Here is a 56,210-nt window from a genome sequence, read left to right as displayed (position 1 = left end):
GATCGCTGAGCCGCGAGGCTGTGGACGTGCCCGGGCTGTGGAGGGATGGTGAGTCTTGCCCCACCGCCCTCCCACCAGCGTGCTTCCCCTCCTACCATGGGAGGCGTGAGCACCGGAACTGTCCTTCTTGCCGAGCCGCGCGGCTACTGCGCGGGAGTCGACCGCGCTGTGGTCGCCGTCGAACGTGCCCTGGAGCATTACGACGAGACGATCTACGTGCGCCACGAGATCGTCCACAACAAGTTCGTCGTGGACCGTCTGAAGGAGAAGGGTGCCGTGTTCGTGGAGGAGGTCGACGAGATCCCCGAGGGCTCGCTCGTCATCTTCTCCGCCCACGGCATCTCCCCGAAGGTGCGCGAGATGGCCGAGGAGCGCGCAACCTGCGCACCATCGACGCGACCTGCCCCCTGGTCACCAAGGTCCACAAGGAGGCGGTGCGCTTCGCCCGCCAGGACTACGACATCCTGCTGGTGGGCCACGAGGGCCACGAGGAGGTCGAGGGCACCGCAGGCGAGGCTCCCGATCACGTGCAGATCGTGAACTCGCCGGATGACGTCCACAAGGTCACCGTGCGGGATCCTGAGAAGGTGGTGTGGCTGTCGCAGACCACCCTCAGCGTCGACGAGACGATGGAGACGGTCGACAAGCTGCGCGAGCGCTTCCCGACGCTGCAGTCACCGCCCAGCGATGACATCTGCTACGCCACCCAGAACCGTCAGGTCGCGATCAAGAAGATCGCCCCGGACGCCGATCTGGTGCTGGTCGTCGGCTCGCCGAACTCCTCCAACTCGGTGCGCCTGATGGAGGTCGCCAAGGATGCCGGAGCGAAGGCCTCCCACCGCATCGACTCGATCCATGAGCTGCGCGAGGAATGGTTCGAGGCGTCGAGACCGTCGGCGTGACCTCCGGCGCCTCGGTGCCCGACGTGCTGGTCCAGCAGCTGCTGAACGTGCTCGCGGAGCGCGGATACGGCGATGTGAAGCCGGTCCGCACCGCCACCGAGGACCTCATGTTCTCGCTCCCGCGGGAACTGCGCCAGGAGATGAAGAACCGGGGCGCCGCCGATACCCGCCAGAAGCCCACGGGCGAGGCCGCCACCGCCGAGTCCTGAGGCGGGCCCGGCCCCGTCCGAGTGAGGGGCAGAGCCGCGGGGGATGCCGGGATTCGGCATGATGGTCCGGTGACCTCCCGCACGCTCACCCGCCCGCTGGCCGCGGCGCTCGTCGCGACCCTCCTGATCGCTCTGGCGGTGCTGGCCCCGGCGGTTCTCCCGCGTGCACAGGCCGAAGGATTCAACACCGGCCGCACGGCACCGTCGATGCTGGTCTTCGACGCTTCCGGCTCGATGCGGGCCGACGACGTCGACGGCCGCACCCATGGACGTGGCCAAGGAAGCGGTCACGGCCCTGGTGCCGATGCTCCCCGAGGATGCCGCCGTGGGGCTGATGACCTACGGCAATTCAGATGCCGCGACCGCCGCCGACCAGGAGGCGGGCTGCCAGGATGTGAAGACGCTGGTCGAGCCCGACGGCCTGGACAGGGAGCGCCTGATCGGTGCGATCGAGGGTGTCCAGCCCTCCGGATTCACCCCCATCGGCCTGTCGCTGCAGAAAGCGGCCGACGCTCTCCCCGAGGCGGAGATGCGCTCGATCGTGCTGGTCTCCGACGGCATCGACGAATGCGGCGGGCCGCCCCCGTGCGAGGTGGCGGGCGAACTTGCGGGCAAGCATCCCGGGATGCGCATCCACACCATCGGCTTCAAAGCGGAGCAGGCCGCCCGTGGCGAGCTGGCCTGCATCGCCGAGGTCACCGGCGGCACCTTCGCCGACGCCTCCGATGCTGAGACCCTGCGCGATGAGCTGCTGGTGAAGATGACCCGCGCCACCCAGGGGTACGCGACCCAGGGGCAGCCGATCACCGGCGGCGTCAGCGCCGAGGACGCGACCGATCTGCCGCCCGGCTCCTACCTCGATGTGCTCGAGCACGGCAGCCCGGCGATCGACGACGGTGAGGGCTTCTCGCGCTTCTACCGCGTGCAGATCGCGCCCGGCGAGATCGCCCACCTCTCAGCGACCATGGTGCTGCCCGGCGGCGATGGAGAGCCCAACCGCCTCGCCCAGCTGCGCATGCGCACCCTCTCGGAATCGGGGGCCGACTGCAGGATCGGGGAGATCCAGGCCCGCGCCGAGGCCGACCTCGGCCAGGGCCCGATCACCGCGACCGTCGCGACCCCGCGCATGGGCGAGACCGAGAGCCTGACCTGCTTCGGTGAGGGCACCGGCGGCACGGTGCTGCTCGAGGTCGAGCGCACCGGCGACCCGTCGCTCGAGGAAGCGGTCCCGGTCGAGGTGCAGTTCTTCGCCGAGGAGCAGGTGGACCTGGACGGCCTGCCGCCCGCGGCGAAGTACATACGCCCGCAGGATCCGCTCGCGGTCCCGACCGACGGCGAGCAGATCCAGCCTGCCTTCTCCTTCGCCTCCGCTGTCCAGGACGCCGACGGACCGATGCGCGGAACCATCATCCCCGGCGAGGTCCAGTTCTTCCGTGTCCCTGCCCAGTACGGGCAACAGGTGCGTGCGGCGCTCTCCCTCGGCGAGTTCGAGAGCCCGGACGGGATCGAGCTGACGCTGCAGGCCAAGATGCTCTCACCCTTGCGCGATGGCGTGTACACGGTCGTCCCGCCGTCCACCGACGCGTCCGCCTCCGGTTTCTCGCACGCCGCGACGTCGGGCGCGACCATGCAGTTGAACCAGGCGGCCCCGATCCAGTACCGCAATCAGGAGGACGGCGGCACGGAGTCCCGCACCTCGTTCTTGGCGGGTGACTACTACCTCCAAGTGGCCGTGGTGCCCTCGAGCTATTCCGGGCAGCAGCTGTTCGAGATCCCGTACGTGCTCGACATCGATGTGGTGGGGGAGCCGGGGAAGGGACCGGAGCTGACCGGGCAGGGTGCGGTCGAGGACCGCAATGCCGCAGATCCGGGAACTGCAGCGGAACCCTCCGACGGCGGCGGCGCCGACAGCAGTGACATGCCTGATCTCGAGGACGCGCCGACCGATGAGGAGGCCGCCGGGATCTCGGTGCCGCCGCTGGTGTGGGTCGTGCTGGGAGGGCTCGGAGGCGGGATCCTGCTCGCAGCGCTCACGATCGGTGCGGTGGTGCTGGTGCGCAGGGTGCGCTGAGCGATCAGCGCGCCTCGTGCGGCAAGCCCGTGAGTGCGGTCCGGGCTAGCCGGCGCGATCCTCTCGGCGTCCTCGGGTCTCGGCCGGGCCGGCCCCATGGGCGAGATCCTCGATCTCCGCATCCTCGAGGGTGCGGGCCCGTCGCGTGAGCTGCTCGACCTCGTCCACTGCGGTGCCGGTCAGCCCCAGGTCCTCGAAGCGGCGGGCGGTGACCATGACCCGGGACTGCAGCGAGCCGACGGCTTCGTTGAATGCTGCGACCGAGGAGTCCAGGGAGCGCCCCACCTTGCCGAGGTGCCCGGTGAAGGTCCCCAGGCGGTGGTGCAGCTCGCGCCCGGCGTCGAGCACCTCGCGCGCATCGCGGTTCAGGGCGTCGGTGCGCCAGGTGTGGGCGACGGTGCGCAGCAGCGCCATCAGCGTGGCGGGGAGGTGATCACCACGTCCCGCGCGAAGGCGTCCTCGAGCAGGTCGGGGTCGGTCTCCAGCGCCGCGGCGAGCACTCCGTCGCTGGGGACGAACAGGACTGTGAACTCCGGGGTGTCCCCGAGAGCCTTCCAGTACGCCTTCGAGGAGATCACGCCGACGTGATGTCGCAGTGCCTTCGCGTGAGCCTTCCTGCGGGTCGCGGCGCGCTGCGGGTCGGTCTCCTCCGTCGCGTCCAGGTATGCGTCCATCGGGGCTTTCGCGTCGATCACGATGTGCCGGTCGCCGGAGAGGTGGACGACGAGGTCCGGGCGCTGCCCGGCGTTCCCGTCGGCCCGGGTGCCGGGAAGCTGCTCGGTGAAGTCGACATGCTCGAGCATCCCCGCGGCCTCGACGATCCGGCGCAGCTGCACCTCGCCCCAGCGGCCCCGCGCAGTCGGCGCGCGCAGCGCGGCGGTGAGGGCGCTGGTGCCCGACTCGAGCGACTGCGCGCGCTGCGAGAGCTGACTGAGGTGCGAGCGCAGCGCCCCCTCGGCATCGACCCGTGCCGCCTCGGAACGGGCCAGGGAGCGCTCGAGATGCGCGAGCGTGGCGGTGATGGGCGCCAGGGTGCGCTGGAGCTCCGCCTCCCGCTCCTCCTCAGCGGCATCACGCCGGGCGACATCGCGCTCATGCCTCTCATCGGCCAGGCGCAGCAGATGGCCGCTGGAGTCCGCTTGCGTGCGCTGCTGCAGCTCGACCGCTCGAGCGCGTTCGCGCATCAGCAGCCAGGTCGTGACCGCGCCGAGTACCGCGCCCAGGGCCAGGCCCAGCAGGAGCATCTGTGTTCCGCTCATGGGCCCAGCAGACCATGGGGGTGCGACAGTCGAGCGGAGCCACGCCTCCAGCCGGCCGACGGGGCCGGGGAGGGTGGCTGCCGTGGTCGCGGTTGAGCGTTCTGTTTCTTTTAGGGAGAGAGCGCCGACGCTCTCAGGAGGGCAGGGAGCCGGTCCGGATCAGGTGGGAGAAATCGTGCGCGAAGCGCTCGGCGTCGACCTTGCGGTTCGGAACCATCGCGATCTCGCGCCCCGAAGCGGGAGAGATCCGCATCCGCGAGAACAGCCCGGGCCGGTAACGGACGCCCGTCACCTCGGCGGCGGGGATCTCGCGCTTGAGCTTGGCCTTCTTGAGGGGCCGGCGACGGAGGCCAGGAGGAAACGGGAGGCGGTCGCGATCATCACGTCGGGGAAGTCCCCGGCCACGCCGGGCAGCACCAGCAGGACCTCCTCCTCGGGGTGGAGCAGGGAGGGGATGTCACGGCGCAGGCCCGGACTCTCGAACAGCTCGTTGCGGTTGAGGGCGGTCGCATAGGTCATGGCGGCGCGGGAGACGGTCATGCTCCGAGTCTAGGGACAGGCCGACGAGTCGGCCCGGGGCCGAGCATGGGCAGTTCTCCCCATCGCCTTCCGCGATGGGGCGTCCTATCGTGGAGCCGCAGGGCGAGCAGGGACTCGCTCAACAGTATTGATCAACGATTCACGAGGGTGGACATGAACGGCTTCATGGGTGCGGATACAGCCGCCCTCCGCGAGCACTCCGACCGCGTTGCGGAGCGCGCGCGAGCACTCCTCGAGCTCCGAGACACCCTGGAACCCCTGGTCATGAACGCGGCGATCTGGCATGGCCCGGATGCGGAGAGCTTCCGCGATTCCTGGTCCAGCGGCGCCTCGACGCTGTTCCAGCTGCGCTCCGAGGAGCTGACCGGGCGCGCCGACGAGCTGCGCCAGCACGCGGGAGGAGCAGGACACCGCCTCGGACGTGGGCGGCGAGGGCAGCACCGATGTCGGCCTCATCGGGAAGGGGGATGCGCCTTTCAGCCCGCTAGGATTCCTCAAGGACCTGGCCAAGGACGGCCAGGGGATCTACAAGAAGGCCAAGTCGCTCGCTGACTTCCTCTCTCGCATCCCGTCCGCTGCGGACGAGTTCGGGGCACTTGCCCGGCGCGGTCTCGAGGGCCTGTGGAAGCAGTCCTACCTCGATGAGCTCTTCAAGGGCGGTAAGGGGTGGCAGGCGGGCGCCGAGAAGCTGCTCGGGAAGCTTGGCCTGCCCACCTCGATCGGGAATTTCGAGCCGCTGAAGCACCTCAACAAGCTCGACGAGGTCGCGCCGTGGCTGAAGACGGCGGGCAGCGGCCTCGGGAAGGCCCTGCCCTTCCTCGACGTGGGTCTGGGCGTCCATCAGATCGCCACCTCTGACAACTGGTACGACCGCTCCAGCGGCATCCTCTCGACAGCCGGCGCGCTGATGATCGCCGCACCGTTCACCGGGCCCGCAGCACCGGTGGTCGCTGCGGTCGGTGCCGGCCTCGGACTCGTCTCCGCCGGGATGGACGTCGGCAAGATGGTCTACGAGAACTGGGACGGCATCACCTCGACCGTCAGCAACGCCGCGTCGAACGTCGTGGACTTCGCCTCGAACACCGCCTCGACGGTCAGCGACGCTGTCGGCAATGCGGCAGAAACCGTCTCCGAGGGGATCAGTAACGTCGCCTCGAACGTGAGCGACGGCCTGGGCAAGCTCGGGGACGCCTTCGGGTTCTGAGGCCCGAGCACACCGTCCCCGTCCCGCCGACTGCGGCGGGCCCGAGATCCCCACATAGGATGAGGTCATGAGCAACCCCGCACTGTTCACCGAACGCGATGCCGCTGGTGCCTACGAGATCCTCGCCGCAGCCTCCGACGCGCCGTCGGTCCTGGCGGTGCTCACCGACGAGGAGCTGGTCGCCCTCGGCGGCGACCACGCGGTCCAGATGACCGGCTCCCCGTTCCTCGACCAGCTCGAGATCGCCGACGAGGTCTCCGCCTCGATCGCACTGCGCTCGCTGATCGCACGCGGCCTGGTCACCCTCGATGATTCGCAGGCCGAGCCGGAGGGTGAGCAGCTGGCGACCGGCGCGCCCGTGACGCCCCGAGCCGTCCAGCTCGATCGGACGCTCGCGGGCCTGATGACTCTGCGCGGCGCCCCCGCGCCCTGATGAACCTCACCCGGAGGGTGTCCGAGCAGTCCACGGCGATCACGGTGTACGTGTTCCCCGAGGGCGGCCTGCTGGAGGAGCTCGTCACCGCCGACGGCTACCACCATTTCAGCGTGCCCACCCGTGCGGCGATGCCGGAGCGTCTGGCGCGCTACATCGACCAGGCGCAGGTCGCGGGCTCCGAGGACCGGGTGGTCTACGAAGGGCCGACGGCAGCGCTCGAGGACCCTGAGGAGCAGGTCGCGCAGCAGCAGCTCGCCGACACCCGAGCACTGACGGTGATGACTGCAGCGGACGGTGGCGGTGCAGGCGTCCAGGTCAGCCTGATGGCCACCTCGGAGGCCGTCCTCGCCATGGACACCCCGGACACAATGGGCGAGAGCACCGAGGTGCGCACGGTCAGCGCCGAGGGTCTGATCGCACTGATCGACGCCGCGATCCCAGAGGTCGCGGGAGCCTGACCCTGCGAGGGTCTGCGAAGTCACCCCTCGGCCCGAGGCGGATCCCACCCCGGTCCCGTAGAATCACCTCCCGTGGCTCTTACTATCGGAATCGTCGGTCTGCCCAATGTCGGCAAGTCCACCCTCTTCAACGCCCTGACCCGCGCTGAGGTCCTCGCCGCGAATTATCCGTTCGCGACCATCGACCCCAACATCGGCATGGTCCCGCTGCCCGATCCGCGACTGGCGGAGCTCGCCACCGTGTTCGGCAGCCAGAAGCTGCTGCCCGCGACCGTGTCCTTCGTGGACATCGCCGGCATCGTCAAGGGCGCCAGCGAGGGTGAGGGCCTGGGCAACAAGTTCCTCGCCAACATCCGCGAGGCCGACGCGATCTGCCAGGTCACCCGCGCCTTCGCGGACCCGGATGTGACCCGCGTGGAGGGCTCCACCGACCCTTCCAACGACATGGAGGTCATCACCACCGAGCTGATCCTCGCCGACCTCCAGACCATCGAGAACTCGATGCAGCGCCTGGAGAAGGACACCAAGCGCGGCCTCGTCGACGCCGCCGTGCTCAAGAACGTCATCAAGGCGAAGGCATTGCTGGAGACCGGCAAGACCCTCTACCAGGGCGCTGAGGAGGCCGGCATCGACGTCGCCGCGATCCGGGACCTGCAGCTGATGACGGCCAAGCCCTTCATCTACGTCTTCAACACCGACGAGGAGGGGCTCGCCGATGCCGCCTCCCAGCAGGCGCTGCGAAACCTCGTCGCCCCCGCCGAGGCGATCTTCCTCGACGCGAAGTTCGAATCCGAGCTCATCGAGCTCGACGAGGACGAGGCCGCGGAGATGCTCGAGTCCACCGGCCAGGAGGAGTCGGGCCTCGCCCAGCTCGCCCGCGTCGGCTACGACACCCTCGGCCTGCAGTCCTACCTGACCGCCGGCCCCAAGGAATCCCGCGCCTGGACCATTCCCAAGGGAGCCACCGCACCCCAGGCCGCCGGCGTCATCCACACCGACTTCGAGCGCGGCTTCATCAAGGCCGAGATCGTCTCCTTCGACCAGCTCATGGAGGCCGGCTCGATGGCCGAGGCCAAGGCCAAGGGCTGGGTGCGCATCGAGGGCAAGGACTACGTCATGAAGGACGGCGACGTGGTGGAGTTCCGTAGCGGACTAACCTCTGGCGGCAAAAAGTGACTGGTTCCGGTGACACTGCAGCGAGACTCCTTGCGCTGCTTCCGAATGACGGGACACCCAGGACCAACGCCGAGTTGCGAAAACTACTCGAGGTGCCTGATGACGAGTACTGGAGCGTCCGCAACGACCTCGTGACCGATGGGGTCGTCACCAAGCTACCCGGGCGTGGAGGGCGTACGGCACTCGTCGTGAGTGAGAGCTCAAGGGGGAGCACGAAGGGTCTTCAGGTCTTGCTTGGCTGATTTGTGGAGCTTTCGGATCCAGTCTTTTCACCGTCGCTGTCGCGGTCGCATACGGCGTGATTTTCACTGGTTCTGATAATCTTGTTTGGAACCTGCTTAGTTTGGTGTTCGGGGGTGTTGCGCTGGCAGCCGTTGGAGTTTCCCTGCTGATCTATAAGGTTCAAACTGACTCTGCGCAGCTCGAAGCTGAAGGTCAAGCAAGGGTGCTGCGGCGACTTGAGGGTCTGGCCAGGCAGGCTGCGACAAGTTCATCCGATACACGTGAATTGGTTCGCGCGATGAAGCCCGCGGTTAATGCGACTTCGACTGCAGAATCCGCACCGATCTCAACCAATTCGGTAGGTGAGGGCGATGAGTCGCGCGGCGGACAGGAGCAGCGAGACGGGGAAGTACTTCGAGACGAGTACGGGGCGTATTACCTACCGCCTGCGATTCCATTGAAAGTCGTGTCGGACCTTGTGAAGTGGTGGGATAGCGAAGGGGCAACGGGGCGGTGGACCCTATCTAGGCTGATCGGGGGCTACCGTCAATACAACGCTTCGGGAAACTTCGTTGGGGTGCCTTGGGTCTTGACGTTCGACGGTGGAAAAGAGGGGCATCGCAGCTTTCGCCTGGCGTATAGCGGTCGACAGAAAGGGCCAGCGATCAGTGAGCTCGAAGGGGGCGTTTGGCTTGACCTTGAGGATGGTAATGAGCGGTGAAGATGTGGTGGAGTTCCATAGCGGACTAACCTCTGGCGGGAAGAAGTGACCAGCGAGCACTGGGACCTAACCGCCCACGTTAGGGGCGCGATCAGCGAGGCATTGGTGGCGGAAGCCGTCTACCAACGACACGCTGACGCAATTCTCCATAGTCCGCGGCACAGAGGTTACGACGTGTCAAGCGTTGAGGGGGACGTCCGGGTGGATGCCAAGGTGGCTTCGATCCTCCAAGTCGACCTCGACGGTGGCGGCAGTGTCGATGCGGTCGAGTGGGACGCGGGCGGACGCACCGAAGTTCTGCATGAGTCAGCGACTCATCTCGGGCTGGTTGTTCTCGACTCGTCGCTCACTGCGCTGAGGTTGTTCGATGGGGGTGACGTCGTACTGCGGGGCGACATTGTCGCTGACGGTCGGGTCTTCCTGGTGCCCGCAGAGGTTGCACGCGAGGAGTCGAGCCCGATCTGGAGCATGCGGAAGTGTCGCCCGAGCAAAGGTCGCTTCCGCTACCTGCGACTGGGGACCGTTGATCAGCACGAGGTGGAGTTCCGTAGCGGATTAACCTCTGGGGGTAGGAAGTGACAGAGTCACGCAACCTGTACGGCAGGGTCAGCGACTTCAGCGATGGGGAGTCTAGCCACATTTGGGCACGTGAGCTGGAAGGTCCCCGATGATCAAATCTGCCAACCAGTATCCGGTGCACACGCTGTTCAGTCACGAAGGTAACGTGCTCTACAGGATCCCGCCCTACCAGCGCGAGTACTCTTGGTATAAGTCCCACTGGGAAGACCTGTTCGAAGATCTCATCGAGGCCGACGGCGCGCACTTCCTGGGCACCATCATCACGCTCGACCAAACTACGGACACGCTCGAGGGCAACATCCTGCAGGTCATTGATGGGCAGCAGCGACTGACGACACTCACCTTGTTGTTGGCCGCCGTCCATTCGGTGCTCAAGGAGCACCTCGGCGATCTTGACGACGACACGCGGACGGATGTCATCAACCTCGGTCGGCAGTTGGTGCGGAAAGCAGACCAGCAGCCAAGGGTGACGCCGCAGAAGCAGGGCCACAACCTCGCCGACTTCCGCCAGGTGCTCGAGGAAGCCGGCCTACCGGTGGAGGGAGAGCGGAAGCCGTACTTCCCTAGCCGCAGGATTGCCAAGTGCTACCGCTACTTCCCTCCGCGATCCAGCAACTTGCTGAGACTGAAAAGATCACACAGCCGGAGGCGGCCCTGCGGGTGCACGAGGCAGCCCTGCAGGCGGTGATCGTGAAGATTGAGGTGGCCAACCACGCCGACGCGTTCGTGCTGTTCGAGTCCCTGAATAATCGAGGGATGCCGCTCTCGCCGGTGGACCTGATCAAGAATCACCTTCTCGCCGAGTCAGAGAAGAACAAGATCATGGACGTCGACGAGGCGTTCAAGCACTGGAACGACATGCTGACCAGCCTCGGTGACAGCTACTCCACCCAGGAGCGCTTCCTCCGCCACTACTACAACGCGTTCAAGTCTGAGTTGCCCGAAGTCTCAAACGCCTCGGTCGCCACGAAGTCCAACCTGATCAGGGTCTACGAGAAGATCCTGGAGCAGGGTCTCAAACGCGTCGTCGATTCGCTGGTGGCGGCGAGCAAGATCTACGGTCGGATCAACTGCGTTGTTGAGCTCGATCAGCCGACTACCCTTGACCGGTCGTTCCAGCGCCTGATGCGCGCTCAGGGCGCGCCGTCCTACGTACTCCTGATGTGGCTGATATCGAAGCAGTCCGATCTGGCTCTGACAGATGCACACATCGAGACTGTCGTAGACCGCCTCACGAGCTTCTTTGTCCGACGCAACCTCACGGGGTACCCGCAGACGTACGCACTGGCGAAGTTGTTTATGACAACCATCGACACTGTGGGTGATGCCCGAGGCCACGATGTGGTGGAGGTCGTCGGAAAGAGGCTGAGCACGGCCTCGGTGTCCGACGAAGAGTTTCGCACCCGCCTCATGGGCCGTATCTACGAGGAGAACAGCGACGTTGCTCGGTTTGTCCTCGCGACGCTGGCCGAGGACGCCATGACCAAGGAGACGCATGTCGACCTGTGGCGTCAGGAAAAGAACCGTTTTGTCTGGACGATTGAGCATATCCTCCCGCAGGGCGAGAACCTTCCGGCTGAGTGGCAGGAGATGCTCGGGGGCGAGGAGGTCGCTGCCCAGGTCCAGGAAGAGCACAAGCATAGGCTCGGCAACCTCACCATTACCGCGTATAACAGCAACCTCGGCAACAAGTCGTTCCCTGAGAAGCGCGACCGCCAGGACTCAAAGGGCAGGCGCATCGGTTATCGAAATGGACTGTCACTGAACTCTGACCTGGCCACGATGGAGTCTTGGACCCCTGACGACATCGAGAACCGCACCGAAGAACTGGCGGCGAGGGTGATAGAACGCTTCCCGCTTGCCGTTCTCAAACAATGTATTGACGATGGTGTAGTGGAGTTCCGTAGCGGACTAACCTCTGGGGGTAAGAAGTGATGGCTAAGTTGCAACGGGAAAATTTCACGGACGCAGTCCGCAAAGCTGTCGCGCGCAAGGCTATGTATGTTTGCTCGAACCCTGACTGTCTCCGCGTGACAGGGTATGTGACGAGCAGGGGAAAGCCCCGCGCTATCGCTCAGGCGGCACATATCGCCTCGGCTGAACGGCGGACCGAGGGGTAATGACCTGGTTCGTACGCCGGACGGGTCCGTTGTCTCTCGCGGCGATGAGGCTAATGCGGTGTGGCTGTGCATGCCGTGTCACTCTATGATTGACCAGGACGAAGAAGCTTTCCCCGCTCAGACGCTAGTGACCTGGAAGCGCGACCATGAGAAGCGCGTGTCTGGGTTGGTCGGCCTGGACCTAGAGCAAAGCCTCCTGCGCCTTGCTGAGGTGCGCTTCTCTCATGATCTTGCGCGTGATCTCCTCCAGTGGCTCGACGGGCACAGATTCATGTACGTCGAGGATTCGAGAGAATTCCCCGACCAAGTTTGGACTGCGGTGCAAGACCTGCGCTGGAAGATTTCCGGTCTCCGAGGCAGGGTGACAGACTCCGAATCTTCGTTCGGCGCGGCGCTCGCCACTATGGATTATGCCGTCAAGAAGTTTGTTAGCGCGTTGAGTGACATCCGCGTGAACGAGATTAGGGTCACATCCGGGTATCCGGAGTTCGAGAAATTCTCAAAGGAGCTTGGTGTCCTGCGGGGCAGAATTCTGGAGGTTTGTGTGCCCCTCGCGCAAGAAGAGGGTTTCCATTTTGAAAACATCCCTGAGTACATGATGCCGAAATCCGACGGCGACGTCTTGGAGTTCCGTAGCGGATTAACCTCTGGGGGCAAGAAGTAGTGGATGCTAATTGGATCTCAGCCGCTGCGGGGGTCATCGCGGCCTTGCTCTCGGCGGTCGCCGTCATTGTCGCGATTTGGGTTGCAAGACAAACGAACAAGCAGACTGGGGCGCTCGCGGCTGAACAGGCGTTGCGTGAGCATCGCGCCTACTTCGCAGAACGGAAGGCCGAGTTCAGAGAACAGTGCCGCTCTGTGCTGACGGCTGCCAACGCCATCGAGACTATGCTAAATCCCCGAGTTTCTGAGCTTATTTCGGCACCGGCGGGCGAAGTCGACACTGTAGCTATGCGTTCTTACCTAGCCCAGTTATCTTCCGATGTGAATCTCCTGACCACTTTTGCGGGCTCCACGAGCGGAATCCCCGCTGGTGTCATGCCTACTGTTTCGGAACTACTGGAAGAGGCGGCGTGGATCTATTCTGACTCATTGCACTTGGCGATCCTCGTGACGCAGCCGGACGGTGCTGACGGTGTGGATCTCGGTGTTTCGCGGGACGTTGTCGACACCTTTCTGAATGGATCTGCGGTAAACCTCGAGCCTCGTCTGATGCCGGGCTACGACGCCAAGGCTCTCAATGGGGAGGGAGCCGATTCTGACGGAGCGTGGTGGGCCGCTTACAGACGACGAGAGGCCCTCCTGCTAGATAGCGGAATTATCACGGCTCAGCCGCTGCCGTCCTCTCTCGCAGAGGTCGCAGCTAGGGTATTGGGTTGGGTTTCCATCCGTCGCTTCGCGGATCGTGCTAATGACGTCCTTTCCGCTTGGGGCGAAGGCGACGCGGTGGAATTTAGGTTCAACGTATAAAAATGCCGCCTGAATAGGGTTTTCGTCTCTTCTGCCTCAAGCCGAGGAATTTGCCGGAGTTCCGATCTAGCGTGCGCAACCAGGCGAGTAAGTGCCTCAACCGCTTAGGTCGTTGGCATTCCGCGGTATCCAGTAGGCGTGACCCACACATGAGCGGTAACCACTTGTCGCCCGCTGTCTCGGGCGTTACGCAGAGACGGTACGTTGTCTGGATGGATATGCCCCCAAAGCACATCGTTAGTGTTCGCCGGCACTTGTCGCGTCAGCCGCTGTAAGGCGGCGATGCCCACACGTTGTCCGCGATGTGCTGAATTGAGGGCGATCTCCTGCATGCAGAAGCCAGTGAATCCGTAGGAATCATCACGCTCTGCGGCCACAATGCCCGCTGAGGTGCCACCCACGCGAATCTCGAAAAGTAGCCCTTCTTCCGCGGCATCCTCAAGCGACTCTGCGTCAGCCGGCACGGCCCACTGGCCCAGTTGCGGCCGTGATGGCTTTAGTGCTTCGTAGATTGCCGCGACGCGTTCTGCTGCTTCTTCCGGAGCGCAAGCAACGAGAGTCACATCGTCGTAGCGGTCGGCCAGAGGCTGCTCGCGCATCTCGGCTACGGGGCGTGCCACGATCAGCAGATCTGGCGTAGCTTGTCCAACATCCATACCCGAACCAGTGAGCGCTCGAAGTCGCTGTTCCGGGTCGGGTAGGTTGACGCGCATGCACAGCGGCGAGAAGGCGTCGAAGCTCGGCAAAACATCACCGAGAGCGGCAAATCCCAATGGTTCAGGCGGCAGTGATGTTGCGATTATGTCCACGAATGGCTTCTCAATGTCTCGCCCCGGAACCGAATACCCGCGACGGCCCAATGTCCGTTCGGCAGTTCCACGCGTCTGTTCGCCCACGCGAGGGGGTCTTGGACGGGGAGCTGAACCATGTCCCGGATCTGGCCGCCCCACTCAGAATCTCCGACGAGGGCGAGGTTTGGCTCCAGCCATTCTGCTAGATTCGTCCGCCACTGTGGCGACCAGTTCTTGATCTGCGAGGAAGTCCATCGCTCGGCCGCTTCTAGTGCATGCGCATCAGGGGTAGTCATCCGGATGAGAATATCAGGGGAGTGGCGAACGGATATTGAGCATATAATCTGGCTGGTTCGCAGAGCGGCCAGGGAGCGTCTCGCCGTCTTGCGCAGCATCTAACTCGTGTCTGGCGGCAGAGGTTGGTATGTGCGGCGACGTGGTGGAGTTCCGCTTCAACGTCTGACGTCGTCTCCAGGCCCGGCGTAGCCTGGTCGCATGAATGGCGACCGAATCCGTCCGATCCATCCGGACGAGATCCTGATGGAGGACTTCCTCGACGGCTTCGAGATCATGCCTCTGGGTGTCGCATGAGCGACTGGCGCTCAGATCGCGTGGCGTCCGCCCACGCTGGTGAGAATCCCACCGTGCTCGCGGAGCTGAACGATTCGTTCGCCGTCATCGGGGACGTGCAGTGGCTCCCGGGGTACTCGCTCGCGCTCACGAAGGTTCCGGGAGTCGATCGGCTCTCCGATCTGCCTCGGAGGCAGCGCATCAGCTACCTGGCAGATGTCGATCTCCTTGCGTCGGCTGTCGAGAACGTGTGTCGTCGTCGCGATGACGCGTTCCGGCGCGTGAATGTGGAGATCCTCGGGAACGCCGATGCGTTCCTGCACGCCCGCATCTGGCCGCGCTATGGCTGGGAACCCGCGCCCCTGGTCAAGAAGCCAGTGTGGCTGTACCCGTCGGAGCAATGGTCGAACCCGCAGTACGCCTTGAGTGGAGCGCACGACGGCCTGCGCGCGGACCTCGCGGCAGAGATTGCTCTGTACCGGAACTCGATGGAGTTCCGCTTTAACGCCTAGCGTTAATGACGCGTCTCGTTATATCCTGGTCTCGTGATCAGATCCTTCGGCAGCAAGAACACTGAGCGGATCTGGCATGAGCAATACGTCAAGGGCGTTGACCGCCATGTGCAGCGAGCGACACTGCGGAAGCTCGAGCTGATCCATGCCGCAAAGGATGTGGAGGATCTCCGGGTCCCTCCGGGCAACCGGCTGGAGCGGCTCGTCGGTGACCGTCGTGGTCAGCACAGCATCCGGGTCAACGCACAATGGCGTCTCTGCTTCGTCTGGAGAGAGGGAGGTGCGGACGATGTCGAACTCGTCGACTACCACTGAGAGCGACCTGATCGAGCCGATCCATCCGGGAGAGATCCTGATGGAGGACTTCATCGAGGGTTTCGGGATCACGCAGAACAAGCTGGCGGTGTCCATCGGTGTGCCGCCGCGTCGGATCAACGAGATCGTGCACGGCAAGCGCGGCATCACGGCCGATACGGCGATCCGTCTGGCGCGGTACTTCGGGACGTCCGAGGAGTTCTGGATGAACCTGCAGTCGAACTATGAGCTGCGGCTCGAGCGACGGGCGTTGCGAGAGAAGGTCGCTGCAATCACCCCGCTGAATGTCGCGTGACACATGGTGCGAAAGCAGCAGCTGTCGGGCGTAGAGCCAGTGAAGGCGCTCATCGAGCGAAGGCAGCGGGAGCTTGGGCGACCGATTGTGGTTGGCGTGTCCGGGTATGCGGGTTCGGGTAAGAGCACTTTGGACTGCCGCGCCGATAGGTGACATCTTGACCCGACCTATGGTCTGGCTCCGAGGATGCGGGACATGCCCCTCAGAACAGCGGCCACGGCACCGCCGGCATCTCACCGCTCGGAGGCGGGAACCGCCCTGCCGAACGCAATTGGGCGCAGCGCGCGGCGAGCGATGCGATTTCCTCTGCGCGGAGCAAGTCCTCCAGGGTGCGGCCCAGTTCACCGTGCAGTCCTTCGCTGACACGATCTATGCCGACGCGCTCCTCGTCGCTCAGAGCGTCTCCCAGCCACCCCCACAGGACCGTGCGCAACTTGTGGTCACGGTGGAAGGTGAGCCCATGGTCGACGCCGTGCCGGTGCCCGTCAGCCATGGCAAGGATGTGGTCGCCTTTGCGGTCGGCGTTGTTGACGATCAGGTCGAACACCGCCATGCGTCGGAGTGCCGGCGAGTCCTCATGAACGAGGGTGATCATCTGTCCGTTCTCATCGTGTCCCTCGAGAACGCTTCTCCAGCCCGTCTCGGGCAGGTGGTTCGTCGCGATCAGGTCCACGGCGCGTTGGGCGGGGTCCTGCTCTTGCCAGAGCTGCACCATTCCTTCGCCCATCGGGCCATCGCGCAGCCAGGTGTGCGGCACGACGTTCCAGCCGAGGGCCTGCGAGATCAGGTAGGCGGCCAGTTCCCGATGAGCCAGGGTGCCGTCGGGGAAATCCCAGAGCGGGCTTTCGCCTGCTATCGGCTTATAGACGACCACCGCGCCGTTGATACTGCCCAGAAATGTAGCGTTCGACGCCGTCGTGATCCGGCCGGTGAGCGTCAGCTCGGCGGTCGCCAGGTCCGTCGCCGGCATCAGATCTCGGGAAGGGTGCAGGTGTGACCGTCGGGGTCCATGGGGTAGCCGCAGAGCGAGCATATGGGGCGCCCGGCGTCCACGATCTCGCGGGTGCGTTGGGTGAAGGCGCGGGCGGTGCCGACCGGCATTCGCACCATCAGCATCTCGGGTTCGGTGGAGGCGTCCTCATCGAGCGAGTCGTCATCGTCGTCGGGGATGGGGTGCGCCTCGATGACGACCTGGGCCGTGGTCGGATCCCAGCCCAAGCCGATGGCCCCCGCGCGGAACTGCTCCTGGACGCCCTCGAGCGGATCATTGTCGACGAGTTCGACGGGAGTACTCGTGGGAACGCTGAAGCGGTTACCCTCGACGGTGATGAGCTGGTCGAGGATCTCGTCGATCTTCTCCGCGAGCAGAGCCGACTGCTGCTTCTCCAGGGCAATGCTCATGATCTGTGTACCTGCGCGCACCTGCAGGTAGAACGTGCGCGCCCCCGGAAGCCCGACGGTGCCGACGACGACGCGATCAGGCCAATCGAATTCGTGAACACGTGCAGGCATGTCAGTCATGTGATGATCCTAGGCGTCTCGCTGTCCATGGCGTCTTTGCCGGCACCGCCGCCCACCGGTGAATCGCCGGAGTGGATGCCGTTCGAGAGCCATGACAGATCACCCGCGTCGGTGTTGGTCGCGCAGACCCTCGGCCGGCTCGCGCCATAGCTCACGATCGAGACGGAAGCGGGGCTCACCTCAAGACGCTGGAACAGGTCGAGGTGCATGCCGAGCGCGTCGGCGAGGATCGACTTGATGATGTCACCGTGACTCACCGCCACCCACACCGCCTTCGGCCCGTACTCGGCGTCCACGGCTGCATCGTGGCGGCGGATCGCTGCCACCGACCGAGCCTGCATCGCGGCCATGGATTCACCGCCGGGAAAGACGACGGAGGAGGGTTGCGACTGCACGATCGGCCACAGCTCCTCGGTCGTGAGATCACTGAGCGTGCGGCCCTGCCACTGACCGTAATCGCATTCGGTGAGATCAGGATCGACCGACGAGTACGGCGCGCTGGTCTGGCGATCGACGATGAGCTGGGCGGTCTCCTGACAACGCTCAAGAGGGCTCGAGACCACTCCGACCACGGGCACGGCTGCGAGCCGGTCTCCGGTCAGCGCCGCTTGGTCCCTCCCGGTCTGGTCCAGGCTGACGCCGGCGGTCCGCCCGGCCAGCACTCCGGTGGCATTGGCTGTGGTGCGGCCGTGCCGCACAAGAAGAACTGTTGCCATCCACCCAGCCTAACGACGCAGTCGATGGCGGTGTGGACTGTGCAGTTCGCGCGTCTGGATCGTGCGCGGCACGCGGGGCGTCACCGCAGACATAGCAATCCATCTGGCGCGGTACTTTGGGACGTCCCGATCGATCCTTCGCGGAAGCGACCCGGCCTGTGGCATCTGGTGCTGTTGCGTTGGAACGAGGCCGATGCGCCGACCGTGAAGCTCGCGGAAGGAGCCTCTGCCGCAGCTGCACCATCGAAGTCGAGCGGCGGCTCGTCGTCTGGGCCCCGCCGGTGAGTCAAACATTGGAGGTCGCGTGAGTCCCATCAAGCTAGAGGGCCGTCTCATCTGTGGTGACGGCGATGCGGCGGCCGTCGTCCGCGGCCACCTTCATCGGCACGTCGAGCTGACGCGCGCTGAAGCGGGGTGTCTTCGCTTCGACGTCACGCCGACGGATGATCCCCTCGTGTGGGCGGTCTCGGAGAGATTCGTGGATCAGAAAGCGTTCGACGCCCACCAAGCGCGCGTCCGAGCCAGTGAATGGGGCCGGGCAACGTCCCATCGTCGTGGGGACTATGTCGTCGAGACGGTGGCAGACGACGCGTGATGCCGCGGGTCACGGAGCTGCGGCCGCAGCCCCGGCACCGTGCTGCTGGAGGTGCGGAAGCCGTCTGTGCGTCATCGACGGAACTGAGAGCGACGGCTGCACGTATCGGGCAGGGAGGATCTGGCCTCGCCCCTACTAGTCTCAGAGGATGATCCAGAACGTTCACCAGCGATACGTCCATGCGAGCGCTGAATCGGTCGGAGAACTGCTGGACTCCTTGTCGACCAAACAGGACCGACTGTGGCCGCGAGGACAATGGCCGTCGATGAGGCTGGACGGGCCACTGGGCGTCGGTGCGTCTGGTGGGCACGGGCCCGTGCGCTATGCGGTGGACGCATATGAGCCAGGGCGATCCGTGAGGTTTCGATTCACTGGCCCAGCGGGATTTCATGGCCATCACGCATTCACTGTTTCGGAGACCGCGGATGAGTCAATCGTGCTGCTCAGGCACGAGTTGATGATGACTGTCACCGGGCTGTCCAGAGCGACTTGGCCTCTCTTCTTTCGGCCGCTTCACGACGCTCTCATCGAGGAAAGCTTTGACCGCGCGGAGTCCGAGGCAGGCAACCCGCCCGCGGTTCGTGCCAAGCGCTCACTATGGGTGAGGGCGCTTCGGTCCGTGGCGTCGTTACCGAAAACCAGTCCATCCGCGTGATCCCCCGCGTCGCTTCCATGGCGATGCCCTTGGGCTGCGGGAGGTTCAGAAGCCCGTCCAGCCCTGACAGGGGATCGCGGGATCCACACCGGACGCCGCGGAGGGCCTGCTCACCCGCCGCGCGATGAGGGATACTGCCAGGCAGAGGCCACTGCGGCCGAGGCAATCGCCTGAGCTGCTGTCACCGATTGGAGTCCGTGTTCGATGTCTGAGGTCCTGCCCAACTGTCCACAGTGCGGTGAGGCGTACACCTACGAGTCCGGCCTGCTGCTGGCGTGCCCCATGTGTGGTCACGAGTGGGCGGCCGAGGCCGTGGAGGACGCCGACGGGGGCGCGGGCGAGGATGCGCCGCCAGCGATCCGGGACGCCGTTGGCAACGTTCTCGCCGACGGGGACACCGTGACCATCTCCAAGGATCTCAAGGTCAAGGGCGGTGGTGGCGGCGCCATCAAGGTCGGCACCAAGGTGCGCGGGATCCGCCTCATAGACCCCGTCGACGGTCACGATATCGATGCGACGGTGCCGGGCTTCGGCGCCATGAAGCTCAAGTCGAGCGTGGTGAAGAAGGTTCTCTGAGCCGATGATCACGCCCGGGCGCGGAGCTCGCGCAGATCGTCGCGCACGCGCTGCGGCTCCTCATCCAGCGGCATGTCTCGCACGTCCCCGGGGGCGTCGAGGCCGTCGGACGGGTCGGCAGGCAGCGCTGCCAGCAGCGGCTCCAGATCCGCCGTCGCAGGGCCCTGTTCGGCGACGAGCTCGAACGTCCTGCCGGCGGCCCCGGTGAGCTGAGCGCGGCGACGAGGACCTGAGCGATCTGCTCGCGGGAGACAGCGCCGTCGCCCGGATCACCGGCATGGTGGCGGTCGCCCTGGCGGAGCACGAGCCGGTGCTCGTCGGGCCCGTTCTCATCGAACCATCCCGGTCGCACGATCGTGTACGGCTGCCCGCTGAACCGGACCAGGCGCTCCGCGCGGCGCTTCCACTCCGCCAGCTGCAAGGTGTTGTACAGCCCACTCCGCGCAGTGACGCCGACCGCCGACATCAGCACGATCCGCACGTCACGGCCGGCCAGCAGCCAGAGCAGGTCACGCACCCCGGCGTAGCTGACCTGCTCGATCGCCTGCTCAGTGGTCTCCACCCCGTGGGTGAAGATCACCGCATCCGCGCCGTCGACGGCCGCACGCAGCGACTCGGGGCGGGTGACGTCTCCGGTCACGAGCTCAGCGCCCACGGGAACGATGTGCGAGGCGCGCTCCGCATCGCGCACCAGGGCACGGACCCGGTAGCCGTGTGCGAGGGCTGCGGCGACGGTGAGACGCCCGATGCTGCCGGTCGAGCCGACGACGAGGACGGTGGGAGCGGTCGAGCTGGTCATGGAATTCCTTCTGGAGGAGAGGCGGAGGTGATGAGTCCAAGGCTCGGCAGGACGGGTGTATTCCCATTCGTCAACGGGAGCGACGTCAGTCGCCGAGCAGTTCGCTGGTGCCCTGCTGCTCATGGCTGCGGGCACTGCGGCCGCCGTCGTGGAGGGATGCGCGAAGCGGCGCTCTACGACGCGACGTCGTCGGCCCGTGGCGTGAGGTCCGGGGCGAGCGCCTCGCGCTCGTCGAAGACGAAGCACTCCCCGTCGTAGTGGTCCTCGCCGACGTGCTCGAAATAGCCGAGGATTCCCCGTCGAGCTGCAGAGCGTCGACGCCCTCCTCACGCAGGTAGATCGCGGCCTTCTCGCACCGGATCCCGCCGGTGCAGAAGCTCACCACGGTCTTGCCCTCGAGTGCCTCGCGATGAGCGGATGCCGCGTCGGGGAACTGGGTGAACCGTGCGATGCGCCAGTCCAGCGCCCCTTCGAAGGTGCCGTAGTCCACCTCGAACGCGTTGCGCGTATCGAGCAGGACGACCTCGCGGCCGTCGTCATCGTGCCCCTGGTCGAGCCAGCGCTTCAGGGTGCGCGGAGCGACCGCCGGCGCGCGCTCATCGATCGGGCGGATCGTCGGGTGGTCCATGCGGATGATCTCGCGTTTGAGCTTGACGAGCATCTTGCGGAACGGCTGCTCCGCTGACCAGCTCTCCTTGGTGGTCAGAGCGGTGAAGCGCGGGTCCTCTCGCAGTTGGTCGACATATCCGCGCACCGCGCCCGCCTCGCCCGCGAGGAACATGTTGATGCCCTCCTCCGCGAGGAGGATCGTGCCCTTGAGGCCAGCTGCGTTCGCGCGTTCGCGCAGCACGGGGCGCAGCTGTTCACGATCGGTGATCGGAGTGAACACGTAGGCGGAGATGTTGAGGACGGATTCCACGGAGGGAGCCTATCGAAGAGGGGTCGTACGGGCTGCTCGACGGGGCGGGGGCCTGGATCCGCGGCGGCGCGACCTCTATGCTGAATCTATCTTGGCGTCAAGATAAATGGGAGGCGATGATGAGGCTCCACCACATGCAGGTGTCCATGCCCCGCGGCGAAGAGGGCGAGGCGCGGCGCTTCTACGCGGGGGCCCTCGAGCTGCAGGAGGTTCCGAAGCCGCATTCTCTCGCTGGTCGCGGCGGCTGCTGGTTCCGTGCGTACGACGGCGACACCGTCACAGCGGAGATCCATCTCGGGGTCGAGGATCCGTTCCGCCCTGCGGCGAAGGCCCACCCCGGCCTTGTCTGCGACACGCTCGAGGAGCTCGAGGCGACGGCCCAGCGCATCGAGAACGGAGGTTACGAACTCTCCTGGGAGGAGCGCGACACCTTCGAGGGCTACCTGCGGTTCCATGCGCGCGACGGCTTCGGGAACCGGGTCGAGGTGATGACGCTGGACGCCGACCCTTCCCGCTGATTGATGAGATGGTGAGAGCGCAGGCCAGGCCCAGACCATAGGAGATCCAGTCATGAGCTTCACCGTCTACCTCTCCGGCGAGATCCACACCGAGTGGCGCGACGAGATCCAGCGCGGGGCCGAGGCCGCCGGGCTGGACGTGGTCTTCACCGCACCGGTGACCGACCATCCCGCGAGCGACGCCGCCGGCGACCACCTGGGGGAGAACGACAGCCAGTTCTGGCGCGACCACCAGTCCGCAAAGGTCAACGCGATCCGCACCCGCACCCTGATCCAGCAGGCCGACATGGTCGTGGTCCGCTTCGGCGACAAGTACAAGCAGTGGAACGCCGCCTTCGATGCCGGCTACACCGCCGCGCTGGGCAAGCCCTACGTGACCCTCCATGACGCGGACATCATCCACCCGCTCAAGGAGGTCGACGCCGAGGCTCAGGCTTGGTGCACCACCACCGACCAGGTCGTGGAGACCCTGCGGTACGTGCTCAAGGCATGAGCTGCGCCCGGGCCTGAAACCCCTCAGGGCTCCGGCGTCAACGTGCGGGTGTACTGCACATCCCCGTTGGCATCGATGAGCTCGACGGTGAAGGACTCTCCCTGCGGGGCGACCTCGACCCGGCCGAAGAACTGGCCGGTGCCGTCGCGCGGGGAACCCATCGCGGGCCCGGCCTTCTGGAAGTCGACCTCGGGCCCGAAGGTCCCGTCCATCTCGTTGGGACCGAAGGAGCCAGCGTTGATCGGCCCGGCGACGAACTCCCAGAACGGATCGAAGTCGGTGAACGCCGCGCGCTCGGGGAGTAGTGGTGGGCGGCGCAGTAGTGGACGTCGCCGGTCAGGAACACCACGTTGCGGGTGCGCTGGCTCTTGATTCCGGACAGCAGCCGGGCGAGCTCGAGCTCGCGGCCCAGAGGAGCGCCGTCCTCGGCGTTGGAGATCGACTCCTGTCCTTCCCCGTCGGGGACGATGATGCCCAGCGGCAGGTCGGCGAGGATCACCTTCCACGTCGCCTGCGATCTCCGCAGCCCCTTGAGCAGCCACTGCAGCTGCTCCTCGCCGAGGATCGTGGTGGCCTCCTGTTCGAGCCCGTCGGTGTTCTCGCCCTTGTGTGTGCGCATGTCCAGCACGAACACGTCCAGGTCCGGGCCGCGCTCGATGCGGCGGTAGATGCGCTCGGGCTCGAACCCCGTGCCACGGGAGAGGCCGCGCGCGTCGGCGATCGGCTGGTACTCCTGCCAGGCTCGTCGGCCCCGGGCGGCAAGGGTGTTCACATCGCGCACCGTGTACCGGTCGTCCTCGAGCAGCTCCCCGGCCCACCAGTTGTTGGTGGTCTCGTGGTCGTCCCAGGTGGCGATCACGGGCACCTCGGCGTACATCGCGCGGATGTTGTCGTCCATGAGGTTGTAGCGGTGGCGGCCACGGAACTCCTCGAGGGTCTCGGCCACCTTCGTCACCTCCTCAGTGACGAGGTTGCGCCACAGCGCACCGTCGGGCTCCTCGAGCGTCTCGGCGATCGGGCCGTCCGCGTAGATGGTGTCGCCCGCGTGGAGGAAGAAGTCCGGGGCGAGTGAGCGCATCGTCTCGTAGCCGAACATCCCGCCGACGTCGGGGTTGATGCCGTAGCCCTGACCCGCGGTGTCTGCCGTCCACACGAAGGTCTGCGCGCCGTCGGACCGGTGTCCTGGGGCGGTGCGGAACTGCCCCGTGCTGACCTCGCTGCGTCTGCCGTGCTCGTCCTCGAAGAACAGCTCGGTCTCGAAGGCGGTGCCGGCGGGCAGTCCGTCCGCACTGATCCGGGCGGTGAAGTCGGTCTCCGCGGTGGCCCACGGCCCGCGCAGCGTGATCGGGCTGCCGTCGCGGCCATTGCTTCGCCCTCGCCGGTGTCCGCCGCCGGTGAGGCGCTCTCCGTCGGCATCGAGGGCATGGAGGACGGCGTGCAGGCGCCCCTCGCCGGAGGCGCGGGACCACAGCACCGCCGAGCGCGAGGTGACGTCGCCGGTCTGCAGGCCGGAGGGGAGCGTCAGCCGTGAGGTTCCGGTACCGCGGGTTCCCGCCGCGGCCGCGCCGCCCACGGGCAGGGAGGTGGCCAGCGCCGCAGCGGCGGCGCCGCCGCGCAGCAGGGTCCGACGGTTCGGGGAGATGAAGCTGTTCATGCCTCCAGTGAAGACGGTCGTCGTGACAGCCCCGTGGCGAGCAGGTGAACTGCGGCCGGCGCATGCCCTCGACACTCTGGGTGCGAACCCTGACTGTTAGCCTGACCAGGGAAGACACATCCCTTTCTGGAGGAGGACACGGTGGAACTGAGCATGGACAAGGGCAACGAGTTCGTCGAGGAGACCCAGTCTCCCGAGAGCGCCGCAGCCTGGAAGCAGCAGCTGGACGAGTTCGCTCCGGGGGCATCCGACTGGGTGGTCGGCGCGGTGTTCGGCGGCACGTACCAGCGCGAAGGCCTCGAGCTGCGCGATCGTCAGATGCTCAACATGGCCGCACTCGCCGCGATGGGCGGCACCGAGCCGCAGCTCACCGGCCACATCAAGACCGCCGTGGACGTTGCCGGCATGAGCAAGGAGGACGTCGCGGAGTGCTTCGTGCACCTGATGCCATATATCGGGGTGCCGAAGACTCTTGCCGCCATGCGCTGCATGAAAACCGCCTTCGGGGAGTGACCGGGTGTTCCGGCGCGGGAGGCCAGGGGAGTGCGCTGACACCGGGGACTTCTGCACGGAGCCTGACTACGATGGCCGCATGAGCCAAGACCCCGTGGACCGCCCCGCCGACCCGCGTGCTGACCAGCTCCGGCGCGATCAGCAGAAGCGTTCTCAGCGCACTCTCATCGGCTTCGCACTGGTCGAAGGGTTCGTCCTCGCAGCGGCCGTGGTCGCGATCTACGTCCTCGAGCTGATCGATCCCTCGGCGGGCGTGTGGGTCCTCGTGGCGATCGCGCTCCTCAGCGGCGGTCTGCTCGGCACCTACATCATGATCTCGACGCAGCGGAACCAGCGGGAGCTGACGGAGCTCGGCGAGGAATGACCGCCCCCGCGCACCGCCTGATGGCGAACGATCGGTCAGCGGCGCAGCATCGACGTCATCCTGCCGCTACGGTCGACGAACGAGCATCCTTGGCGACGACCATGAGGGGGTCACCATGCTGAACTGGCTCTTGCGGGCACGGCGTGCCCGAGGTGACGTGCAGGCGGCGCGGCGCGGGCCGGAGGCGATGGGCAAGCGCGCGGGACGGCGCGGAGCCCACCGGCTGCTGCGGAGTCTGCTGCGCTGAGACGCCAGATGGTGCCCCGTCGCCCGTGAGGATCGGGCCGTTCCGGGGACCGCATGGAGCTGTGATCCTGTGCGGGGAGCGAGGCCCGGGCGCGACATTGCGGCGGGGCCTCTTCTACGCTCTGACCGCAATGGTCGCCGACTCACAGCCCCCGGCCGACGCTTCGAGCGATCCCCGTCTCGACCGGCGTCCCCTCGGCGACCGCCGACGGAGCCTGCTGGACCGGCTGACCTCCGCCCCGGTCCTCGGCCTCGCGCTGGTGATCATGACCCTCCTGGCGGCCGGTCCCTTCCAGGACCTTGATCTCTTCCTGGCCAAGCGGTGGCTGTATCGTCTCGACCCCTCGCTGATCCCCTTCGCGCAGAACGTGCTGGACCGGGTCTCGAGCCAGATCGTGTGCGTGCCGATCCTCGCGGCGGTCGCGATCGTGCTCGCCCGGCGACGGCGCACCTGGCGGCCGCTCCTCGTCGCGCTCTTGGCCGAGGCGGCCTTCGTCTTCGGCGTCGGTGCGATGAAGGTGCTGATGGCCCGCGGCGTGACCTATGAGCGCGATCCCGGGTTCCTCGAGGCCGGCCTGCTGGAGATGGGCACGAAGGGGATCAGCTTCCCTTCGGGCCATGCTGCCGAATCGGTGCTCATCTATGGCGCCGCGGTCTACCTGATCGCGCACTACAGCGGAGCCTCGCAGCGGCTGGTGAGGATTCTGCGGTGGGTCGTCGTGGCGATCAGCATCAACTCCGTGGCCGTGTCCTTCCTCCTGGGCTGGCACTGGATGACCGATCTGCTCGGCGGGCTTCTCGCCGGCGCGCTGTTCCTGCGCCTGCTGGTGGACTGGGACCAGCGTGCGCGCCGGAGGGCTGCGAGCCCGCAGGCCGACGGCGGAGAAGCCGACGCGGGAGATGGGACTCCGCAGGGCCCCGCCCTCCGCTGACAGCGCAGGCTCCTGCCCGCTCAGGGCCGGATCGCCCGTTCCTCGCTGTCGTGCCCGGCGCGCAGATGCGCGACATGGGACAGCCGCAGCGGCACGAGGCTGCCTGAGGAGTGGGCCGAGACCACCGTCCCGGTCACGACCACGTGATCGCCGCCGTCGTCGAGCATCGTGATCCGTTCCAGGAGCATCCGGTGCGGGCAGCTCTCCAGCAGGGGCACCCCGCCCTCCCCGGCGCGGGTCTCGAGTCCGGAGAACTTCTCGGGATCGTCGCCGGAGAGGGTCCCGAAGCGCTCCGCGAGGTCGAGATCCTCGACGGTGGGGAAGTGGATCGCGAAGTGCGTTGCCCGCAGACCCACCCGGTAGGTGTGGTTCGCCTTGGACAGCCACACGCTGTAGTGCGCAGGGGAGATGCTCGACTGGGAATGGAAACCCACCAGGCATCCGGCCTGCTCGCCCTCGGCCGCAGTGGTGACCACGACCATTGCGGGATCGGCAGCCGCTGTCAGCGCCGTGAACGCTGCCTCACTCACCTGTGCCACCTTCCTGAGACTCGTAGCGGAGGAACAGGGTGCCGTCCTCGACCATCGTGCTCTTGAGCGTGAAATAGCTGAGCCCCGCACCGGGCGGGGTGACGCTGACCGGGAGCGGATCCCCGCCCATCAGCGGGGACAATGACAGGCAGAGCTCATCGAGGCGGTCCGCCGCGACCAGCTCGCCGAGCCAGCGCGGGCCGCCCTCGCACAGCACCACCCGGTGCCCGCGCTCGGCCAGGGCCCGCAGTGCGGTGGCCGGATCGACGCGCTCCTGCCCGGCGATGATCACCGTCGCCACCTCCCGGGCCGCGTCCAGCCGTCGCGGATCCGCCGAGGCACAGGTGATCAGCAGGGTGCGGGCATCCTTGGCGGCGCGGGCGAAGACGCTCGAGGTGAAGTCGAGATCGAGGCTGCGGCTCACCACCGCGACCGGCGGGGTGGGGGACTGCCCGCGAAGTCGGCGCTGCTCCCGCGCCTCATCGGACAGCCGGATCGGCGCGTAGCCCTCCCGCCGCACGGTCTCCGCACCGATCAGCACCACGTCGGCGATCTGGCGCATGCGGCGGAAGAGCGACTGGTCAGGGGCCGTGGACAGCGCCCCGACGCGGCCGTGGATCGCGGCGGTGCCGTCGAGGCCGGCGACCATGTGCCCGGTCACCCAGCATTCGTGGCGGGGGTGGGTTCGATCGACGTCGAGATAGGGCTGGAGGGGGTCAGGGACCTGTGCGCCGCGCGTGAGGAGCTCCATTCGGGCACCCTACGCCCGCCCCTGCGCCGCCCACCGGCCGAGCGTTCGATGCACAGCGCCGGGCGCCTTCCACGGAGCCGTAGCCTGGGGCGATGAGTGCACTGTTCGTCGGCATCGATCTGGCCGCCCAGGCGCGGAGCACCGGCATGGCGGTGCTCCGAGACGACGGAGACCGTGTCGTGGTCGAGCTCGCCATGATCGGCGCGGAGGACGAGGACCTGCTCGAGGTGCTCGACGGAGCGCGGAAGGCCGGGGTCGACGTGCCGCTGGGGTGGCCGCGCAGCTTCGTCGACCTGCTCGCCGCCCATGCCGCAGGCACCCTGCCCGCTCCAGAGTCCACCGGGGGTGCGTGGCGGCGCGGCCTCGCGATGAGGGCCACCGATCTCGTCGTCCACGAGAGCACCGGGCTGACCCCGCTGAGCGTGGCGACTGACAGGATCGCCCATCCTGCGCTGCGCTGGGCGGGGATCGAGGCGCGGCTGCGGGAACAGGGGGTCGACGCCTCGCGGGACGGCTCCGGGCTGATCTGCGAGGTCTACCCGGCTGCGGCCCTGCGCCTGTGGGATCTGCCCTATCGCGGCTACAAGGGGACCAAGAACGCTGCGGCACGCGACGCGTTGCTGACGGCACTGGACCGCGCCCTGCCGTGGCTGGACTGGAATGGGCATCGCGCGCTCTGCGCGGCGCAGGACGATGCTCTCGACGCGGTGCTCGCCGCGCTGCTCGCGAGGGAGGCCCACGCGGGTCGCGCCGTCGCCCCGCCTTCCCGGCTGCGCGAGCTCGCACGCCAGGAGGGCTGGATCTGGCTGCCTCGCTCGGGGACCGTGCCGCATGCCCCTGGGAGCAGCGCCGGCTGAGCAGCGTCAACCGGGCAGACCTGACGGCGCCGACCGGGCTGTGTCCGCGGAACGGTACGGGAGGGGCGGTGGGGCCCGCGGGGTCAGGCTTGCGCGGGGGAGGCGCTGTCTGCGTTCCCGTCCTCTTCGCGCAGGCGCGGCTCGACCCGCTGGGAGGGGTGGTAGCCGGTCTTGTCGGCGTAGAAGGCCCGGATGCGGTCCATGTCCGCGGCGATGTCGCCGGTCAGATCAAGGGTCGGGCCCAGCCCGGTGGTCCTCGTGGTGCGGTCGACGTAGCCCAGCACCACCGGCATACCTGTGGTGCGGGCGATGCGGTAGAAGCCGGATTTCCAGTGGGTGTGCCCGCTGCGGGTCCCGTCGGGCGTGATGACCAGGCCGAAGACCTCGCCCGCTTGCACCCGGGCCACCACCTCGTCGACCACCTTGCTCGGCTCCGTGCGGTCCACCGGGATCCCGCCCAGGGCGCGCATGAGCGGGCCCCGCCAGGAGGTGAACAGGGTGTGCTTCCCGAGCCAGCGCAGCGGTATCCCGAGCCGCCAGGCGATCCCCAGCATGAACGCGAAGTCCCAGTTGGAGGTGTGCGGGGCGCCGAGGATCACGGCCGGTTGCTGCGGGGCGGGCTCGGAGACGAACTTCCAGGGGATGACTGCCCAGAAAGCATGGGCGAGGAGGCGACGGAGCATGGGCTCAACTTAAGCGAGGACAGCGGGACGGCGGGGCTGAACTCGCGGTTCGGGCCCGATCGTCCGCGAGCTCAGTCGCTCCCGGGGCGTCGGCGCGAGCGCTTGAGGTCCGCCCGCTGCCGCTTCGCCTCGAGCCGCCGACGCTTCGACCCCTTGGTCGGTCGTGTCGCCCGCCGCACCACCGGCGGGGCGACGGCCTCTCGCAGTGCAGCCGCCAGGCGTTCCCGCGCGGCCCGCCGGTTCTGCCGTTGGGAGCGCTGCTCGGCTGCGGTGACGGTGAGCACCGTGCCCGCGAGCTTCGTCGAGAGTCGAGAGAGGACCCGCGCCCGCTGGACCTCGTCCAGCGCGCTCGTGGTCGCCAGGTCCAGGCTCAGCTGGACCCGGGAATCCGAGGTGTTGACGCCCTGGCCACCGGGACCTGAGGCATGGGAGAAGCGCTCATCGAGCTCGATGTCCGGGATCCGCAGGCCCCGGGGTGCTCCGGGGCCCGGCGTGACCAGCAGATCGTCCATCCGACCAGTGTGCCGCACCGTGCGGATTCCGTGCTTTTCCGGACGTGCCCGGCCTGCTGGGTGGAGGATGGCCCCATGCCCGCCCTCTCGAGCGCAGCAGCCGCACCGACGCCCCCGACCGGCGCGGACCGCGCACGTCCCCGCCGCGCGGTGACATGGGCGCCGGGCTCCGACACCCTCATCGCCCTGGCCACCCTCCTGGGCTTCTGGGCCTGCTACTGGGCGGGCAGCACGATCCATGTCGCCTTCCTCTACGGCGGCATCCTCGTGCTGGGCACCGTCGTGCCCGCGTACACCGTGCTGCGACATCGGCGCGAGGGACTTGCCGGGCTCGGCATCACGCGCCGGTTCCTGCTCCTGTCGCTCCTGGTCTCCGTGGTGCTCGGCGCAGGCTCCGCCTTCCAGCTGTTCGCGCTCGCCGCCGAGCAGGGCGTGCCGGTGCTGCCGCATTTGCTGGGGAACCTGATGGTGCTGTGGGAGCCGCTGTTCGTCTTCGGATGGCTCTACCTGCGCTGGGAGCGCGCCTTCGGCTGGCTGCCGGCCATCGTCCTCGTCGGTGCCGGGTTCGCGCTCCAGCACGTCGGCAGCGTGCCCCTGCCCGCGGCGCTCGGGTTCGGTGCCTTCGCGCTCGCCTTCGCCGTGGTGTTCGCCCTCGTGCGCAACCTAGTGGTCCTGTGGCCGCTGTTCTATCCGGTCGCGAGCGGGATCGGCACCCTGCAGGCCGGTGTCACCATGGGGTGGGGCGCGGTGGTGGTCGGGGCGGTGCTGCTCGTGGTCCAGCTCGCGATCATTACCCTAATCTGGAGGGCTCGCCGCCTATAGTCGCACCGGCACCCGTGAGCAGCATCGGGGCTGGTGGAACGGTGATCAGGGGAATGGGGAGGGCTGTCATGGGTGTTCCTCTCCGGCGCAGCGAGCACGCCGCGCCGATGGACCCGTCCCTCGCCGCCGCGCTGCGCGATGCCGACCTCGGTGTGCGCCGCGGCCTGGTCGTGCTCGCGGAGTCCTCGCCCCGCTGGGCAGAGGCTTTCGACGGTTTCGCCGCAGCCCTCGCCCCCACCCGCCCGGCCGAGGCGCTCGCGATCGAGCACATCGGCTCCACCGCCGTGCCCGGGCTGCCCGCCAAGGCGATCCTGGACGTGGCCATCGGCCAGCAGCCCGGCTCCGCGCCGGAACCGCTGCACGAGTGGCTGATGCACGCCGGCCACCTCTACCGCGGCGAGGCCGACGGGAACCGCCCCGACCGGATGTACGCCCTCGAGCTGCAGCCCGGGGTGCGCTTGGTCAACGTGCACGTCCTCGACCACGGCTGCGGGCAGTGGCAGCGCTACCTCACCTTCCGTGACCACCTCCGCACACATCCTGCGGAACGGGACGGGTACGGACAGCTGAAACGAGGCCTGGCGCTCGAGCATCCCGAGGACCGGCTCGCCTACGTGCAGGCCAAGACCCAGTTCATCTGCGCACGCGATACCGGGACCTCCGAGGGGTAGCCGCGGGGCGGCCACGGGGGCACCATGGGGCCATGGCAGATCCGAAGCAGACCCTGACCGCCTCCGAGATCTCTGCGGCCGCGCTCGCCGACTGGCGACAGGACGGCGGGACCCTCACCGCACGTTTCGCCACCGCGGACTTCGCCACCGGCCTCGAGCTCGTCAACCGCATCGGCGCCTCCGCCGAGGAGGCGAACCACCACCCCGACCTGACCCTGACCTACCCGCAGGTCACGGTGACCCTCTCGAGCCACGACGTCGGCGGCATCACCAGCCGTGACATCGACCTGGCCCGCACGATCAGCGACCATGCAGCGACGCTGCGGGTGAGCGCCGAGCAGGGCGCCGAGCAGGGCTGAGCCCCGCCCGGCCCGCTCTCCACCGGGCAGCGCTCACGCGCCGACGGGCACCGCCGGGGCGTCGTCGGCTGCCTGCTGAGCAGGGGTCGTGACGGTGCCGATCGCCCACTGGAACCCCGGCGGCGTGCCGTTGACCTCCCAGGCCCCGATCTCGCGGGCCTTGTACACCCACGGGTTGTGGGAGGCGACGGTGCGGGCGTTGCGCCAGTGCCGATCCAACGCCGATGTCTCCCGCACTGCCGACGCGCCGAGGGCATCGAACAGGCGCGTCGCCGCCTCGGGCACGAGGCGCGAGGTGATGATCTGGGCCCGGGCGGAGGCGAGCTCCGCCGCCACCACCGCGGCCTCGGCATCCTCCTCGCCGGCGCTCACGGCCTCATAGGCGGCCTGGACCGCCTCCGCGACCTGGCCCGCCGAGGCCACGGCCGTCGAGGAGACCGCAGCGATCTCCCCGACCACCTGAAGGATCTGCGGATCCTCACGGACCCGATCGGCGTTGCCGTGGCTGTAGGTGCGGGTGCGAGCGGCCACGGCCGAGATGGCGTCGGCCTTGACGGCCTCCGCGATCCCGGCGTGCACCGCGAGCAGCACCAGCTGGTAGACAGCGGTCTGGTACGCGAAACGATCGGCGAAGGGGATGACGTCCCGCGCTTCGAGGCGGGCCTGGTCGTAGACGATCGTGCCCGTGCCGGTCAGCTTCTGCCCGAAGCCGTCCCAGTCATCGCTGCGGCTCACCCCGGGCTGCGCCAGGGGGACCACAGCGATGTGCTGAGTGCCGTCGGCCGCCTCGACCAGGGTGTCGGAGTAGTCGGCGAAGAGGGAACCGGTGGTGTAGAACTTCTGCCCCGTCACCTCGGCGTGCTCGCCGTCGATGTGCAGCCGCGTGCCGAAGGCGCCACGCTCCACAGACCCGATCTCGGACCAGGCGTTGCCGATCACGGCGCCGTCGGCGATCTTCCGCAGCCACCGGTCCCGGAACTCGGTGTGCGGGGTGACCAGGAGGTCCTCGACGAATGCGATGTGGCCGCGCCAGATCTGCGGGAGGTTCGAATCTGCGGCCGCCAGATCGATCAGCAGCGCGGTCAGCTGCGGGATGGAAGCGCCCAGGCCGCCTGCCTCGACAGGCAGGCGCACGAGCCCGAAGCCTGCCTCGGCCAGGGCGCGCACCTCGGGCTCCGGCAGGGAACGGTCCCGCTCACGGGTGAGGGGCGCCTGCGGCGATGGTCTCGAAGAGCGGGGCGAAACGGTCGCGGAGCTCGGCAACGGTGGTCATAGCAGTCCTTTGGTTGTCGCTTACGGAAGGTAGGGGCGACAGTAGGTCGCGGAATTTGCTCGGGCCAGGGCCACGTCGCACACCGTCACGGGCCGACTCCGGGCGTGACAGTGGGCCATGAGACAACGGGCAGCGGGAGGCGCCTGCGGTGGGCGGAGGCTCGTCCTCGCAGTGGGAGAATCCTGGGATGACCGCCACTCTCGTCGCCCACGGCCTGTCCGGTGGGCACGGCCACCGCATCCTGTTCGACGATCTCGACCTCACCGTCGCCCCCGGCGACGTCATCGGCGTGGTGGGTGCCAACGGTGCCGGCAAGTCGACTCTGCTGGGACTGCTCGCTGGGGCTGAGGACCCTCCCGCGGGGACGGTCTCCCTCTCCCCGTCGGACGCCTTCGTGGGCTGGCTCCCGCAGGAGCATGAACGTCGGACCGGCGAGACCGTCGCCGACTACATCGCGCGCCGCACCGGCTGCGCGCAGGCCACCGCCGAGATGGGCGCGGCCGCCGCCGCGCGCGCGGCCACGCGCGCCGCGCGGCGGGCCCGATCCGGACGATGTCTACGCCGCCGCACTGGAGCGCTGGCTCGCGAGCGGCGCCGCCGACCTCGAGGAGCGGATCCCGGCGGTGCTGGCGGACCTCGGCCTCCGCGTCGCAGCACGCGAACTCGAGGGGACCATGATGACGGCCCTGTCCGGTGGGCAGGCCGCCCGGGTGGGGCTGGCCGCGCTGCTGCTGTCCCGCTTCGACCTGGTGCTGCTGGACGAGCCCACCAACGACCTCGACCTCGACGGTCTCGAGCGGCTGGAGCGCTTCGTGCAGGGCCTGCGCGGAGGAGTCGTGCTGGTCAGCCACGACCGCGAGTTCCTCGCCCGCTGCGTCACCGGCGTGCTCGAGCTCGACCTCGCCCAGCACTCCCATCGGCTCTACGGCGGAGGCTACGAGGCCTACCTCGAGGAGCGGGCCACCGTGCGCCGCCACGCCCGGGAGCAGTACGAGGACTTCGCCGCGGCCAAGGCGGACCTCGTCTCCCGGGCCCGCACCCAGCGGGAATGGTCCAGCCAGGGCGTGCGCAACGCGATGCGCAAGTCCCCGGACAATGACAAGATCCGCCGCCGGGCGCAGAGCGAGTCCAGTGAGAAGCAGGCGCGCAAGGTGCGCCAGATGGAGAGCCGGATCGCACGCCTCGACGAGGTCGAGGAGCCGCGCAAGGAGTGGCAGCTGCAGTTCACGATCGGCGGCGCGCCGCGCTCCGGCACCGTGGTCGCGACGCTCTCGGATGCCGTGGTGCGCCAGGGCCGGTTCACGCTCGGCCCGGTCAGCATCCAGGTGAACGCAGGGGAGAGGATCGGCATCACCGGACCGAACGGGGCCGGCAAGTCCACGCTCCTGGGCGCGCTGCTCGGCCGGCGCAGGGTCGACGAGGGCACGGCCGCGCTCGGGGCGAGCGTGCGGATCGGCGAGATCGACCAGGCACGCTCGCTGTTCACCGGGCAGGTGCCGCTCGCCGGCGCCGTCGAGGCCCAGCTGCCCGAGCTGTCCCCGGCCGAGGTGCGCACGCTGCTGGCGAAGTTCGGACTAGGGCCGATCACGTCGCTCGCGCCGCAGCAGAACTGTCACCGGGGAGCGCACCCGGGCCGCCCTCGCGCTGCTGCAGGCCCGCGGGGTGAACCTGCTGGTCCTGGACGAGCCGACGAACCATCTCGATCTGCCAGCGATCGAGCAGCTCGAGCAGGCGCTCGAGACCTACGACGGCACCCTGCTGCTGGTCACCCACGACCGGCGGATGCTCGAGACGGTCCCCACCGACCGCCGCTGGCACGTCGAGGCAGGGCAGGTCCGCGAGCTCTGAGCCCGTCACCGGGCGAGCGGCGCCCAGCCTCGACCGTTATCGCACTGTTGTGCTCCAGATGTCCACATCGCGGTGAGGAACCGGCACCGGTGTGCTGTGATGGGGGCACCCATCTCTCGGACCCGTCGGCATCGGCGCCCACGGCCTGTTCCGGAGCATCCGACCGCGCACGATCGCACTGCTGAGGAGCACACATGAACATTCGACGACGGACATTCGCGACGCTGGGCCCGCTGGCGGCCCTGGGCCTGCTGGCCGCTTGCGGCGATGACAGCGGCGGTGGAGGCGGCGAGGGCGGGGGCGAGGGCGACTTCGTCACCGACCTCACCTTCGGCACCGGTGGCACCGGCGGTGTGTACTACCCGCTGGGCGGCGAGTACGCGGCCATCTACGAGGGCAACATCGATGGCGTCACCGTCACCTACACCGACTCCGGTGCCTCGGTGGAGAACATCGGCAAGATCTTCCAGCAGGAGTGGCAGCTCGGCATCGTCCAGTCCGACACCGCGGCCTCCGCGGTGGCCGGCTCCGGCGAGTTCGAGGGCGCCCAGGTCGACAACCTCGGCTGGATCGCAGGTCTCTACCCCGAGGCCGCGCACATCGTCACCCTCGCCGGGAGCGGCATCGAGAGCCCAGCCGACCTCGCCGGCAAGCGCATCGCCGTGGGCGACGTCGGCTCGGGCACCCGTGCGGTCTCCGACGCCATCCTCGCCGCCTACGACATCGCCGAGGGCGATTACGAGCCCTTCGAACAGGACTTCTCCAGCTCGCTGGACCTGCTGCGCGACAACAACATCGACGCCTCGGTGTTCGTGGTCGGCACCCCCACCGGCGCCCTGGGAGATCTCGCCGCGACCAATGAGGTCGCCCTGGTCTCGCTCGATCAGGACAAGGCCGAGCAGGTCGCCGGGGAGAGCCTCTTCGACGTCTACACGATCGAGCCCGATTCCTATGAATTCCTCGAGGAGCCGGTGATCACGCTGTCGGTCGCCGCGGCGCTGGTCGCGTCGACCACTCAGGTCAGCCCGGACCTCGCGTACGAGATCACCAAAGCGACGTTCGAGCACTCCGACCAGATCACCCTGGCGCAGGGCGCGCTGATCGGCCACGACTTCGCGCTCTCGGGCCAGGGCGATGTGCCGCTGCACCCGGGCGCCGAGAAGTACTACCAGGAAGAGGGACTCCTCTGAGATGAGCACCAAGGACCACGAGGACACTCCAGGGGCCTCAGCACTCGGGGTCGACGAGGAGACGCAGCTCGAGGCCGAGGCTCAGGCCGCGGAGGTGCTGCGCGAACACGACACGGCCAGCCGGTATCGCACGAAGCTCGGCCTGTGGGCACGGGTGGTGGGCGGCCTGTCGGTCGCCCTCACCCTGTTTCACCTCTACACCGGCATCTTCGGATCGCGCCCATCCCTGATCCAGGGCGCGATCCATCTCGGCGCGGCGGCATCGCTCATCTTCCTGCTCTATCCCGCGGGGAAGCGGATCGAGCGCCGCGGCGGGAAGATCGGGATCCCCTGGTGGGATGCCGTGCTCGCGGTGGTCGCCCTCGCGGTGAACCTCTACATCGTGGTCCGGTACTCGCATCTGACCAGCAACCTCGTTCAGATCCTGGGCTTCGACACGATCGACTACGTCGTCGCGACGCTCGGCATCCTGCTCACCCTCGAGGCGACCCGGCGCTGCGTGGGGCTGCCGATCGTGGTGATCGCCATGCTCGCGATCGGCTACTCGACGCTGATCGTCGGCCAGTCCTGGCAGAACTACGCGGTGGGCACCTACTTCACGTCCCGGGCCGGGATCTTCGGCACCCCGATCCAGGTGTCCTCGACCTTCATCTTCCTGTTCCTGCTGTTCGCGGTGGTGCTGATTCGCACCAACATCGGCACGCTCTTCAATGACCTCGCGTTCCGGCTCACCGGCCGTTTCACCGGTGGTCCCGCCAAGGCCGCCGTCGCGGCGTCGGGCCTGCAGGGCATGATCTCCGGCTCCTCGGTGGCGAACACCGTGGCCTCGGGCTCCTTCACGATCCCGCTGATGAAGAAGGCCGGGTTCCGGCCCCACTTCGCGGGCGCCACCGAGGCCACCGCCTCCACCGGCGGGCAGATCATGCCCCCGATCATGGGCGCTGCCGCGTTCATCATGGCCGAGTACACGGGTATCCCGTACAACGAGATCATCATCATCGCGATCATCCCCGCGGTGCTCTACTTCTTGGGCGTGTTCCTCTCGGTGCACTTCGAGGCGAAGCGGATGCGGGTCGCGGGCATCCCCTCCTCGCAGCTGCCCAGCTGGAAGAGCCTGCTGATGCGACTGGACCTGCTGCTGCCGCTGGTGGTCATCGTGTCCATGATGCTCTCGGGCTTCTCGCCCGCCCGCGCCGCGCTGTGGGGCATCGCGGTCGCCTTCGCGCTCAGCCTGCTGCGCAAGTCCACCCGGCTCTCGCCGCTCGGCATCATCCAGACCCTCGAGGCCGGCGCGCGCACCGCCCTCCCCGTCATCGCGGCCTGTGCGACGGCGGGCATCGTGGCGGGCACCGTCACCGGCACGGGCCTGGGCGGGCGCCTCGGCAACGCCGTCATCGACATCGCCCAGGGCAACTTCCTGCTGGTGCTGCTGATGACGATGATCGTCTGCCTGATCCTGGGCATGGGCTTGCCGACCACCGCGAACTACGTGGTCACCGCGACCGTCGCGGCACCGATCCTGATCAACAACTTCGACGTCCCGGTCATCGCGGCGCACATGTTCGTGTTCTTCTTCGGCATCCTTGCGGACGTCACCCCGCCGGTCTGCCTGGCCGCCTACGCCGGTTCCGGCATCGCCGGCTCCAACCCGATGAAGACGGGCGTGACCGCGCTGCGGCTTGCGATCGCCGGCTTCCTCATCCCGTTCGTGTTCGTCCTCGAGCCGGCGCTGCTGCTCGAGGGGCCCGTGGGCGATCTGATCCCGGCGCTGGTCACCGTGATCTTGGGTATGGTCGCCATAGCGAGCGGCCTGGCCGGGTACCTCTTCGGCGACGCGACCAGGCTCGAACGCGCCGTGCTGATCGTCGGCGGTGTGCTGATGGTCTACCCCTCGATCATCATCTCGATCGTCGGCATAGCGCTCGCGCTGCTCGTCGTCGCTCTGCAGCTCGCACGCCGCAGCCGCGACCGGAGCGACGAGGGCAATATGGCAGCTGCCTGAGACCGCCACCGCCCGAGGACCGGCGCCGCTCGAGGACATTTCCACCTCCCCACCCGAACGGAGTCACGCCGTGATGAGTCAGGACGATCCCACCAGCCCCAGGCAGAGGGGTGGGAAGAGCGGATCCCGCGGTCGTCCGCCCGGGAACCCGTTGGCGAGCATCGACTATTCGCGGCCGCAGTACCCCCATGACATTCATCCGGCCCTGGTGCCGGGGATCGGCATCGACGAGCAGCGCCGCCGCTACAGCGTCGACAAGTTCGTGTTCGGCGTCGCCGGAGCGCTCGCCGTCGCCTTCGTGATCTGGGGCATCCTCAACCCGGCGAGCGTCGGCGAGGTCGCGGACGTCGCCTACGCCTGGGTCATGACCAACCTCGGCTGGCTCTTCAACGCTGTCGCGACGGTGGTGCTGGTCACCCTGCTGATCCTGGCCTTCTCCCGGTACGGGAAGATCCCGCTGGGCAAGGACGGGGAGACCCCGGAGTTCTCCACCTTCTCCTGGGTGGCGATGCTGTTCGCCGCCGGTCTGGGCATCGGGGTGATGTTCTGGGGCCCCTCGGAGCCGCTGACGTACTTCCTCACCCCGCCGCCGATGACGAACGAGGCGGAGTCCGTCGAGGCCATGCACGGCGCACTCGCGCAGACCTACTACCACTGGGGCTTCCACGCCTGGGCGATGTACGCCCTGGTGGGCGGCGCCGTGGCCTACGCGGCCTACCGACGCGGGCGCACCCTGCTGATGTCCTCGATCTTCGAGCGCCTCTTCGGCAAGAAGCACTCCGAGGGCTGGGCGGGCCAGCTGGTGGACGTCTTCGCGATCATCGCGACCCTGTTCGGTACCGCCGCCGCGCTCGGCATCGCCGTGCTGCAGATCGGCGAGGGCTTCGTGATCGTCTCCGGCGCCTCGGAGCTGACCAACACCATGATGATCGTGATCATCGCGGTGCTCTCGATCGGCTTCGTGATCTCGGCGGTCTCCGGTGTCTCCCGCGGCATCCGCTATCTCTCGAACATCAACATTGTGCTCACGATCGGCTTCGCCGGTGCGCTGTTCATCCTGGGCCCCACCCTGTTCCTGCTGAACCTGCTGCCTTCGGCTGTCATGGAGTACCTCAGCTCGCTGCTCGAGTTCATGGGGCGCTCGGCCTCCTGGGGCCAGGACACCCTCGACTTCCAGTCCGCGTGGACCGTGTACTACTGGGCCTGGTGGATCTCGTGGTCGCCCTTCGTGGGCGTCTTCATCGCCCGGATCTCCCGCGGCCGGACCATCCGCCAGTTCGTGCTCGGAGTCATCCTCATCCCCTCCTCGCTGCTGTTCCTGGCCTACGGGATCATGGGCGGCACCGCGATCTCGATGTATCGCGACGGCTCCCTGGGCGAGATGGACTCGGTGAACCCGGCCCAGGTGCTGTTCTCGATGGTGGAGAGCCTGCCCTTCGCCGAGTTCCTGCCGATCCTGATCATGTTCATCCTGGCGATCTTCTTCGTCACCGCTGCGGACTCCGCCTCCGTGGTGATGGGCATCCTCACCACCGGGCAGCCAGAGCCCGCCGAAGCTGATCGTGGTCTTCTGGGGCCTGGTGATGGGCGGCATCGCCGTGGTGATGCTGCTGCTAGGCGGGGAGACCGCGCTGCAGGGGCTGCAGTCGCTGGTGATCATCACCGCTGTGCCCTTCGCCGTGGTGATGCTGCTGATCATCGTCGCCTGGCTGCGGGAGCTGCGCAGCGACCCCTCACGCTGCGCCAGCAGTACGCCGAGGCTGCGATCGACAACGCCGTCGTGGACGGCGTGGACCGGTTCGACGACGACTTCAGCCTGCAGGTGGTCCGCACCGAACCGGGCGAGGGTGCCGGCGCCGTGGTCGACTCGACCGACGGCGAGTTCACCGACTGGTACCAGCGCACCGACGAGGACGGAGAACCCGTCGGGTACGACTTCGGGACCGGAGAGTGGGCTGACGGCTGGAACCCCGAGACGGGAGAGATCGAGGCTGTCTCCGTCTCGCTCGACGATGCGGATCTCGCCGGCCAGGCCGACGGGGCCGAGGGCCCCGACGGTGCAGGAGAGGCCCCGAACCCACCGCCACTCGCTGAGCGCACCGCGCCCGGCCCCGCCGAGCCCCACGAGCCACCACCCCGCGACCCGAAGGGAGCGACACTCTCCATGAGACCCAACATCGTCATCATCCAAGCCGATCAGATGGCCGCCCAGGCGCTGGGCGCCTACGGCGACGCAGCCGCCCGCACGCCCCACATGGACGCCCTGGCGGCCGAGGGCGCCGTGTTCGACCGGGCGTACTGCACCACCCCGCTGTGCGCCCCGTCCCGCGCCTCGATGATGACGGGGCGGATGCCCTCGGACATCGACACCTTCGACAACGGCGACGACTTCGCCGCCTCCCTGCCGACCTTCGCCCATCATCTGCGCGCCGCCGGGTACCACACCGCCCTCATCGGACGCATGCACTTCATCGGCCCCGATCAGCACCACGGCTTCGAGCAGCGGCTCACCACCGACGTGTACCCGGCGGACATGGACATGGTCCCGGACTGGCGACGCGAGCTGGGCGACCGCATGCAGTGGTACCACGACGCCGACGCCGTCTACTCAGCTGGGGTCTCCCAGGCGACGGTCCAGCAGGACTTCGACGACGAGGTGTCCTTCAAGAGCCTGCGCCACCTCCACGACAGGGTGCGGGCGAACCAGGCGCAGGGGGAGGACATCCCCTTCCTCATGGTCACCAGCTTCATCCATCCCCACGATCCGTACGAGCCGCCGCAGGAGCACTGGGACCGCTTCGCGGACGTCGACATCCCCGCCCCCGCACATCCCGAGGTGCCGGACCCCGCGCAGGATCCCCACAGCCACCGGTTGCGGGCGATGAGCGGCTTCGATCAGCGTGACCCGAGCGCCGAAGAGGTGCGCCGGGCCCGGCGCTCCTACTACGCCGCGGTGAGCTACATCGATGACCAGGTGGGTCGGATCATGGAGCGCCTGGAGACCCTCGGCCTCGCTGAGAACACCGTCGTCCTGATCACCAGCGACCACGGCGACATGCTGGGCGAGAAGGGGCTGTGGTTCAAGATGTCGCCCTATGAGCAGTCCGCGCGGGTGCCGCTCATCCTCCGCGGTCCGGAGGAGCTCGTCCCGCGTGGACGGTTCGCGAACCCGGTCTCCCTGCTGGATCTGCTGCCCACCCTGGTCGAGCTCTCGGGCACGCAGGATCTTCCCTCGGAGGAGGGCGGCGGGCTCGCCGCGTCGACGCCGGCCACCCGCGGCGGCCGCTCCCTGCTCGAGTCGGCTCGACGCGAGCAGGCCGGGCAGGAGGGGCCGGAGGATCGTGACGTCCTCATCGAGTACCTTGCCGAGGGCACACAGCGACCCCAGGTGACGCTGGTGCGCGGCCGGTACAAGCTGGTGCTCTGCCCCGGCGATCCGGATCAGCTCTTCGACCTGGGCACCGACCCTCAGGAGTTGCGCAACGTAGCAGCCGATCCCGAGCATGCGGAGCGCCTCCAGCACATGCGGGCCACGCTCGAGGCGCGGTATGACCTCGCGAGCCTCGAGCAGGAGGTCCTGCGCAGCCAGTCTCGGCGCCGGCTGGTCGCCGCGGCGCTCGAGCGCGGGGTGCGCCGCCCCTGGGACCTCGTGACGGACCCCGAGCAGCGCTACGTGCGCGGCGACTTCTGGGGTGCGGTGAAGTACGGCCAGATCCGCCTCGCAGGCACCGGCCCGGCGGCGGACTGAGGCACCGGCGCGCGGGAGATCAGGACGCCGGGTCCTCGCGCGCCAGCTCCCTGAAGCGGCTGCGGTGGAACACGACCGCCTCGGCCTCGGGTTCGCTGTCGATCGAGAGCACCTCGAGCAGCACCACGTCGTGATCCCCTGCCCGCATCTGGTCGTGCACCCGCGCTGTCATCCACGCCGGAGCGTGCTGCAGGGTGAGTGCGCCGTGCGGATCCACCGTCACATCGATCCCGTCGAAGCGCCGCTCCCGATCCGTCGACGCGAGCTGGCGGGCGAACGGGGCCTGCGCACGGCCCAGCACCGTGACCCCGAGGTGGCCGTGCTCGTGCAGGGCCGGCCAGGTCTTCGAGCTGTGCTGCACGGCGAGGGACACCAGCGGCGGGTCCAGGGAGACGCCGACGGTGAATGTCGAGGCGATCAGCCCGTGGCGCACTCCGTCGATCTCGGCGGCGACCAGGACCATGCCCTGTGGGAAGTGGGAGAACGCCTCACGGAGCGCGATGTCGGACAGCATGGCTTTCACTGTAGGCCCCACATAGCCCCTCGTGATCGGAGGCGACGCGATCTGGGAATCATGCCGTCATCTGCCGTCATCCGGGAGGGTGAGGGCAAAGCCCTCCCTGCCCTTCCGTGCCCGGGGAATTCACCGCCGCCGCGATGCGTTGCCCCCACATGCGTGCAATGACCTACTCCGAATACGGCGACCCCTCCACCCTCGAGCTCACCGACGCCCCGCTGCCCACGGTCGGCCCTGGCAACGTGCTGATCCGGGTGGAGCGAGCCTCCGTGAACCCCGTCGACTGGAAGGTGATGAGCGGCGGCCTGGACTCCCTCATCGACGCTGTCTTCCCGGTCATCCCCGGCTGGGACGTGGCCGGCGTGGTCGAGTCCGTCGGCCCCGACACCCCCGAGTTCACTCCCGGTGACCGCGTCGCCTCCTACGGGCGCAAGGACGTGATCCACGGCGGCACCTTCGCCGAGTACGTTGCGCTGCCGGCCACCTCGGTCACCGAGATCCCGGACGGCGTGGAGTTCGAGGCCGCTGCGGGCCTGCCGCTGGCCGGCCTGACCGCGCTGCGCAGCCTTGACACCCTCGCAGTGTCCGGCGAGGACACCCTGCTGATCCATGCCGCGTCCGGCGGGGTGGGCTACCTCGCCGCCCAGCTGGCGCGCGAGCGGGGCGCGACCGTGATCGGCACCGCCTCCCCGCGTAACCACGAGAAGCTGCAGGCCATCGGCGTCACGCCCGTGACCTACGGCGAGGGTCTGGCCGAGCGGGTGCGCGCGAGATCGCGCCCGACGGCGTGAGCGCGGTCGCGGACTTCGTGGGCGGGGTGCGCGAGGAGACCCTCGCGGTCCTGGCCGCGGGTGGCCGGCATGTCTCGATCGCCGATCCCTCCGTCGAGGAGGCGGGCGGGCACTGGGTCTGGGTGCGGCCTGACGGCGTGCGCCTGCGCAGCCTGCTCGAGAAGGTCGCGGCCGGTGCGCTCCATGTCGAGATCGCCCGCACTTTCCCGCTCGCCGAGGCGGCGCAGGCCTTCGAGGCGAACATGGAGGGGTCGGAGTCCGGCAAGCTCCTCGTCGACGCGACCCGCTGAGCCCTGCAGACGAAGGACGGCTCTGCACCACGTGGTGCAGAGCCGCCCTTCGTCTCCGGCCGCGGGGACGGGCGGCGGGATCACATGTTCAGCGAGCGTGGGCTCATCCCTCGGGCGCGGCCTCGTCCATCGCGCTGATCTGGAAGGTCGCGCCCTCGGGATCGGCGATCGTGGCGATGGTCCCGAAGGGGAGGGCGTCGGGCCGTCCAGCACCCTGCCGCCGAGCTCCTCCACCCGCGCAATCGCTGTGTCGCTGGAGTCCACGCCCAGGTAGACGCGCCAGCCGGTGGCGTCCTCGGGCATCATGCCGGTCGCGTCGCACAGCCCCCAGCTCGCGCTCTCGCCCGGGCCGTTGGTCGCGTAGCGGAAGTCCGGCCCGGACATCTCCTCCTCCATCGGCACCAGCTGGGCGTCGAACACCTCGGTGTAGAACGCGACGGCCTCGTCATACTTGTGCGTCATCAGCTCGAACCACACCGGCGAGCCGGGCGTGCCCGTGAACTCGTAGCCCTCGAGGTCCCCGGCCTGCCACAGACCGATGGATGCGCCGGTGGCGTCGAGGATCACCGACATCCGCCCCGAGTCGCTGATCGCATCGGGAGGGACGATGACCATGCCGCCGGCCGCCGCGGCCTTCGCGGTGCGGGCATCGGCGTCGTCGACGGCGAGGTAGACGTCCCATTCGGGCGGCAGCGGATCGCCGGCCGGGCAGGTCATGCCCGAGACGTTCATCAGCCCGCCCACCAGGGCGTCGCCGTTGCGGATCAGGTGATAGTGATTGAAGCTCTCGCCGAGGTCCTCGAACTCCCAGCCGAACAAGCCTCCGTAGAAGGCCTTCGCCGCGTCGGTGTCGGTGATGCTGAGATCGAGCCAGGTGCTGGTGCCGGTGCTGCGAATCATCATTCCTCCTGGGGTGCGGTGGATCCATGGGGCCCTGGTGTTCCAAACCTAGAGCGGGCGGGGCGCGCAGGTGTGTCCGATCCTGCGCAGTCAGCGGCGGCAGAGGCTCGGCAGGTCCGAGAGCAGCGGCGGTCGTGCCGCTGCTCCACTCGCGGCGAGCTCGAGAGCCACCTCGCCGGTCGCTGATCCGGTCGGCGAGTCGACGCAGCTGCCCCGGCGCCACCCCGACCGTGCTGCGGAAACGGCGGCTGAAGCTCGAGAGCGAGTCGAAGCCGACTGCGCTGGCCACGTCGATCACTGCATCATCGCCTGCCAGCAGCATCCGCTTCGCCGCGTCGATCCGCAGGGCGGTGAGGTACTGGCCGGGACCGATCCCCATGCGGGCGCTGAAGATCCGGGTGAAGTGGAAAGGGCTGTACCCAGCCTGCGCCGCCAGGTCAGCGACGTCGAGGGTGGCTGCGTTCTCGTGCGCGAAGTGCAGCACGGAGGAGAACCTGTCCTCCGCACGAGGGGGCGTGAGTGTGATCACATCCCAGAGTGTACGGTCCCGGCCGGACGCTCCAGAAGGGTCCCGTCGCGCAACCGGCATGACAGAGGCGCGGCACCGGTCGAGGACCGGCACCGCGCCTCCGCGCTCACGTGCTGGGGATGCCGAGGGCCGCGCAGCCCCGGGCCGTGCTCAGGCCGACTGCTCGCCGCGGATCAGCTCCGCGGCGCGCTCACCGATCAGCATCGTGGTGATGTTGGGGTTCACCGCGACCAGCTGCGGCATGACCGAGCCGTCGACCACGCGCAGGCCCGTGACGCCCTTGACCCGCAGCTGCGGGTCAAGCGGCGACATGTCGTCATCCACCGCGCCCATCCGCACCGAACCGGCGGGGTGGTAGACGGTGTTGTGGGTCTTGGAGACGTACTCGGCGATCTCCTCATCGGTCTGCACGTCCTCACCGGGGAACAGCTCCCGGCCGCGGAACGCGTCCATGCCGGACTGCGCGACGATCTCGCGGGCCCTCCTGATCCCGGCGACGGCCACGCGCATGTCATGGCCCTCCTCGTCGGTGAAGTAGCGCGGATCCACCTTCGGCTTGTCGCGGTAGTCGATCGAGCGCAGGCGCACCGTGCCGCGCGAGCGCGCGTGGGTGACGTTCGGGGTCAGTGCGAAGGACTCCGGCGAGGTGGGGTAGCCCTGACGGCGGGTGTGCATGTCGAAGGGCACCGAGCCGTAGTGCATCATCAGGTCCGGCAGGTCCAGGCCCTCCTGGGTGGCGGCGAAGATCCCGATCTCCCACCACTGGGTGGTCTCGCGGGTCATCTTCTGCGTGGACTCCCACGAGATGACCGCCTCCGGGTGGTCCTGCAGGTTCGAGCCGACACCGGGGAGTCGACCCGCACCTCGATGCCCACCTCGCGCAGGTGCTCGGCGGGGCCGATGCCGGAGAGCATCAGCAGCTTGGGGGAGTCGATCGCACCGGCGGAGAGGATCACCTCGCGGCGGGCATGCATGATCGAGGAGCGGTCGAAGACGTTGTCGATGTACTCCACGCCCGTGGCCCGCTGCTCCTCGTCGAAGAGCACCCGCATCACCTGCAGGCCGGTCAGGACGTGCAGGTTCTCGCGCTCCAGGTTCGGGTGCAGGTAGGACACCGAGGAGGAGGCGCGGGTGCCGTCGGCCTGGCGGTTCACCTGGAACCAGTTCGCGCCGTTGACCACGGTCTCGAAGTCGTTGAACGTGGCCTTCGGGATGCCGGCCTGCTCGCAGGCCTCCAGCAGCGCGATGCCGACGGGATCCTCGGCAGGGACGTCCATGAGGTGGACCGGGCCGTCGGTGCCGTGCCCCTCGCCGGAGCGGTTCATGTTCGTCTCGAGCCGGGCGATCAGCGGCATGATCGTCTCTGCGTTCCAGCCCTCGGCGCCGAGCTGCTCCCACAGGTCCATGTCCTCCGCCGGCGGGTGGAAGGCGATGCAGGAGTTGTGGGACGAGCAGCCACCCAGCACCTTCGCGCGGGAGTGGCGCATGAAGGAGTTGCCGTTCTCCTGGGGCTCGATCGGGTAGTCCCAGTCCAGCCCGGATTCCAGCAGCTCGGGCCAGCGCTTGAGCTGCAGCACCTCCTGGTGCTCGAGGTCGGAGGGGCCGGCCTCGAGCAGGGCCACGTCGACGCTCGGGTCCTCGCTCAGGCGCGCCGCCAGGACGGCACCGGCGGAGCCACCGCCGACGACGATGTAATCGAACTCGGAGAGGGGTTCTCTCGGATGTGAGGTCCTGTGCGGACATGTCTGCTGCTTCCTGTCGATGGAGGGAAAGAGGGAGGGGAGGGACCGCCCCGGCGCGGTGCGCGACGGGACGATCCCAGGGGCGCGAGGTCAGTCCTTGCGCGGGAACCAGCCGGTGACGGCCGGCTCGGTGTTCTCGTAGATGTGCTTGGCCTCGGTGTACTCCTCGAGCCCGGTGGGGCCCAGCTCGCGGCCGACGCCCGACATCTTGAAACCGCCCCACTCCGCCTGCGGGAGGTAGGGGTGGTAGTCGTTGATCCAGATGGTGCCGTGGCGCAGGCGCCGCGAGACCCGGTTCGCGACCCCGGCATCCGAGGTCCACACACCGCCGGCCAGGCCGTACTCGGTGTCGTTGGCGATCGCGATGGCCTCCTCCTCGGTCGAGAAGGTCTCCACCGTGATCACCGGGCCGAAGCCCTCCTCGACCACTGCGGGGTTGTCGGAGGCGCACTGGTCCAGGATGGTCGGGGCGTAGAAGAAGCCCTGCTCATGCTCGGGGCCGCCCCAGTGCCCGCCGGTGCGCAGGCGCGCCCCGGCCTCGATCCCGCGCTTGACGTAGTCGGTGACCTTGTCGCGGTGCTCCTTCGAGACCAGCGGTCCGGTCTCCGCCTTCTCGTCCAGCGGGCCGCCCATGACGATGCCCTCGGCGCGCTTCACGAGATCGTCGACGAAGCGCTCCGCGATGGTGTCCTGCAGGATCAGGCGCGTGCCGGCCGAGCACAGCAGACCGGAGTCCATGAAGGCGGCGTTGAGCGCGTTGTCGAGGGCGGCCTCGTAGTCGGCGTCGGCGAACACCACGTTGGGGTTCTTCCCGCCCAGCTCGAGGGCGACCTTCTTGATTCCGTGCGCGGCGGACTCGGCGATCTTCCGCCCGGTGACCAGACCACCGGTGAAGGAGACCAGGTCGATCTCCGGGTGGGAGGACAGCGGTGCGCCGACCACGCCGCCGTCACCCAGTACGAGGTTCGCGACCCCGGCGGGCAGGCCGAGCTTGTCCAGCACGTCCACGATCAGGATGGTGGTGTGGGGGTGAGCTCGGCAGGCTTGATGATGAAGGAGTTGCCGGCGGCGAGGGCCGGGGCGATCTTCCACGAGGCCTGCAGCAGCGGGAAGTTCCAGGGCGTGATCATGCCGCACACCCCGATCGGCTCGTGGACCACGCGGGAGATCACGCTGTCGTCTCCGGCATCGATCAGGCGGCCCGGGTTCTGGCCCGCGATCTTGCCGAAGTAGCGGAAGCAGGCGGTGATGTCGTCCATGTCGCCCTCGGCCTCGACCAGGCGCTTGCCGGTGTCGAGCGCCTCGGCGCGGGCGAACTCGGCCTTGCGCTCCTGGAGTGCGTCGGCGACCTGCAGCAGGAAGTCGCCCCGCTCGGAGGCGGGCTTGTCGGCCCAGACGCGGGCCTCGAAAGCCCGCCGCGCCGCGAGGATCGCGCGCTCGACGTCCGCCGCGGTGGCCTCGGAGACCACCCCGACCTCGCTCTGGTCGGCGGGGCAGATCACGGTGCGGGTCTCGCCCGAGGAGGAGGGCACCCACTCTCCGTCGATGAACAGGGTGGCGATGGGGTCAGTCATGTCGCTCCTTCGTGTCGGGTGTGGTGGAGGTTTCGAGATCGTCGGGGGCATCTACCTGGTCGGTGTCGTCCCAGGTGTCCGGCGCCGTGACGGGGATGGTGCCCGTCGCGGTGCCGAGCTCGGTGCTCATCGTCAGGTACATGATGTGCGCGTCGTAGGAGTCCAGCACATCGGCGATGACCTGATCCTTCGAATAGCCCATGATGTCCCGGCCTCGGGAGCCGAGGGTCGAGAAGATCTCGACCCGGTAGTAGGTGTCGCGCACGGCCGCCAGGTTCGCCGCGAAGCTGGGCGTCGAGAAGGCGACCGGGTACGTCTGGTACTTGAAGTCCTCGGCCTCGGGGAAGGAGACGACGAGGTCCACGAAGGGGATCCCGCTGTCCGGGTGCGCACCGCGGTGGCACACGACATCGGCGCCAAGCTTCTTCAGCTCCGCCGCGACCTCCTCGACCGCGGGGGTGGCCACGGTATCGATGAAAGTGGTCGCCTGGTCGGCAGAGGCATAGGACATGCGGTGCTGGAGGCGTTGGCGCCACGAGCCGCGCTCGCCGCCCTCCGCCTCGCGGACCCGGCTGGTCAGCAGCGCAGGAAGCGTCGCCTGGCGGGAGACGAGGTTCATGTGCTCGGTGCGCAGCACCTTCCAGAGGCTGAACATCACCAGATAGACGAGGATCGACAGCGGCAGCCCCACGATGACGGTCGCGGCCTGCAGCGTGTAGACACCGTCGATGAACAGCATCACCAGGGTCAGAGCGCCCGTGATGACCGCCCACACGATGCGCAGCCAGGGCGGGCCGTCCGAGTCAGTGGTGGAGGACTTCGAGGTCATGTTCGCCATCACCAGCGAGCCGGAGTCCGCGGAGGTGACGTAGAAGAACATCCCGGTGATCAGGGCGAGGGAGACGGTGAAGATCGCGCCGGGGTACTGCTCGAGCAGGTTGAAGAACCCGGACTCGGGCTGGTTGACGGCGAGGTCGAGGAACTCCGCGTCGCCGAAGAAGCTCATCGCGGCGTTGCCGAAGATCGAGACCCACAGCAGGATGAAGGCGAAGGGGATCAGCAGCACGCCGATCACGAACTGGCGCAGGGTGCGGCCACGCGAGATGCGGGCCAGGAACAGGCTGACGAACGGCGCCCACGCGATCCACCAGGCCCAGAAGAACAGTGTCCAGTCGGCCATCCACTGGTCCGCGGGATACTCCGCCGCGCCCTCATTGTACGCGAAGGTGTTCATCATCATCCCGGGGAACCGGGAGAAGAAGTCGCCGATGTTCTGGACCAGGGCGTTGAGCAGCTGGGTCGTGTTCCCGGAGAAAACCACCCACAGCATGAGGATGATCGCGAGGACGACGTTCAGCTCGGACAGCCGGCGGATGCCCTTGTCCACGCCGGAGACGGTGGACAGGACGGTGATGAACACGGCCAGTGCCATCAGTGCGACCTGTACGGCGATCGAGTTCGGGACGCCGAACAGCGAGGAGAGCCCGAAGTTCAGGAACACCACGCCGATGCCGAGCGATACCGAGATGCCGAAGATGGTGCCGATGGTCGCGCCGATCTCAGCGGCGTGGCCGATGCCCCCGTGGATCCGCTTGCCGAAGATCGGGGCCAACGCGGAGCGGATGGACAGCGGCAGGTGGTAGCGGTAGGCGAAGAGGCCGAAGGCCATGCCCATGAGGGCGTACATCGCCCAGCCGGGGATCCCGTAGTGGAAGATCGTCCAGAGAGGAGCCATCCGGGCCGCCTCTTCGGACCCGGCCGAAACATCCGGCGGGGTGAGGAAGTTCGTGGCCGGGCCGGAGATCCCGAAGAACATCAGGTCCACACCGATCCCGGCGGCGAACAGCATCGCGGCCCAGGTGAACAGGTTGTACTTCGGCAGCGAATGGTCCGGGCCCATCTTCGTCCCGCCGACCTTTGAGAACGCGACGATCAGCACGAACACCACCACGATGGTGGCGGTCAGGACGTAGTACCAGCCGAAGTTCTTCGCCACCCAGGCCATGGAGCCGAAGATGACCGTCTCGGCGGTATCCGGCCAGATCCCGGCGAAGAGCACGAAGGCGACGATGATCGCCGAGGTGCCTGCGAACACCGGCCAGTTGACGGGGAGTGGGAGCGCTTCGCTGCTGCTGATGCGGGGGCCGGTTCGCCGTGTCCACCGCCCGGGTCCCGCCGGGAGTCGGGGGAGTCTGCGGGGCGAGGGGTCATGGCGGCCTCGGCCATCACGGTCCTTTCGATCGGTTCGAGCGGGCGTCCCTGCGCAGGGGCGCGGGCCGGCCCGGAGGAGACAACGTTACTCGCGACCGAGCAAGGTTTCGCAGGTCGCAGGCAGTCTTCGACTTTAGGGTCGATCGGAGCGCCGGGCCAGCGGGCGAGCTGGAGAGGTGACCCAGCAGGCATCGCAGGCCGCACGGCGGCAGATGGGGCGTGTGTGCGGCGCTGAGCTCAGTATGGCCTGGGCCATGGTGCGGTGTCCCGGAATCCTCCCGTCGCCGCGCGCGACGGGCCGGGGATCATCCGTGGTCCGTGGCCGCGGCCCGCGGGCGGGAGCCGCGCAGGAAGCAGGAGCCGATCAGGCCTGCTGCGGCGATCCCGCCGGCGACCATGAACGCCACGTTCACGCCGTGGATCGCACCGGCCGCGCCGTACACCTCGGGATCCTTCGCAGCGGCGGTCATCACCGTCACCAGCACCCCGGTGCCGACGGAGGCCGCGACCTGCCGCAGGGTGTTGTTCACGGCGGCGCCGTGGGGGATCATCCGTTGCGGGAGCTGGTTCAGTGCGGCCGTGGTCACCGGCATGATCACCATCGCGGTGCCCAGCATCCGCACGGCGTTGACGATCGCGATGTAGGCGAAGGTGGTCTCGACCGACAGCAGCGCCAGCAGGAAGCTCGTGATCGCCAGCAGGCTGAACCCGATGATCGCGAGCGCAGAGGCGCCGAAGCGGTCGAAGATCCGCCCGGTCACCGGGGACATGATCCCCATGATGACCGCGCCCGGAAGCAGCACCAGCCCGGATTCCATGGCGGTGAAGTCGCTCATGTTCTGCATGTACAGCGGGATCATCAGCATTCCGCCGATCATCGCCATGAACACCAGCATGCCCAGCACCGTGCCGAGGGTGAACATGCGGTTCCGCAGCACCCCCAGCTCGAGCAGCGGCTCCTCGAGCCGCAGTTGGCGGTGCACGAACCACACCAGCGTCAGGGCACCGACGATCAGAGGGGCGAGCACCTGGGCGTCCAGCCAGCCCACCGTGCCGGCATTGCTGAAGCCGAACAGCAGCCCGCCGAAGGCGAAGGTGGACAGGATCAGCGAGAGCACGTCCAGGCGGGGGTTCGTGCGCTCGGTGACGTTGCGGAGGGTGAAGTGGGCGAAGATCAGGGCGCCGAGCGCGATCGGCAGCATCATCACGAACAGCCAGCGCCACGACCAGTGGTCCACGATGAAGCCGGACAGGGTGGGCCCGATCGCGGGAGCGAAGGAGATCACCAACCCGAAGGTGCCCATGGCGGTGCCGCGCTTATGGATCGGGAAGATCGCGAACAGAATCGTCTGCATCAGCGGCATGATCATCCCGCCGCTCGCGGCCTGAACCACCCGGCCGACCAACAGCACCGGGTACGCCGGGGCGATGGCGCAGATGACCGTCCCCAGAGCGAAGATGCCCATCGCGGCGAAGAACATCGTGCGCGTGGTGAACTTCTGGATCAGGAAGGCCGTGGCCGGGATCATGATGCCGTTCACCAGCATGAACAGAGTGGTCACCCACTGTGCGGTGTTCGCGGTGATGCCGAATTCCACCATGAACGCCGGCAGGGCCGTGTTCAGCAGCGTCTGGTTGAGGATGATCACGAACGCCCCGGCGAGCAGGACCGCCATCACGAGGTTCGGGTTCACCGCCGGCGGTGCGGGGTCGGTGCCGTCCGTGGCCCCATCGTGCATCCGCCCCATGGCTGGAACCTCCCCGTCCCGATCGCCCGGGCCTCTGCTTCACTCGTCCGGCGGCATCGGCCACCGCACACGACACTAGGTGCGAAGTTGCACTGGGTGCAAGGTCGGACGGGTGCGAGGAGCGCCTCACTGCCACCGCGGGAGACGCACCCGTCGCACAATGGCAGCGTGCCCTCCTCCTCCGCCACCTCTGCGACCATCCCGCCCCTCGCCGTACGTGCCGAACAGGCGCTCGCCGGGCTCGCTCCGGGCTACTTCGCCCTGGTGATGGCGACGGGGATCGTGTCGATCGCGCTGCGGATGGCGGGGGCCGACGGGGCGGCACTGGTGCTGCTGGTCCTCGCAGCGGTCGCTGCCGCTGTGCTCACGGCGCTGTACACCCTGCGCTGGGCACGGCACCGCGACCGTATGCGCGCCGACGCCCGGAACCCGGAGACGGCCTTCGGGTTCTTCACCATCGTCGCCGCAGCCGGCGTCCTCGCCGTGGGCCTGCAGCAGGTGGGGATGGGCATGGCCTCGGTCGTCCTGCTCGCGATCGGTGCTGCGATCTGGATCGTGCTCGGCTACGTGCTGCCCTGGCAGGTGCTGATGAGGCGGGACGGTGAGCCGATCCTCGCTCGCACCAACGGCAGCTGGTTCATCTGGTCCGTTGCCTCGCAGTCCCTCGCCGTCGGCCTGTCCGGGCTGAAGCCCGCCACTCCCGCCTACGCGGATCTGCTCGGAGTGCTCACGGTGATGGCCTGGTCGGTGGGCACGATCCTCTACGCGGGGATCGCGGTGCTGGTGATCCTGCGGATCGTGCACTTCGGCATCACCCCGCAGCAGTTCGAGCCCACTTACTGGGTGGCGATGGGGGCGCTCGCGATCGCTGTGGTCGCCGGTGCCGGGATCTACGCGATGGACCCGGTGCCGATGGTCGATGCGGCCCGAGGGTTGATCGGCGGCACCGTGGTGATCTTCTGGTGCTTCGCGCTGTGGCAGATCCCGCTGCTGGCCGGAGCCGGCCTGTGGCGGCATCTGATCCACCGGGTGCCGCTGCGCTACGTCCCCTCGCTGTGGTCGATCGTGTTCCCGCTGGGGATGTTCGCGGTCGCCTCGATGCGGCTGGGCCGGGTGGAGCACCTGCCGCTCGTCGAAGGAGTCGGGGTGGCCGGCATGGTCATCGCGGTGTTCGCGTGGGCGGCGGTCTCCGCCGGCCTGGTCGTGACCCTGGTGCGCGGGGTCCTGGGACGGTCGAGCCGCCGTGCGGTGATCGAGTGAAACGCGTTTCATCCGATCACCAGCCGCCGCCAGCCGCCCCGGTCCGTCGTCCCGTCCGATCAGCGGTCCCCGTCGACCGTTGCACAGTGGGTGTTCTGAGAGCTCAGAGCGCCAACTGCGCAACGGTCGAGCCGGAAATAGTCAGCTGGCGCTCGGGGGTGACCTCGGGGCTGACTCAGCAGCTCAGTACGCTCAGCTCACTCGACGGTGATCTCGCCCATGGGGCCCCAGCCGTCGCTCTCGATCTGCTGGGAGATGATCTGCGGGGTCGCGGAGAGGTACTGCGGGAACTCCTGCTGCATCTTCTTGAAGTGAGGGGAGTCCACATGCGGGCCGGCGCCCTCATCGGTGAATGCCTCGATGAGCACGTAGGTGTTCGGGTCCTTCACGCTGCGCGACCACTCGAACCACAGGTTGCCGGGCTCGGCGAGGGTGGTCTCGGTGAACTCGCGCGCGATCTCGGGCCAGCGATCGGCGAACTCGGGCTTCACAGGGAACTTCACGTTGATCAGGATCATCGTCGCGTCCTTTCTGAGGTGAGGGGCAGGCCCAGCCTGCCCGGTGACGGAGGAGTCCGGTAGCCCCATTCTCGCAGGGCAAGAAGCCGCCCGTCCCAGGGATCCTGCGGCACAATGAACGCAGCGGCCGAGAGGGGTGCGATGAGCATCATGGACGAGCGGGGCGAGGACGCCCCGGCCGGGCAGATCGCCCGAGCCCTCGCCGTGCGAAGCAGTGGCCGAGCACGGCAGCAGCACCGCCCGAGGCATCGCGGACGCCACGGGGATCCCGCTGCCCACCGTCTACCGGATTGCCCAGGAGCTCATCCGCGCGGACTACCTGGTGCATCTGCGGGACGAGAAGCGCTTCGCGCTCGGCTACAAGCTGCACCGCCTGGCCGTCGGCCTGCATGAGCATCTCGGGATACCTCGCGCCGTGCGTGAGGAGGTTCACGCCCTGCATCGGGACCTGGGGATGGCCTCCTACCTCGCGATCCATCGCGGCACCGACTTCGTGGTGGTGCACGTCTCCGATTCGCCGCAGGCGCCGCGGCTCTCGCCGCTGAGCTTCGGATTCCATGAGAGCCCCCATGCCACCGCCTTCGGGAAGGCGGGGCTCGCCTCGCTGCCCATCGAGGAGCGCGAGGCCTACCTCGCTGACGGACCCTTGCGCGCTCACACCGATCGAACCCTCACCGACCCCGAGCAGCTGCGCCGCCAGCTCGAGGAGATCGCGGCCCGGGGCATCGCCTGGGAGCACCAGGAGTTCGTGCCCGGGACCGACTGCCTGGCCGCCACCATCAAGGCCGACGACGGCATGCTGCTGGGCACCGTCGCCGTCTCCGCGCCCGTGGCCGCCTATGCGGGCCGGGTCCGCCATATCGAGGACCGCCTGCGAGCCTGCGCCTCTCGGGCAGGCCGCGCCTACCGCCTCGGCGGCCACCACGCCTGAGCCGCGGGGCCCGCGAGCACCCGCAGGGCGCTCGATCGCCGAGCAGCAGCCGTCGGCCCCTTCTCACCCGGCGATAAGGCAGATTGCCGCTCCCTCCAACACTCCCTAGCGTGTGCTTCAGATCACTGGCAAAGACGCAGTGGAAGGAGAGGCCATGAGTGCTCCACATACGGGGGACACCATCAACGACATCGAGGGCAGCGATGAGGCCACCGAGACCCTCGTCGCCCTGATCAAGGCGGCGTTCCCGCACGACGGAGTCCCTGACTCCGCCTATCGCCGGGCCGCCGGCACTGTGCAGGCCGCCGCCGAGGACACGACCTGGATGCGGGTCAAGCTCGCCCAGGGCCTCGATTCCCTGCAGGCGCTCGCCGACGGGCGCTTCACCGAGCTCACCTCGCAGGAGGCGCTGCCGCTGCTGCTGCGGGTCCAGCACACGACGTTCTTCGGCTTCGTGCGGCAGACGGTGGTGGTCAGCCTCTACGAGGACGAGGAGGTGTGGGAGGTGCTCGGCTACGAGGGCCCCTCCTTCGACAAGGGCGGGTACATCGACCGCGGCTTCGACGATCTCGACTGGCTGCCCGATCCACGGATCGAGGAGTACGACGGCGAACCGCTGGAGGACGTCGTCTCGGACATCCCGCGGGCGGCGACCACCGCAAGCACCCGGGGTGCTGCGGTCCCTGCCGGGCAGAGCAGGGCACGGGCCGGGCGCACCGGTCGCACGCAGAACAGCAACGGCAGCAAGGGGGCCACGGCATGAGCACCATCGACCATTCCACCGAGACCGTCGTCATCATCGGCTCCGGCGCCGGAGGCGGCACCCTCGCCTACGAGCTCACCAAGCAGGGCATCGAGTGCGTGGTCCTCGAAGCAGGCCCCTACCTGCAGGGCGAGGACTACATGAACCTCGAGTGGGAGGCCTTCAACCAGATGGCCTGGACCGACACCCGCACCACCTCCGGCAGCTGGCGGGTGGCGAAAGACTTCCCGAACCTGCCGGCCTGGATCGTCAAGGCCGTCGGCGGCACCACCACCCACTGGTCCGGTGCCACTCCGCGCTTCAAGCCGCATGAGTTCAAGACCCGCTCCACCTACGGGCGGGTCGACGGCGCGAACCTGCTGGACTGGCCGCTCACCTACGAGGAGCTCGATCCCTACTACACCCGCGCCGAGGACGCGATCGGCTCCACCCATCGCGGCGGCCGGGCACCACTGCCCGCGAACAACAACTACAAGGTGCTGGCCGCAGGTGCTGAGAAGCTCGGCTACCGCCATTACGCGACCGGCCCCTACGGCACCAACGCCGAACCATACGACGGCCGTCCCGCCTCCATCCAGGACGGCTTCAACTTCCAGGGGGACAAGAACGGCTCGAAGTGGTCCACGATGGTGCGGGAGATCCCCCGCGCGCTCGCCACCGGGAAGCTGGATCTCCGGCCGAACTGCCACGTCGCCCAGATCCTGCACGACCGTGCCGGGAGGGTCGAGGCCGTGCTGTACCTCGACCAGGACGGCACCCTGCACCGTCAGGCCGCCAAGGTGGTGTGCGTGGCCGGGAACTCGATCGAGACCCCGCGCCTGCTGCACCTCAGCTCCTCC

Annotated in this window: 50 protein-coding genes and 10 pseudogenes (1 of these 60 only partly in view); 37 read left to right on the top strand and 23 right to left on the bottom strand. The window is 68.0% G+C overall.

All coding sequences use genetic code 11. The features are described 5' to 3' along the window. Positions 1-96: 96 nt before the first annotated feature. Both H3H54_RS13460 and H3H54_RS13455 read left to right on the top strand, forming a co-directional pair. Positions 97-1,111, top strand: a pseudogene (locus H3H54_RS13460) (4-hydroxy-3-methylbut-2-enyl diphosphate reductase). 265 nt (positions 1,112-1,376) lie between these two features. Beyond that, on the top strand, positions 1,377-3,182 hold the full coding sequence (locus H3H54_RS13455; protein WP_262424262.1) for a hypothetical protein: 1,806 nt from the start codon (positions 1,377-1,379) through the stop codon (positions 3,180-3,182). Positions 3,183-3,227: 45 nt separating this feature from the next. Here the strand turns inward: H3H54_RS13455 and H3H54_RS13450 are convergent. The 3 genes and pseudogenes from H3H54_RS13450 to H3H54_RS13440 form a co-directional block, all read right to left on the bottom strand. Continuing rightward, positions 3,228-4,366, bottom strand: a pseudogene (locus H3H54_RS13450) (DNA recombination protein RmuC). Positions 4,367-4,574: 208 nt separating this feature from the next. Next, the gene (locus H3H54_RS13445) at positions 4,575-4,733 is read right to left on the bottom strand and encodes a hypothetical protein (protein WP_262424261.1); all 159 of its coding nucleotides are present in this window, start codon (positions 4,731-4,733) and stop codon (positions 4,575-4,577) included. Further along, positions 4,730-4,981, bottom strand: coding sequence for a hypothetical protein (locus H3H54_RS13440; RefSeq protein WP_262424260.1), 252 nt, complete (start codon positions 4,979-4,981; stop codon positions 4,730-4,732). Before H3H54_RS13440 ends, H3H54_RS13445 begins: the two co-directional genes overlap by 4 nt. A gap of 421 nt (positions 4,982-5,402) precedes the next feature. Here H3H54_RS13440 and H3H54_RS13435 point away from each other — a divergent pair, with 421 nt between their 5' ends. From H3H54_RS13435 to H3H54_RS13395, 9 genes are all read left to right on the top strand, one after another. Further along, the gene (locus tag H3H54_RS13435; RefSeq protein WP_262424259.1) at positions 5,403-6,185 is read left to right on the top strand and encodes a hypothetical protein; all 783 of its coding nucleotides are present in this window, start codon (positions 5,403-5,405) and stop codon (positions 6,183-6,185) included. A 67-nt stretch (positions 6,186-6,252) separates the two neighbouring features. Continuing rightward, entirely contained in the window at positions 6,253-6,618 is a 366-nt protein-coding gene (locus H3H54_RS13430; RefSeq protein ID WP_262424258.1) for a hypothetical protein, read from the top strand. A gap of 17 nt (positions 6,619-6,635) precedes the next feature. Beyond that, complete coding sequence (locus H3H54_RS13425) at positions 6,636-7,079, top strand: hypothetical protein (RefSeq protein WP_262424257.1); 444 nt, start codon at positions 6,636-6,638, stop codon at positions 7,077-7,079. Positions 7,080-7,151: 72 nt separating this feature from the next. Beyond that, positions 7,152-8,255 carry a redox-regulated ATPase YchF gene (gene ychF, locus H3H54_RS13420; protein ID WP_262424256.1) on the top strand — a complete coding sequence of 368 codons (1,104 nt, stop codon included), beginning with the start codon at positions 7,152-7,154 and terminating at the stop codon, positions 8,253-8,255. Positions 8,256-9,372: 1,117 nt separating this feature from the next. Further along, entirely contained in the window at positions 9,373-9,777 is a 405-nt protein-coding gene (locus H3H54_RS13415) for a hypothetical protein (RefSeq protein ID WP_262424255.1), read from the top strand. Between the two features lie 88 nt (positions 9,778-9,865). Further along, complete coding sequence (locus tag H3H54_RS13410; protein WP_262424254.1) at positions 9,866-10,465, top strand: DUF262 domain-containing protein; 600 nt, start codon at positions 9,866-9,868, stop codon at positions 10,463-10,465. After that, positions 10,438-11,712, top strand: coding sequence for an HNH endonuclease family protein (locus H3H54_RS13405; RefSeq protein WP_262424253.1), 1,275 nt, complete (start codon positions 10,438-10,440; stop codon positions 11,710-11,712). Before H3H54_RS13410 ends, H3H54_RS13405 begins: the two co-directional genes overlap by 28 nt. Before the next feature lie 270 nt (positions 11,713-11,982). Further along, positions 11,983-12,561: a hypothetical protein gene (locus H3H54_RS13400; RefSeq protein WP_262424252.1), complete on the top strand. Its 579-nt coding sequence runs from the start codon at positions 11,983-11,985 to the stop codon at positions 12,559-12,561. Further along, positions 12,561-13,367, top strand: coding sequence for a hypothetical protein (locus H3H54_RS13395; RefSeq protein WP_262424251.1), 807 nt, complete (start codon positions 12,561-12,563; stop codon positions 13,365-13,367). The genes H3H54_RS13400 and H3H54_RS13395 overlap by 1 nt, the downstream gene beginning before the upstream one ends. Positions 13,368-13,471: 104 nt before the next feature. Here the strand turns inward: H3H54_RS13395 and H3H54_RS13390 are convergent, their stop codons facing one another. Next, positions 13,472-14,176: a GNAT family N-acetyltransferase gene (locus H3H54_RS13390; RefSeq protein ID WP_262424250.1), complete on the bottom strand. Its 705-nt coding sequence runs from the start codon at positions 14,174-14,176 to the stop codon at positions 13,472-13,474. A gap of 626 nt (positions 14,177-14,802) precedes the next feature. Between H3H54_RS13390 and H3H54_RS13385 the strand changes: the two genes are divergently transcribed. The 3 genes from H3H54_RS13385 to H3H54_RS13375 are packed head-to-tail and all read left to right on the top strand — an operon-like array spanning position 14,803 to position 15,850. After that, a complete protein-coding gene (locus H3H54_RS13385; RefSeq protein WP_262424249.1) occupies positions 14,803-15,240 on the top strand; it encodes a diadenosine tetraphosphate hydrolase in 438 nt (145 codons plus the stop codon). Positions 15,241-15,273: 33 nt separating this feature from the next. Then, positions 15,274-15,555 (top strand): type II toxin-antitoxin system RelE/ParE family toxin, encoded by a 282-nt coding sequence (locus tag H3H54_RS13380; protein WP_316249034.1) that lies wholly within the window; start codon positions 15,274-15,276, stop codon positions 15,553-15,555. After that, on the top strand, positions 15,530-15,850 hold the full coding sequence (locus H3H54_RS13375; protein ID WP_262424248.1) for a HigA family addiction module antitoxin: 321 nt from the start codon (positions 15,530-15,532) through the stop codon (positions 15,848-15,850). Before H3H54_RS13380 ends, H3H54_RS13375 begins: the two co-directional genes overlap by 26 nt. Before the next feature lie 202 nt (positions 15,851-16,052). Here H3H54_RS13375 and H3H54_RS13370 read toward each other — a convergent pair whose 3' ends face one another. Genes H3H54_RS13370 through H3H54_RS13360 form a run of 3 tightly spaced genes read right to left on the bottom strand, consistent with a single transcriptional unit; the run spans position 16,053 to position 18,087 of the window. Next, positions 16,053-16,820 (bottom strand): SCO1664 family protein, encoded by a 768-nt coding sequence (locus H3H54_RS13370; RefSeq protein WP_262424247.1) that lies wholly within the window; start codon positions 16,818-16,820, stop codon positions 16,053-16,055. After that, positions 16,820-17,362 (bottom strand): DUF3090 domain-containing protein, encoded by a 543-nt coding sequence (locus tag H3H54_RS13365; RefSeq protein ID WP_262426484.1) that lies wholly within the window; start codon positions 17,360-17,362, stop codon positions 16,820-16,822. Before H3H54_RS13365 ends, H3H54_RS13370 begins: the two co-directional genes overlap by 1 nt. A gap of 5 nt (positions 17,363-17,367) precedes the next feature. Beyond that, entirely contained in the window at positions 17,368-18,087 is a 720-nt protein-coding gene (locus H3H54_RS13360) for a histidine phosphatase family protein (protein WP_262424246.1), read from the bottom strand. A gap of 304 nt (positions 18,088-18,391) precedes the next feature. On the opposite strand from H3H54_RS13360, the gene H3H54_RS13355 reads away from it, so the two are divergent. Both H3H54_RS13355 and H3H54_RS13350 read left to right on the top strand, forming a co-directional pair. Continuing rightward, entirely contained in the window at positions 18,392-18,682 is a 291-nt protein-coding gene (locus tag H3H54_RS13355; RefSeq protein WP_262424245.1) for a putative quinol monooxygenase, read from the top strand. 859 nt (positions 18,683-19,541) lie between these two features. Then, the gene (locus H3H54_RS13350) at positions 19,542-19,913 is read left to right on the top strand and encodes a zinc ribbon domain-containing protein YjdM (RefSeq protein WP_262424244.1); all 372 of its coding nucleotides are present in this window, start codon (positions 19,542-19,544) and stop codon (positions 19,911-19,913) included. On the opposite strand, the gene H3H54_RS13345 is transcribed toward H3H54_RS13350, so the two are convergent. Both H3H54_RS13345 and H3H54_RS13340 read right to left on the bottom strand, forming a co-directional pair. Next, positions 19,882-20,712 carry an SDR family oxidoreductase gene (locus H3H54_RS13345; protein WP_262424243.1) on the bottom strand — a complete coding sequence of 277 codons (831 nt, stop codon included), beginning with the start codon at positions 20,710-20,712 and terminating at the stop codon, positions 19,882-19,884. The genes H3H54_RS13350 and H3H54_RS13345 overlap by 32 nt on opposite strands. A gap of 85 nt (positions 20,713-20,797) precedes the next feature. Continuing rightward, the gene (locus H3H54_RS13340; protein ID WP_262424242.1) at positions 20,798-21,631 is read right to left on the bottom strand and encodes a sulfurtransferase; all 834 of its coding nucleotides are present in this window, start codon (positions 21,629-21,631) and stop codon (positions 20,798-20,800) included. 119 nt (positions 21,632-21,750) lie between these two features. Between H3H54_RS13340 and H3H54_RS13335 the strand changes: the two genes are divergently transcribed. Both H3H54_RS13335 and H3H54_RS13330 read left to right on the top strand, forming a co-directional pair. Next, positions 21,751-22,149 carry a VOC family protein gene (locus tag H3H54_RS13335; RefSeq protein WP_262426483.1) on the top strand — a complete coding sequence of 133 codons (399 nt, stop codon included), beginning with the start codon at positions 21,751-21,753 and terminating at the stop codon, positions 22,147-22,149. Positions 22,150-22,201: 52 nt separating this feature from the next. Continuing rightward, the gene (locus tag H3H54_RS13330; protein ID WP_262424241.1) at positions 22,202-22,642 is read left to right on the top strand and encodes a YtoQ family protein; all 441 of its coding nucleotides are present in this window, start codon (positions 22,202-22,204) and stop codon (positions 22,640-22,642) included. Positions 22,643-22,665: 23 nt separating this feature from the next. Here H3H54_RS13330 and H3H54_RS13325 read toward each other — a convergent pair. Next, a pseudogene (locus tag H3H54_RS13325) lies at positions 22,666-24,296 on the bottom strand (alkaline phosphatase D family protein). Between the two features lie 141 nt (positions 24,297-24,437). On the opposite strand from H3H54_RS13325, the gene H3H54_RS13320 reads away from it, so the two are divergent. From H3H54_RS13320 to H3H54_RS13305, 4 genes are all read left to right on the top strand, one after another. After that, positions 24,438-24,809 carry a carboxymuconolactone decarboxylase family protein gene (locus H3H54_RS13320; RefSeq protein ID WP_262424240.1) on the top strand — a complete coding sequence of 124 codons (372 nt, stop codon included), beginning with the start codon at positions 24,438-24,440 and terminating at the stop codon, positions 24,807-24,809. A gap of 79 nt (positions 24,810-24,888) precedes the next feature. Next, positions 24,889-25,173, top strand: coding sequence for a hypothetical protein (locus tag H3H54_RS13315; protein ID WP_262424239.1), 285 nt, complete (start codon positions 24,889-24,891; stop codon positions 25,171-25,173). 115 nt (positions 25,174-25,288) lie between these two features. Next, the gene (locus tag H3H54_RS13310) at positions 25,289-25,420 is read left to right on the top strand and encodes a hypothetical protein (RefSeq protein ID WP_262424238.1); all 132 of its coding nucleotides are present in this window, start codon (positions 25,289-25,291) and stop codon (positions 25,418-25,420) included. A gap of 130 nt (positions 25,421-25,550) precedes the next feature. Next, a complete protein-coding gene (locus H3H54_RS13305) occupies positions 25,551-26,351 on the top strand; it encodes a phosphatase PAP2 family protein (protein ID WP_262424237.1) in 801 nt (266 codons plus the stop codon). 20 nt (positions 26,352-26,371) lie between these two features. Here H3H54_RS13305 and H3H54_RS13300 read toward each other — a convergent pair whose 3' ends face one another. Together H3H54_RS13300 and H3H54_RS13295 are read right to left on the bottom strand one after the other, a co-directional pair. Next, positions 26,372-26,881: a flavin reductase family protein gene (locus tag H3H54_RS13300; protein WP_262424236.1), complete on the bottom strand. Its 510-nt coding sequence runs from the start codon at positions 26,879-26,881 to the stop codon at positions 26,372-26,374. Continuing rightward, the gene (locus H3H54_RS13295) at positions 26,874-27,632 is read right to left on the bottom strand and encodes a pyrimidine reductase family protein (protein WP_262424235.1); all 759 of its coding nucleotides are present in this window, start codon (positions 27,630-27,632) and stop codon (positions 26,874-26,876) included. Before H3H54_RS13295 ends, H3H54_RS13300 begins: the two co-directional genes overlap by 8 nt. 92 nt (positions 27,633-27,724) lie before the next feature. Here H3H54_RS13295 and H3H54_RS13290 point away from each other — a divergent pair, with 92 nt between their 5' ends. Continuing rightward, positions 27,725-28,489: a DUF429 domain-containing protein gene (locus H3H54_RS13290; protein ID WP_262424234.1), complete on the top strand. Its 765-nt coding sequence runs from the start codon at positions 27,725-27,727 to the stop codon at positions 28,487-28,489. 83 nt (positions 28,490-28,572) lie between these two features. Here H3H54_RS13290 and H3H54_RS13285 read toward each other — a convergent pair whose 3' ends face one another. Both H3H54_RS13285 and arfB read right to left on the bottom strand, forming a co-directional pair. Next, complete coding sequence (locus H3H54_RS13285) at positions 28,573-29,172, bottom strand: 1-acyl-sn-glycerol-3-phosphate acyltransferase (protein ID WP_262424233.1); 600 nt, start codon at positions 29,170-29,172, stop codon at positions 28,573-28,575. 71 nt (positions 29,173-29,243) lie between these two features. Next, positions 29,244-29,684: an alternative ribosome rescue aminoacyl-tRNA hydrolase ArfB gene (gene arfB / locus H3H54_RS13280; protein WP_262424232.1), complete on the bottom strand. Its 441-nt coding sequence runs from the start codon at positions 29,682-29,684 to the stop codon at positions 29,244-29,246. 75 nt (positions 29,685-29,759) lie between these two features. On the opposite strand from arfB, the gene H3H54_RS13275 reads away from it, so the two are divergent. The 3 genes from H3H54_RS13275 (at position 29,760) to H3H54_RS13265 (ending at position 31,536) form a co-directional block, all read left to right on the top strand. Beyond that, the gene (locus H3H54_RS13275; RefSeq protein ID WP_262424231.1) at positions 29,760-30,506 is read left to right on the top strand and encodes a hypothetical protein; all 747 of its coding nucleotides are present in this window, start codon (positions 29,760-29,762) and stop codon (positions 30,504-30,506) included. A 68-nt stretch (positions 30,507-30,574) separates the two neighbouring features. After that, positions 30,575-31,177 carry a GrpB family protein gene (locus H3H54_RS13270; protein ID WP_262424230.1) on the top strand — a complete coding sequence of 201 codons (603 nt, stop codon included), beginning with the start codon at positions 30,575-30,577 and terminating at the stop codon, positions 31,175-31,177. Positions 31,178-31,209: 32 nt separating this feature from the next. Continuing rightward, positions 31,210-31,536 carry a 4a-hydroxytetrahydrobiopterin dehydratase gene (locus H3H54_RS13265; RefSeq protein ID WP_262424229.1) on the top strand — a complete coding sequence of 109 codons (327 nt, stop codon included), beginning with the start codon at positions 31,210-31,212 and terminating at the stop codon, positions 31,534-31,536. Positions 31,537-31,569: 33 nt separating this feature from the next. Here the strand turns inward: H3H54_RS13265 and H3H54_RS13260 are convergent, their stop codons facing one another. Further along, positions 31,570-32,799, bottom strand: coding sequence for an acyl-CoA dehydrogenase family protein (locus H3H54_RS13260; RefSeq protein ID WP_316249033.1), 1,230 nt, complete (start codon positions 32,797-32,799; stop codon positions 31,570-31,572). Positions 32,800-32,996: 197 nt separating this feature from the next. On the opposite strand from H3H54_RS13260, the pseudogene H3H54_RS19050 reads away from it, so the two are divergent. The 6 genes and pseudogenes from H3H54_RS19050 to betC all read left to right on the top strand — a co-directional run bounded on the left by H3H54_RS19050 (position 32,997) and on the right by betC (position 41,597). Further along, positions 32,997-34,657 (top strand): annotated as a pseudogene (locus H3H54_RS19050) (ABC-F family ATP-binding cassette domain-containing protein). 194 nt (positions 34,658-34,851) lie between these two features. Continuing rightward, complete coding sequence (locus tag H3H54_RS13245; protein ID WP_262424228.1) at positions 34,852-35,847, top strand: TAXI family TRAP transporter solute-binding subunit; 996 nt, start codon at positions 34,852-34,854, stop codon at positions 35,845-35,847. A gap of 1 nt (position 35,848) precedes the next feature. Continuing rightward, complete coding sequence (locus H3H54_RS13240; RefSeq protein WP_262424227.1) at positions 35,849-37,849, top strand: TRAP transporter permease; 2,001 nt, start codon at positions 35,849-35,851, stop codon at positions 37,847-37,849. 73 nt (positions 37,850-37,922) lie between these two features. After that, positions 37,923-39,398 (top strand): annotated as a pseudogene (locus tag H3H54_RS13235) (BCCT family transporter); the annotation flags it as partial. 34 nt (positions 39,399-39,432) lie between these two features. Continuing rightward, entirely contained in the window at positions 39,433-40,017 is a 585-nt protein-coding gene (locus H3H54_RS13230) for a BCCT family transporter (protein ID WP_262426482.1), read from the top strand. Further along, positions 40,014-41,597 (top strand): choline-sulfatase, encoded by a 1,584-nt coding sequence (gene betC / locus H3H54_RS13225; protein WP_262426481.1) that lies wholly within the window; start codon positions 40,014-40,016, stop codon positions 41,595-41,597. Before H3H54_RS13230 ends, betC begins: the two co-directional genes overlap by 4 nt. A 19-nt stretch (positions 41,598-41,616) precedes the next feature. On the opposite strand, the gene H3H54_RS13220 is transcribed toward betC, so the two are convergent. Beyond that, on the bottom strand, positions 41,617-42,111 hold the full coding sequence (locus tag H3H54_RS13220) for a flavin reductase family protein (RefSeq protein WP_262424226.1): 495 nt from the start codon (positions 42,109-42,111) through the stop codon (positions 41,617-41,619). Between the two features lie 158 nt (positions 42,112-42,269). Here H3H54_RS13220 and H3H54_RS13215 point away from each other — a divergent pair. Further along, a pseudogene (locus H3H54_RS13215) lies at positions 42,270-43,195 on the top strand (NADP-dependent oxidoreductase). A 240-nt stretch (positions 43,196-43,435) separates the two neighbouring features. Here H3H54_RS13215 and H3H54_RS19690 read toward each other — a convergent pair. The 6 genes and pseudogenes from H3H54_RS19690 to H3H54_RS13190 all read right to left on the bottom strand — a co-directional run. Then, positions 43,436-43,657 (bottom strand): annotated as a pseudogene (locus H3H54_RS19690) (VOC family protein); the annotation flags it as partial. Beyond that, entirely contained in the window at positions 43,641-44,684 is a 1,044-nt protein-coding gene (locus tag H3H54_RS13210) for a helix-turn-helix transcriptional regulator (RefSeq protein WP_262424225.1), read from the bottom strand. The pseudogene H3H54_RS19690 and the gene H3H54_RS13210, both read right to left, overlap by 17 nt. A 90-nt stretch (positions 44,685-44,774) precedes the next feature. After that, positions 44,775-46,315: pseudogene (locus tag H3H54_RS13205) on the bottom strand (GMC family oxidoreductase). Positions 46,316-46,456: 141 nt separating this feature from the next. Beyond that, a pseudogene (locus H3H54_RS13200) lies at positions 46,457-47,940 on the bottom strand (aldehyde dehydrogenase family protein). Further along, complete coding sequence (gene betT, locus H3H54_RS13195) at positions 47,933-50,035, bottom strand: choline BCCT transporter BetT (RefSeq protein WP_262424224.1); 2,103 nt, start codon at positions 50,033-50,035, stop codon at positions 47,933-47,935. The pseudogene H3H54_RS13200 and the gene betT overlap by 8 nt, the downstream one beginning before the upstream one ends. Before the next feature lie 421 nt (positions 50,036-50,456). Next, positions 50,457-51,899, bottom strand: coding sequence for an MDR family MFS transporter (locus H3H54_RS13190; protein WP_262424223.1), 1,443 nt, complete (start codon positions 51,897-51,899; stop codon positions 50,457-50,459). 168 nt (positions 51,900-52,067) lie between these two features. Here H3H54_RS13190 and H3H54_RS13185 point away from each other — a divergent pair, with 168 nt between their 5' ends. Then, positions 52,068-53,159 (top strand): tellurite resistance/C4-dicarboxylate transporter family protein, encoded by a 1,092-nt coding sequence (locus tag H3H54_RS13185; RefSeq protein ID WP_262424222.1) that lies wholly within the window; start codon positions 52,068-52,070, stop codon positions 53,157-53,159. A 197-nt stretch (positions 53,160-53,356) separates the two neighbouring features. Here the strand turns inward: H3H54_RS13185 and H3H54_RS13180 are convergent, their stop codons facing one another. Next, positions 53,357-53,677, bottom strand: a complete 321-nt coding sequence (locus tag H3H54_RS13180; protein WP_262424221.1) for a putative quinol monooxygenase — start codon at positions 53,675-53,677, stop codon at positions 53,357-53,359. Between the two features lie 214 nt (positions 53,678-53,891). Between H3H54_RS13180 and H3H54_RS13175 the strand changes: the two genes are divergently transcribed. The 3 genes and pseudogenes from H3H54_RS13175 to H3H54_RS13165 all read left to right on the top strand — a co-directional run. Next, a complete protein-coding gene (locus tag H3H54_RS13175; protein WP_262424220.1) occupies positions 53,892-54,608 on the top strand; it encodes an IclR family transcriptional regulator in 717 nt (238 codons plus the stop codon). A gap of 154 nt (positions 54,609-54,762) precedes the next feature. Next, complete coding sequence (locus H3H54_RS13170; RefSeq protein WP_262424219.1) at positions 54,763-55,371, top strand: hypothetical protein; 609 nt, start codon at positions 54,763-54,765, stop codon at positions 55,369-55,371. Next, a pseudogene (locus H3H54_RS13165) lies at positions 55,368-56,210 on the top strand (GMC family oxidoreductase); its annotated part runs 713 nt beyond the window's last position; the annotation flags it as partial. The gene H3H54_RS13170 and the pseudogene H3H54_RS13165, both read left to right, overlap by 4 nt.

Source organism: Brachybacterium sp. Z12, assembly GCF_014400405.1.
Lineage (GTDB): Bacteria > Actinomycetota > Actinomycetes > Actinomycetales > Dermabacteraceae > Brachybacterium.
The sequence above is the reverse complement of the archived record's forward strand: the minus strand, read 5'-3'. Positions and strand labels throughout refer to the sequence as shown.

Bases quoted from the DNA above. Each gene is read 5' to 3' on its own strand.
- H3H54_RS13455 (WP_262424262.1), top strand. From the start codon at position 1,377: ATGGACGTGGCCAAGGAAGCGGTCACGGCCCTGGTGCCGATGCTCCCC.
- H3H54_RS13440 (WP_262424260.1), bottom strand. From the start codon at position 4,981: ATGACCGTCTCCCGCGCCGCCATGACCTATGCGACCGCCCTCAACCGC.
- H3H54_RS13430 (WP_262424258.1), top strand. From the start codon at position 6,253: ATGAGCAACCCCGCACTGTTCACCGAACGCGATGCCGCTGGTGCCTAC.
- H3H54_RS13410 (WP_262424254.1), top strand. From the start codon at position 9,866: ATGATCAAATCTGCCAACCAGTATCCGGTGCACACGCTGTTCAGTCAC.
- H3H54_RS13400 (WP_262424252.1), top strand. From the start codon at position 11,983: ATGATTGACCAGGACGAAGAAGCTTTCCCCGCTCAGACGCTAGTGACC.
- H3H54_RS13375 (WP_262424248.1), top strand. From the start codon at position 15,530: ATGTCGAACTCGTCGACTACCACTGAGAGCGACCTGATCGAGCCGATC.
- H3H54_RS13370 (WP_262424247.1), bottom strand. From the start codon at position 16,820: ATGCCGGCGACGGACCTGGCGACCGCCGAGCTGACGCTCACCGGCCGG.
- H3H54_RS13365 (WP_262426484.1), bottom strand. From the start codon at position 17,362: ATGCCTGCACGTGTTCACGAATTCGATTGGCCTGATCGCGTCGTCGTC.
- H3H54_RS13360 (WP_262424246.1), bottom strand. From the start codon at position 18,087: ATGGCAACAGTTCTTCTTGTGCGGCACGGCCGCACCACAGCCAATGCC.
- H3H54_RS13350 (WP_262424244.1), top strand. From the start codon at position 19,542: ATGTCTGAGGTCCTGCCCAACTGTCCACAGTGCGGTGAGGCGTACACC.
- H3H54_RS13345 (WP_262424243.1), bottom strand. From the start codon at position 20,712: ATGACCAGCTCGACCGCTCCCACCGTCCTCGTCGTCGGCTCGACCGGC.
- H3H54_RS13335 (WP_262426483.1), top strand. From the start codon at position 21,751: ATGAGGCTCCACCACATGCAGGTGTCCATGCCCCGCGGCGAAGAGGGC.
- H3H54_RS13330 (WP_262424241.1), top strand. From the start codon at position 22,202: ATGAGCTTCACCGTCTACCTCTCCGGCGAGATCCACACCGAGTGGCGC.
- H3H54_RS13315 (WP_262424239.1), top strand. From the start codon at position 24,889: ATGAGCCAAGACCCCGTGGACCGCCCCGCCGACCCGCGTGCTGACCAG.
- H3H54_RS13310 (WP_262424238.1), top strand. From the start codon at position 25,289: ATGCTGAACTGGCTCTTGCGGGCACGGCGTGCCCGAGGTGACGTGCAG.
- H3H54_RS13305 (WP_262424237.1), top strand. From the start codon at position 25,551: ATGGTCGCCGACTCACAGCCCCCGGCCGACGCTTCGAGCGATCCCCGT.
- H3H54_RS13295 (WP_262424235.1), bottom strand. From the start codon at position 27,632: ATGGAGCTCCTCACGCGCGGCGCACAGGTCCCTGACCCCCTCCAGCCC.
- H3H54_RS13290 (WP_262424234.1), top strand. From the start codon at position 27,725: ATGAGTGCACTGTTCGTCGGCATCGATCTGGCCGCCCAGGCGCGGAGC.
- H3H54_RS13285 (WP_262424233.1), bottom strand. From the start codon at position 29,172: ATGCTCCGTCGCCTCCTCGCCCATGCTTTCTGGGCAGTCATCCCCTGG.
- arfB (WP_262424232.1), bottom strand. From the start codon at position 29,684: ATGGACGATCTGCTGGTCACGCCGGGCCCCGGAGCACCCCGGGGCCTG.
- H3H54_RS13275 (WP_262424231.1), top strand. From the start codon at position 29,760: ATGCCCGCCCTCTCGAGCGCAGCAGCCGCACCGACGCCCCCGACCGGC.
- H3H54_RS13270 (WP_262424230.1), top strand. From the start codon at position 30,575: ATGGGTGTTCCTCTCCGGCGCAGCGAGCACGCCGCGCCGATGGACCCG.
- H3H54_RS13265 (WP_262424229.1), top strand. From the start codon at position 31,210: ATGGCAGATCCGAAGCAGACCCTGACCGCCTCCGAGATCTCTGCGGCC.
- H3H54_RS13245 (WP_262424228.1), top strand. From the start codon at position 34,852: ATGAACATTCGACGACGGACATTCGCGACGCTGGGCCCGCTGGCGGCC.
- H3H54_RS13240 (WP_262424227.1), top strand. From the start codon at position 35,849: ATGAGCACCAAGGACCACGAGGACACTCCAGGGGCCTCAGCACTCGGG.
- H3H54_RS13230 (WP_262426482.1), top strand. From the start codon at position 39,433: ATGGGCGGCATCGCCGTGGTGATGCTGCTGCTAGGCGGGGAGACCGCG.
- betC (WP_262426481.1), top strand. From the start codon at position 40,014: ATGAGACCCAACATCGTCATCATCCAAGCCGATCAGATGGCCGCCCAG.
- H3H54_RS13220 (WP_262424226.1), bottom strand. From the start codon at position 42,111: ATGCTGTCCGACATCGCGCTCCGTGAGGCGTTCTCCCACTTCCCACAG.
- H3H54_RS13210 (WP_262424225.1), bottom strand. From the start codon at position 44,684: ATGCCGGTTGCGCGACGGGACCCTTCTGGAGCGTCCGGCCGGGACCGT.
- H3H54_RS13190 (WP_262424223.1), bottom strand. From the start codon at position 51,899: ATGGGGCGGATGCACGATGGGGCCACGGACGGCACCGACCCCGCACCG.
- H3H54_RS13180 (WP_262424221.1), bottom strand. From the start codon at position 53,677: ATGATCCTGATCAACGTGAAGTTCCCTGTGAAGCCCGAGTTCGCCGAT.
- H3H54_RS13170 (WP_262424219.1), top strand. From the start codon at position 54,763: ATGAGTGCTCCACATACGGGGGACACCATCAACGACATCGAGGGCAGC.